Annotated in this window: 55 protein-coding genes and 2 pseudogenes (1 of these 57 only partly in view); 8 read left to right on the top strand and 49 right to left on the bottom strand. The window is 42.7% G+C overall.

Annotated elements, in window-relative coordinates:
- From HMPREF2918_RS11650 to HMPREF2918_RS05900, 24 genes and pseudogenes are all read right to left on the bottom strand, one after another.
- A pseudogene (locus HMPREF2918_RS11650) lies at window positions 1–2,765 on the bottom strand (CshA family fibrillar surface protein C); the annotation flags it as partial.
- Window positions 2,740–3,462, bottom strand: coding sequence for a YSIRK-type signal peptide-containing protein (locus tag HMPREF2918_RS11360; RefSeq protein WP_176745987.1), 723 nt, complete (start codon window positions 3,460–3,462; stop codon window positions 2,740–2,742). The pseudogene HMPREF2918_RS11650 and the gene HMPREF2918_RS11360, both read right to left, overlap by 26 nt.
- 201 nt (window positions 3,463–3,663) lie before the next feature.
- Window positions 3,664–4,503: a thymidylate synthase gene (locus HMPREF2918_RS05790; protein WP_070594843.1), complete on the bottom strand. Its 840-nt coding sequence runs from the start codon at window positions 4,501–4,503 to the stop codon at window positions 3,664–3,666.
- Window positions 4,504–4,596: 93 nt separating this feature from the next.
- Entirely contained in the window at window positions 4,597–5,553 is a 957-nt protein-coding gene (locus HMPREF2918_RS05795) for an ROK family glucokinase (RefSeq protein ID WP_070594844.1), read from the bottom strand.
- Between the two features lie 86 nt (window positions 5,554–5,639).
- A complete protein-coding gene (locus HMPREF2918_RS05800; protein ID WP_070594845.1) occupies window positions 5,640–6,158 on the bottom strand; it encodes a DUF308 domain-containing protein in 519 nt (172 codons plus the stop codon).
- A gap of 9 nt (window positions 6,159–6,167) precedes the next feature.
- A complete protein-coding gene (locus HMPREF2918_RS05805; protein ID WP_070594846.1) occupies window positions 6,168–8,036 on the bottom strand; it encodes an ABC-F family ATP-binding cassette domain-containing protein in 1,869 nt (622 codons plus the stop codon).
- A complete protein-coding gene (locus tag HMPREF2918_RS05810) occupies window positions 8,033–9,244 on the bottom strand; it encodes a CCA tRNA nucleotidyltransferase (RefSeq protein WP_070594847.1) in 1,212 nt (403 codons plus the stop codon). The genes HMPREF2918_RS05805 and HMPREF2918_RS05810 overlap by 4 nt, the downstream gene beginning before the upstream one ends.
- Window positions 9,241–10,008, bottom strand: a complete 768-nt coding sequence (gene dapB / locus HMPREF2918_RS05815; RefSeq protein ID WP_070594848.1) for a 4-hydroxy-tetrahydrodipicolinate reductase — start codon at window positions 10,006–10,008, stop codon at window positions 9,241–9,243. Before dapB ends, HMPREF2918_RS05810 begins: the two co-directional genes overlap by 4 nt.
- Window positions 10,009–10,018: 10 nt before the next feature.
- Window positions 10,019–10,867: a DegV family protein gene (locus HMPREF2918_RS05820; RefSeq protein WP_070594849.1), complete on the bottom strand. Its 849-nt coding sequence runs from the start codon at window positions 10,865–10,867 to the stop codon at window positions 10,019–10,021.
- 3 nt (window positions 10,868–10,870) lie between these two features.
- On the bottom strand, window positions 10,871–11,245 hold the full coding sequence (locus tag HMPREF2918_RS05825; RefSeq protein WP_009731099.1) for a DUF1149 family protein: 375 nt from the start codon (window positions 11,243–11,245) through the stop codon (window positions 10,871–10,873).
- Between the two features lie 132 nt (window positions 11,246–11,377).
- Entirely contained in the window at window positions 11,378–13,345 is a 1,968-nt protein-coding gene (locus tag HMPREF2918_RS05830; RefSeq protein WP_070594850.1) for a PTS fructose transporter subunit IIABC, read from the bottom strand.
- The gene (pfkB, locus tag HMPREF2918_RS05835) at window positions 13,342–14,253 is read right to left on the bottom strand and encodes a 1-phosphofructokinase (protein ID WP_070594851.1); all 912 of its coding nucleotides are present in this window, start codon (window positions 14,251–14,253) and stop codon (window positions 13,342–13,344) included. The genes HMPREF2918_RS05830 and pfkB overlap by 4 nt, the downstream gene beginning before the upstream one ends.
- Window positions 14,250–14,993: a DeoR/GlpR family DNA-binding transcription regulator gene (locus HMPREF2918_RS05840; RefSeq protein WP_003001800.1), complete on the bottom strand. Its 744-nt coding sequence runs from the start codon at window positions 14,991–14,993 to the stop codon at window positions 14,250–14,252. The genes pfkB and HMPREF2918_RS05840 overlap by 4 nt, the downstream gene beginning before the upstream one ends.
- A gap of 229 nt (window positions 14,994–15,222) precedes the next feature.
- Window positions 15,223–17,544 carry a CAP domain-containing protein gene (locus tag HMPREF2918_RS05850; protein WP_070594853.1) on the bottom strand — a complete coding sequence of 774 codons (2,322 nt, stop codon included), beginning with the start codon at window positions 17,542–17,544 and terminating at the stop codon, window positions 15,223–15,225.
- A gap of 138 nt (window positions 17,545–17,682) precedes the next feature.
- Entirely contained in the window at window positions 17,683–18,399 is a 717-nt protein-coding gene (gene trmD / locus HMPREF2918_RS05855; RefSeq protein ID WP_070594854.1) for a tRNA (guanosine(37)-N1)-methyltransferase TrmD, read from the bottom strand.
- A complete protein-coding gene (gene rimM, locus HMPREF2918_RS05860) occupies window positions 18,389–18,907 on the bottom strand; it encodes a ribosome maturation factor RimM (protein WP_070594855.1) in 519 nt (172 codons plus the stop codon). The genes trmD and rimM overlap by 11 nt, the downstream gene beginning before the upstream one ends.
- A gap of 53 nt (window positions 18,908–18,960) precedes the next feature.
- Entirely contained in the window at window positions 18,961–19,293 is a 333-nt protein-coding gene (locus tag HMPREF2918_RS05865) for a MazG nucleotide pyrophosphohydrolase domain-containing protein (protein ID WP_049496252.1), read from the bottom strand.
- Between the two features lie 42 nt (window positions 19,294–19,335).
- On the bottom strand, window positions 19,336–19,575 hold the full coding sequence (kphA, locus tag HMPREF2918_RS05870) for an RNA-binding protein KphA (protein ID WP_003001620.1): 240 nt from the start codon (window positions 19,573–19,575) through the stop codon (window positions 19,336–19,338).
- Between the two features lie 20 nt (window positions 19,576–19,595).
- Window positions 19,596–19,868: a 30S ribosomal protein S16 gene (gene rpsP, locus HMPREF2918_RS05875; protein ID WP_003007475.1), complete on the bottom strand. Its 273-nt coding sequence runs from the start codon at window positions 19,866–19,868 to the stop codon at window positions 19,596–19,598.
- 123 nt (window positions 19,869–19,991) lie between these two features.
- Window positions 19,992–20,681, bottom strand: coding sequence for a pyrimidine 5'-nucleotidase PynA (locus tag HMPREF2918_RS05880; RefSeq protein ID WP_070594856.1), 690 nt, complete (start codon window positions 20,679–20,681; stop codon window positions 19,992–19,994).
- On the bottom strand, window positions 20,681–21,175 hold the full coding sequence (locus HMPREF2918_RS05885; RefSeq protein WP_003001664.1) for a YkgJ family cysteine cluster protein: 495 nt from the start codon (window positions 21,173–21,175) through the stop codon (window positions 20,681–20,683). The genes HMPREF2918_RS05880 and HMPREF2918_RS05885 overlap by 1 nt, the downstream gene beginning before the upstream one ends.
- 84 nt (window positions 21,176–21,259) lie before the next feature.
- Complete coding sequence (locus tag HMPREF2918_RS05890; RefSeq protein WP_070594857.1) at window positions 21,260–21,904, bottom strand: hypothetical protein; 645 nt, start codon at window positions 21,902–21,904, stop codon at window positions 21,260–21,262.
- Window positions 21,905–22,212: 308 nt separating this feature from the next.
- Window positions 22,213–24,039 carry a translation elongation factor 4 gene (gene lepA / locus HMPREF2918_RS05895; protein ID WP_009731117.1) on the bottom strand — a complete coding sequence of 609 codons (1,827 nt, stop codon included), beginning with the start codon at window positions 24,037–24,039 and terminating at the stop codon, window positions 22,213–22,215.
- A gap of 66 nt (window positions 24,040–24,105) precedes the next feature.
- Window positions 24,106–24,543 (bottom strand): GNAT family N-acetyltransferase, encoded by a 438-nt coding sequence (locus tag HMPREF2918_RS05900; RefSeq protein ID WP_049493053.1) that lies wholly within the window; start codon window positions 24,541–24,543, stop codon window positions 24,106–24,108.
- Window positions 24,544–24,738: 195 nt separating this feature from the next.
- Here HMPREF2918_RS05900 and HMPREF2918_RS05905 point away from each other — a divergent pair, with 195 nt between their 5' ends.
- The 3 genes from HMPREF2918_RS05905 to pepT are packed head-to-tail and all read left to right on the top strand — an operon-like array spanning window position 24,739 to window position 27,535.
- Window positions 24,739–25,494: a LexA family transcriptional regulator gene (locus HMPREF2918_RS05905; RefSeq protein WP_031577084.1), complete on the top strand. Its 756-nt coding sequence runs from the start codon at window positions 24,739–24,741 to the stop codon at window positions 25,492–25,494.
- The gene (locus HMPREF2918_RS05910) at window positions 25,491–26,312 is read left to right on the top strand and encodes a Cof-type HAD-IIB family hydrolase (protein WP_070594858.1); all 822 of its coding nucleotides are present in this window, start codon (window positions 25,491–25,493) and stop codon (window positions 26,310–26,312) included. The genes HMPREF2918_RS05905 and HMPREF2918_RS05910 overlap by 4 nt, the downstream gene beginning before the upstream one ends.
- A gap of 2 nt (window positions 26,313–26,314) precedes the next feature.
- Window positions 26,315–27,535: a peptidase T gene (gene pepT / locus HMPREF2918_RS05915; protein ID WP_070594859.1), complete on the top strand. Its 1,221-nt coding sequence runs from the start codon at window positions 26,315–26,317 to the stop codon at window positions 27,533–27,535.
- 37 nt (window positions 27,536–27,572) lie between these two features.
- Here the strand turns inward: pepT and HMPREF2918_RS05920 are convergent, their stop codons facing one another.
- The 17 genes and pseudogenes from HMPREF2918_RS05920 to HMPREF2918_RS11795 all read right to left on the bottom strand — a co-directional run bounded on the left by HMPREF2918_RS05920 (window position 27,573) and on the right by HMPREF2918_RS11795 (window position 42,458).
- Complete coding sequence (locus HMPREF2918_RS05920) at window positions 27,573–29,309, bottom strand: ATP-binding protein (RefSeq protein WP_070594860.1); 1,737 nt, start codon at window positions 29,307–29,309, stop codon at window positions 27,573–27,575.
- On the bottom strand, window positions 29,306–30,397 hold the full coding sequence (locus HMPREF2918_RS05925; protein ID WP_070594861.1) for a carbamoyl phosphate synthase small subunit: 1,092 nt from the start codon (window positions 30,395–30,397) through the stop codon (window positions 29,306–29,308). Before HMPREF2918_RS05925 ends, HMPREF2918_RS05920 begins: the two co-directional genes overlap by 4 nt.
- A gap of 124 nt (window positions 30,398–30,521) precedes the next feature.
- Complete coding sequence (locus tag HMPREF2918_RS05930; RefSeq protein WP_003001617.1) at window positions 30,522–31,445, bottom strand: aspartate carbamoyltransferase catalytic subunit; 924 nt, start codon at window positions 31,443–31,445, stop codon at window positions 30,522–30,524.
- A 46-nt stretch (window positions 31,446–31,491) separates the two neighbouring features.
- The gene (gene pyrR / locus HMPREF2918_RS05935; protein WP_003001719.1) at window positions 31,492–32,010 is read right to left on the bottom strand and encodes a bifunctional pyr operon transcriptional regulator/uracil phosphoribosyltransferase PyrR; all 519 of its coding nucleotides are present in this window, start codon (window positions 32,008–32,010) and stop codon (window positions 31,492–31,494) included.
- Window positions 32,011–32,272: 262 nt separating this feature from the next.
- Entirely contained in the window at window positions 32,273–32,908 is a 636-nt protein-coding gene (locus HMPREF2918_RS05940; RefSeq protein ID WP_070594862.1) for a Pr6Pr family membrane protein, read from the bottom strand.
- Window positions 32,909–32,952: 44 nt separating this feature from the next.
- Window positions 32,953–33,288 carry a zinc ribbon domain-containing protein YjdM gene (locus tag HMPREF2918_RS05945; protein WP_070594863.1) on the bottom strand — a complete coding sequence of 112 codons (336 nt, stop codon included), beginning with the start codon at window positions 33,286–33,288 and terminating at the stop codon, window positions 32,953–32,955.
- A gap of 128 nt (window positions 33,289–33,416) precedes the next feature.
- On the bottom strand, window positions 33,417–34,169 hold the full coding sequence (locus tag HMPREF2918_RS05950; RefSeq protein ID WP_070594864.1) for an HAD family hydrolase: 753 nt from the start codon (window positions 34,167–34,169) through the stop codon (window positions 33,417–33,419).
- Window positions 34,144–34,548, bottom strand: a complete 405-nt coding sequence (locus HMPREF2918_RS05955; protein WP_003016342.1) for a PaaI family thioesterase — start codon at window positions 34,546–34,548, stop codon at window positions 34,144–34,146. The genes HMPREF2918_RS05950 and HMPREF2918_RS05955 overlap by 26 nt, the downstream gene beginning before the upstream one ends.
- A gap of 83 nt (window positions 34,549–34,631) precedes the next feature.
- Window positions 34,632–35,729 carry a hypothetical protein gene (locus tag HMPREF2918_RS05960; RefSeq protein ID WP_070594865.1) on the bottom strand — a complete coding sequence of 366 codons (1,098 nt, stop codon included), beginning with the start codon at window positions 35,727–35,729 and terminating at the stop codon, window positions 34,632–34,634.
- Window positions 35,730–35,732: 3 nt separating this feature from the next.
- Window positions 35,733–36,437, bottom strand: a pseudogene (locus HMPREF2918_RS05965) (ATP-binding cassette domain-containing protein).
- A complete protein-coding gene (locus HMPREF2918_RS11365; protein WP_003001697.1) occupies window positions 36,434–36,574 on the bottom strand; it encodes a hypothetical protein in 141 nt (46 codons plus the stop codon). The pseudogene HMPREF2918_RS05965 and the gene HMPREF2918_RS11365 overlap by 4 nt, the downstream one beginning before the upstream one ends.
- Window positions 36,575–36,728: 154 nt before the next feature.
- The gene (locus HMPREF2918_RS05970) at window positions 36,729–37,196 is read right to left on the bottom strand and encodes an 8-oxo-dGTP diphosphatase (protein ID WP_070588934.1); all 468 of its coding nucleotides are present in this window, start codon (window positions 37,194–37,196) and stop codon (window positions 36,729–36,731) included.
- Window positions 37,197–37,222: 26 nt separating this feature from the next.
- On the bottom strand, window positions 37,223–37,654 hold the full coding sequence (locus HMPREF2918_RS05975) for a hypothetical protein (RefSeq protein WP_070588933.1): 432 nt from the start codon (window positions 37,652–37,654) through the stop codon (window positions 37,223–37,225).
- Window positions 37,655–38,152: 498 nt separating this feature from the next.
- The gene (locus HMPREF2918_RS05985) at window positions 38,153–38,776 is read right to left on the bottom strand and encodes an NAD(P)H-dependent oxidoreductase (RefSeq protein WP_070594866.1); all 624 of its coding nucleotides are present in this window, start codon (window positions 38,774–38,776) and stop codon (window positions 38,153–38,155) included.
- Between the two features lie 93 nt (window positions 38,777–38,869).
- Entirely contained in the window at window positions 38,870–39,367 is a 498-nt protein-coding gene (locus HMPREF2918_RS05990) for a GNAT family N-acetyltransferase (protein ID WP_070594867.1), read from the bottom strand.
- Window positions 39,368–39,380: 13 nt separating this feature from the next.
- Window positions 39,381–41,369 (bottom strand): excinuclease ABC subunit UvrB, encoded by a 1,989-nt coding sequence (uvrB, locus tag HMPREF2918_RS05995; RefSeq protein WP_070594868.1) that lies wholly within the window; start codon window positions 41,367–41,369, stop codon window positions 39,381–39,383.
- 132 nt (window positions 41,370–41,501) lie between these two features.
- Complete coding sequence (locus tag HMPREF2918_RS11795; protein WP_176745988.1) at window positions 41,502–42,458, bottom strand: CPBP family intramembrane glutamic endopeptidase; 957 nt, start codon at window positions 42,456–42,458, stop codon at window positions 41,502–41,504.
- Window positions 42,459–42,721: 263 nt separating this feature from the next.
- Here HMPREF2918_RS11795 and HMPREF2918_RS06005 point away from each other — a divergent pair, with 263 nt between their 5' ends.
- Window positions 42,722–44,902: an amino acid ABC transporter substrate-binding protein/permease gene (locus HMPREF2918_RS06005; RefSeq protein WP_049517815.1), complete on the top strand. Its 2,181-nt coding sequence runs from the start codon at window positions 42,722–42,724 to the stop codon at window positions 44,900–44,902.
- Window positions 44,902–45,642, top strand: coding sequence for an amino acid ABC transporter ATP-binding protein (locus tag HMPREF2918_RS06010; RefSeq protein ID WP_003007564.1), 741 nt, complete (start codon window positions 44,902–44,904; stop codon window positions 45,640–45,642). The genes HMPREF2918_RS06005 and HMPREF2918_RS06010 overlap by 1 nt, the downstream gene beginning before the upstream one ends.
- 97 nt (window positions 45,643–45,739) lie before the next feature.
- On the opposite strand, the gene HMPREF2918_RS06015 is transcribed toward HMPREF2918_RS06010, so the two are convergent.
- The 7 genes from HMPREF2918_RS06015 to HMPREF2918_RS06045 form a co-directional block, all read right to left on the bottom strand.
- Window positions 45,740–47,482, bottom strand: coding sequence for an ABC transporter ATP-binding protein (locus HMPREF2918_RS06015; RefSeq protein WP_070594870.1), 1,743 nt, complete (start codon window positions 47,480–47,482; stop codon window positions 45,740–45,742).
- Entirely contained in the window at window positions 47,479–49,206 is a 1,728-nt protein-coding gene (locus HMPREF2918_RS06020; protein ID WP_070594871.1) for an ABC transporter ATP-binding protein, read from the bottom strand. Before HMPREF2918_RS06020 ends, HMPREF2918_RS06015 begins: the two co-directional genes overlap by 4 nt.
- Before the next feature lie 115 nt (window positions 49,207–49,321).
- Window positions 49,322–50,521, bottom strand: coding sequence for an MFS transporter (locus HMPREF2918_RS06025; protein ID WP_070594872.1), 1,200 nt, complete (start codon window positions 50,519–50,521; stop codon window positions 49,322–49,324).
- 58 nt (window positions 50,522–50,579) lie between these two features.
- On the bottom strand, window positions 50,580–51,317 hold the full coding sequence (locus tag HMPREF2918_RS06030; protein WP_070594873.1) for a DUF1003 domain-containing protein: 738 nt from the start codon (window positions 51,315–51,317) through the stop codon (window positions 50,580–50,582).
- A gap of 68 nt (window positions 51,318–51,385) precedes the next feature.
- Window positions 51,386–52,732: an asparagine--tRNA ligase gene (asnS, locus tag HMPREF2918_RS06035; protein ID WP_070594874.1), complete on the bottom strand. Its 1,347-nt coding sequence runs from the start codon at window positions 52,730–52,732 to the stop codon at window positions 51,386–51,388.
- Between the two features lie 149 nt (window positions 52,733–52,881).
- Window positions 52,882–54,060, bottom strand: a complete 1,179-nt coding sequence (locus tag HMPREF2918_RS06040) for a pyridoxal phosphate-dependent aminotransferase (RefSeq protein ID WP_003014756.1) — start codon at window positions 54,058–54,060, stop codon at window positions 52,882–52,884.
- Between the two features lie 16 nt (window positions 54,061–54,076).
- On the bottom strand, window positions 54,077–54,490 hold the full coding sequence (locus tag HMPREF2918_RS06045; RefSeq protein ID WP_070594875.1) for a cell wall elongation regulator TseB-like domain-containing protein: 414 nt from the start codon (window positions 54,488–54,490) through the stop codon (window positions 54,077–54,079).
- Between the two features lie 291 nt (window positions 54,491–54,781).
- On the opposite strand from HMPREF2918_RS06045, the gene HMPREF2918_RS06050 reads away from it, so the two are divergent.
- Entirely contained in the window at window positions 54,782–55,228 is a 447-nt protein-coding gene (locus HMPREF2918_RS06050; RefSeq protein WP_049514775.1) for a MarR family winged helix-turn-helix transcriptional regulator, read from the top strand.
- A 117-nt stretch (window positions 55,229–55,345) separates the two neighbouring features.
- On the opposite strand, the gene yaaA is transcribed toward HMPREF2918_RS06050, so the two are convergent.
- A complete protein-coding gene (gene yaaA, locus HMPREF2918_RS06055; protein WP_070594876.1) occupies window positions 55,346–56,071 on the bottom strand; it encodes a peroxide stress protein YaaA in 726 nt (241 codons plus the stop codon).
- 66 nt (window positions 56,072–56,137) lie between these two features.
- Here yaaA and HMPREF2918_RS06060 point away from each other — a divergent pair, with 66 nt between their 5' ends.
- Window positions 56,138–56,638, top strand: a complete 501-nt coding sequence (locus HMPREF2918_RS06060; protein ID WP_070594877.1) for a DUF1836 domain-containing protein — start codon at window positions 56,138–56,140, stop codon at window positions 56,636–56,638.
- A protein-coding gene (locus HMPREF2918_RS06065; RefSeq protein ID WP_049491795.1) for a PAQR family membrane homeostasis protein TrhA crosses the window boundary here: on the top strand, window positions 56,613–57,165 show its 5' portion. Its footprint extends 95 nt past the window's final position; 553 of the gene's 648 nt are visible here — the first part of the coding sequence; the start codon lies at window positions 56,613–56,615; the stop codon falls past the right edge of the window. Before HMPREF2918_RS06060 ends, HMPREF2918_RS06065 begins: the two co-directional genes overlap by 26 nt.

Raw genomic sequence — 57,165 nt, forward strand, 5'->3', positions numbered from 1 at the left:
GTTGAACCATCGTCAAATGTTGCTGGAACATCATCGTTCATTGGTACACGGCTGTCACCTTCAGTAAATACAGGTTTACCAGTTTGTGTTGCACCTTGCACATCAGTAGATACTGCTGAAGTTGCAGTTGGTGTAACAGGTGTTACAGTTGGTGTGTAAGTTGCAGTAACTGGAGTACCGTTCTTATCAACACGTTTCACTGTTACGCCTGTACCTGTTCCTGTGAATGATTTTTCTGGTACGAAGGTTACGGTTCCGTCCGGAGCAACTGTGTAAGTTCCTTCTCCTGGAATAACTTTTGTTGTTGAACCATCTTCAAAGGTAGCTGGTACATCATCATCCATTGGGATTGCAGGGTTACCAGGTGTGAAGCTTGGTGTACCTGTTTGTGTTTTACCTTGGATATCTGTCGATGTTGCAGGATCAGCAGTTGGTACAACTGGAGTGATCTTCGGTGTGTAAGTTGTCTCAGCAACTGTTCCGTTTGTATCTTTACCTTGAACCTTAACTGGAACAACATCACCTGAGTAAGATTTATCCGTTGGTGTGAAGGTCACAACACCTGTTTCTTTATCAACAGTGAAGGTACCGATCACATCACCTGCTGGTGATTTAGCAACTACAGATTCTGCTGGCTGACCATTTTCGTCTAGAAGAGTAATGGTATCCTTGTCGATTGGTGCAACTGGGTCACCTTCAGTGAAGGTTACAGTTCCAGTTTGAACCACACCTTGAGGAGCTTCTGATTCAGCTGGACTTGCTGTTGGTGTTACCGGTGTCACAGTTGGTGTGTACTTAGCAGTAACTGGAGTACCGTTCTTATCGACACGTTTCACCGTTACGCCTGTACCTTCTCCTGTGAATGATTTTTCTGGAACAAAGGTTACGGTTCCGTCTGGAGCAACAGTGTAAGTTCCTTCACCAGGAATAGTCTTGGTTGTTGAGCCATCTTCAAATGTTGCAGGTGTATCATCATCCATTGGAACATTTGGATTACCTGGTGTGAAGGTTGGTGTACCTGTTTGCGTTTGACCTTGTTTGTCAGTAGATGTTGTATCTTCTGCAGTTGGTGTAACTGGTGTTACGGTTGGTGTATAAGTCGCAGAAGCTTTTGTTCCGTTCTTATCTTCACGAACCACTGTTACGGCTGGTGCAGTTCCAACGAATGATTTTTCTGGTACAAAGGTTACTGTACCGTCTGCTGCTACCGTGTATGTACCAACACCATCTACAGTCTTCGTAGTTGATCCATCATCGAAGGTTGCTGGAACATCATCGTTCATAGGTACACGGCTGTCACCTTCGGTGAATTTAGGTTTACCAGTTTGAGTTGCACCTTGGATATCTGTTGATTCAGCTGGTGTTGCTGTTGGTGTTACTGGTGTCACAGTTGGTGTGTACTTAGCTGTGATTTCAGTACCGTTCTTATCCACGCGTTTCACTGTTACGCCTGTAGCAGTTCCAGTGAATGATTTTTCTGGTACGAAGGTTACGGTTCCATCTGGAGCAACAGTATATGTTCCTTCACCATCTACTGTCTTAGTGGTTGAGCCATCTTCGAAGGTAGCTGGAGTATCTTCATCGATTGGAACATTTGGATTGCCTTCCGTGAAGGTTGGTTTACCAGATTGTGTTTGACCTTGAATATCTGTCGATGTAGCATCTTCAGAAGTTGGAACAACCGGAGTAATCTTCGGTGTATAAGTTGTTTCAACTGTAGTTCCATTTGCATCAGCTGCTTGAACCTTAACTGGGACAACATCCCCTGAATAAGATTTATCTGTTGGTGTGAAAGTAACTACACCTGTATCTTTATCAACTGTGTATGTACCGATCACATCACCTGCTGGTGATTTCGCTTCTACTGATGCTGCTGGTTGACCATTTTCATCAAGAAGAGTAATCGAATCCTTGTTAATTGGAGCTACTTCATCACCTTCAGTGAAGGTTACAGTGCCAGTTTGAACAAGACCTTGAGGTCCAGTAGATTCAGCTGGTGTTGCAGTTGGAGTTACTGGAGTTACAGTTGGTGTGTATGTTGCAGAAGCTTTAGTTCCGTTCTTATCTTCACGAACAACTGTTACGGCTGGTGCTTTACCTGTGAATGATTTTTCAGGAACAAAGGTTACAGTTCCGTCTGCTGCTACTGTGTAAGTACCAACGCCATCAACTGTCTTAGTTGTTGAACCATCATCGAAGGTTGCTGGAACATCATCGTTCATTGGCACACGGCTGTTGCCTTCAGTAAATACAGGCTTACCTGTTTGAGTTTGACCCTGTTTACCAGTTGTTTCAACTGGTGTCGCAGTAGGTGTTACTGGAGTTACATTTGGTGTGTAAGTTGCAGAAGCTTTTGTTCCATTCTTATCTTCACGAACAACAGTTACGGCTGGTGCTTTACCTGTGAATGATTTCTCAGGGACAAAGGTTACAGTTCCGTCTGCTGCTACTGTGTATGTACCAACACCTTCAACTGTCTTCGTAGTTGAACCATCGTCAAATGTTGCTGGAACATCTTCATTGATTTCTACTGTTTTCTCAACGCCATCAACTGTTACTGTTCCACCCTTGAATTCAGGTTTACCTGTTTGAGTAGCCCCTTGAATATCCGTTGTTTCAGCTGGTGTAGCTGTTGGAGTTACTGGAACAATTTCAGGTGTGTAGGTTGTATCAACCTTGATGCCGTTTGAGCTTTCAGCTTGAACCTTAACAGGTGTTACTTTACCTGTATAAGATTTGTCAGTTGGTGTGAAGGTTACTTGTCCAGTTGGCTGTATCGCCAAAGTCTAACCAAGAAATTTGGCTGGCCAAGTCTGCAGCTTTGATATTTGTTGTAAAGCCTGGTTTTTCTACCTTTGGAGTTGAAGTTGCATCGACAACATCATCCCCAATCAAGTTTGGATCATTAGCATCACCCAATGCACGACGACTACGTTTTTTACCAGAAGTTTGGGCTGTCTCTTCTGTTGCTACTGTATTGTTAGTTGTTACACCTTGTCCAGATGAAAGAGTTGTTGCTTCTTTTTTATCTGCAGTTGTTGAAGCTGCTTCTGGCGCCTTGTTTTCTGGCGTAGCTGCTTTTAGGCTTGGTGCAGTTGATGTTGCTGGTGCAGTTGAGGCAGCGGATGCTGCTGTGCTTGTGCTACTTGCTTCACTAGTTGAAGCAGGTGCTGTTGAAGTTGATGCTGCAGTAACAGTCGGCTTTGCTTCATACGTTGTGGGTGCTGTACTAGTTGTTTCAGCTGTTGATGCTGCTGAAGTAGCTGTTGAAGTTGCGGGCGCTTCTGACGCTGTTGCAACTGCTGCTACATTTTCACTTGTCGTAGCTGTCTTTTCTTCTGCGGCTGCACTTGCGGCTGTCCCAACCATGACAAGTGTCCCCAAAAGTACTGAGCAAACACCCACATTCAATTTACGAATTGAGAATCTGCTAATACGATCATTAAATAAGTCTTTCCCCATCTAATGGACCTCCATATTTATCTATAAATTAACATTCTATTTAAATTTGTTTAGTTTTTCCAAACCTTATCTATTTTAACAAAATCCGAACAATATTCAAAATGTTTTGACTCAAAAATGAGTAAAAATTTTTAGCTAAAATTATTTTAAATCTAAAAGGATTTCACCCATAGATAAGGGCATCAAAAACTTGATTTATCACTAAATCGCAAGATCAAACTTCAACTGTGGCTTTACTGGATCATAATCGACCAACTCAAAATCTTCTGGTTTGATGTCAAAGAAATTGGTCCCGTCTGGCACATTCAAGACCAAGCGCGGTTGGCAATCAGATGGCTCGCGACGGAGCAATTCTTCTGCTTGTTCAAATTGGTTGTCATAGATATGAAGGTTGTTAATGAAATAAAAGAACTTCCCAACCTTCCAGCCAAAGTGCTTGGCAATCATCATCTGTAGGGCTACATATTGCATGGCATTGATATGGTGGGCCACCAACATATCATTCGAACGCTGGGTCAGGGTCGCATCTAAATAGATCTCTCCATCCACGCGCCGTACGTCAAACATAGTCTGAAAAGCACAGGGCAAGAGTCCGTCCGTCTCCTCAAAGGCTTCATAATCCCAGAGGGAAATGATATTGCGGCGATTCCAAGGATTAGCCTCTAATTGCTTGAGGATCTTATTCGTAATGTCATGCTTTTTGACGACAGCTCCGTAGCGCTGTCCGATCGTCCGGCTATCTTTCACTTCCCAGTCATTCCAGTAGTGGACATTGTACTTGTCTTCTAAAAGGTCCAAGCTATTCGACTGATCTTGGTAGATCCAGAGCATCTCTTTGATGGCTGATTTAATCGCGATGGGACGAAGGGTCGTGATAGGGAACTCACCTTTTGCGAGATCGAATTCCATAAAGGCTCCCGTGATGTACTTGGAGTTGGCCGTTCTACCGTCCTTGTACTTGGGACGGGCTTGCTCTGACCAGACCCCTTCTTCCATGATCTTTCGAATGTTTTCTTTAAAAATTGTATCTGCTTTTGTCATATACTCTCCTTGAATCCAGTATTGTCTTCATTATATCACAGGAGACAGAAAAAAAGGAGATCCCAGCACGAGCCAGATCTCCATTTCATCTTATTATAATACAAGGGATGCAGCACCGATCACACCGGCGTCATTTCCCAAAGTAGCAAGCGCCAATTGAGTAGATTCACGCACTTGTGGGAATGAGTTTTCTTCAAAGACCTTGCGCACACCATCCAAGAGGAAGTCTCCAGCAGCGGAAACCCCACCACCGATAACGATCTTAGATGGGTTCAAGGTTGAACCGATGTTGGCAGCAGCAAGACCAAGGTAACGTGAGAAGTTCTTGTAGACGATCAAAGCAAGAGCATCGCCTTCTTTTGCCAGGTCAAAGACCGTTTTAGCCGTTACTTCTTCTCCGTTGTCGATCAAAACTTTCAATTGAGAGTCCCCTTCGTACTCATCAGCATAACGACGAGTCAAGTTGACGATCCCAGTTGCTGAGGCAACCGTTTCAAGACAGCCTTTTTTACCACAGGTACATTGGATTGGATCATCAAAGTCAACAGTAATGTGACCAAGCTCACCAGCAGCTCCACGTACACCGTGCAAGAGACGACCTTCAGCGACGATCCCACCGCCGACACCTGTTCCAAGTGTCATGAAGACAACATCTGGTTGGTTTTCACCAGCCCCTTTCCAACGTTCACCCAAAGCAGCAACATTGGCATCATTATCGATAAAGAATGGAATATGAAGGGCGCTTTCGATCTTTTCCTTGACTGGTTGAAGCGTCTTCCAGTTCAAGTTGTAGGCACCGATAACTGTACCTTTTTCACGGTCAACGACACCAGGTGAACCCATTCCAATTCCTTGGAACTCAGAAGCATCAAGCCCAAGCATTTTCAAACGATGCGCGATGGATTCGATCATCTCATCTACGATATGGCTACCTTCATCCAAGATATTTGTTTTAATAGACCATTTTTCTTGAACTTCCCCATCTAAAGTGAGGATAGCAAACTTGATGGAAGTTCCCCCAAGGTCAATCCCAATAATTTTTTTAGACATCTGTAACTCCTTTCAAACTTGTAAACACTTACAGATCTATTATATCAGACTTTTTATCAAACGCAAAGGTTTGCACGTAACTTTTCTTAACTTTTTAACAAGAGACCGAAGGATTGAAATCCTAGAATGAGGAAAATCAAACCAATAATATTTAATAGAAAGACGCTAATCGAGAGCGGACTAACGATTAGGAATAAACCGATGAAAAGCTGTAGCAAGGCAAAGAAGATATAACGCTTGGACAGTTCCTCAACCTTCCTAGAGTAGAAATTTGCTTTTTGGAAGTTTAATATCGAACGGTAAATGAGCCAAATTCCTAAGGTAACTGGAAAGACAATCGGCAAGGTCTTGTAGCCATATAGTAGCAAGTAAACTGCAAACACTAAGGCTACCATACTATGAAAGAGTTGTTGCTGCTGAATGCTACCAGCTTGTCGCAATCGGTAATAGCGTGAAAAACGCGAAAAGGAAATTAAAAAGAAGCCACAGGAGATCAACCAGCTAAAAGAGCCGATGTGCTCAATCGGATTGATAAATAAGACAATACCGATAATGGTAAAGATAGTGGCTGAAATCCCAAGGGATATCCGGTTCAATTGATTCATAGGGCCTCCTTATTCATCTAATTCGCTCAGGTATTCATAGCGATCGTACTTCTCAAGCAATCGCTCATTTTCCTGATCCAATTTCTTTTGAAGGGCTGACAATTTGCCAAAGTCAGAGCCGTTTTCATTCATCTCCACTTCAATCTCTGCGATCCGATTTTCAATGGCTTCGATATCTGCTTCAACGCTCGCCCACTCTTGCTTCTCCATGTAGCTCATGCGCTTCTTCTCTTCTTTTGGCTTAACAGGTTTCTCTTTTTCAACCTTGTGACTGGCCGTTACTTGAGCTGCCTCAAAGGCTTTTTCATCCAGGTAATCCGTATAATTGCCAAAGAACTCACGAATACCCCCATTTTCAAAAGCCAGGATCTTGCTTGCTACCTTATCAAGGAAATAGCGGTCGTGGCTGACGGTAATAACGGGACCTCCAAAGTTTTGAAGGAAGTTTTCCAAAACTGTCAGGGTAGCGATATCCAAGTCATTGGTCGGCTCATCGAGGAGAAGCACATTGGGTTTTTCAATCAAGAGTTTTAAGAGAAAGAGGCGCTTCTTCTCCCCACCGGAGAGTTTTTCGATCAAGGTTCCGTGCATGGAACGTGGGAAGAGAAATTGCTCCAAGAGATCTGCTATTGATGTCGTCCCAACGGTTGTCTTCACTTCCTCAGCAACTTCTTGGAGGAAATTGATCACGCGCTTGCTCTCATCCAAACCATCGATCTGTTGAGAGAAATAAGCCACCCGCACGGTTTCCCCGATAATGACTTGCCCTGACTGAGGCTGGAGTCGCTCAGCGATCAAATTGAGCAGGGTTGATTTTCCGACGCCATTATCCCCGACGATCCCGATGCGGTCCTTGTTTTGCACCAAGAGGTTAAAGTCCTGTAAAATCGGCTTGTTTTCAAAAGCAAAACTCACATCTTTAAACTCGATGACTTTCTTTCCGATCCTGCTAGTCTCAAAGTTCATCTCCAAATCCGTCTGGTTGCTTTGACCAGACAAGTCTTGCTTGAGATCATGGAATCGATTGATCCGCGCCTGTTGCTTGGTCGCACGCGCCTGGGGTTGACGACGCATCCAGGTCAACTCCTGCTTATAGAGTTGCTGCTTCTTATGAAGAAGGGCGGCATCACGCTCATCTTGCTCAGCCTTTAAGCGGACATAATCCTGGTAGTTACCCTGATACTCGATCAAGCTAGCTCGATCCAACTCAAAGATCCGTGTCGAGATATTATCCAAGAAATAGCGATCGTGAGTAATGAAAAGCACAGTTTTCTTAGAGTTCTTTAAGAAATTGGTCAACCATTCGATGGTATCAATGTCTAGGTGGTTGGTCGGCTCATCTAGTAAAAGCAGGTCGTGGTGAGACAGCAAAACCTGTGCCAGTTGCACCCGACGACGTAAGCCCCCAGATAGATCCCCAACTTTGGCATTCAAGTCTTCAATCCCAAGTTTGGAAAGGACTGTCTTGACCTGACTCTCGATTTCCCAAGCATTGAGCGAATCCATCTCCGCCATGACCTTTTCAAGACGGGCTTGATTCTCTTCTCGGTAATCCGCCATCAAGTATTCATAATCACGAATGAGCTGCATTTCGCGCAAATCACTAGATAGCACCGTATCCAGAACCGTCTTTTGATCATCAAAGTCTGGTTCCTGAGTCAAATAACCAATCGTATAATCACTCTTAGCAGAAAAAGGACTCACATCTCCATCAAAGCCAGAGCGACCTGACAACACATCTAACAGCGTGGTCTTTCCAGTCCCATTGACCCCGATCAATCCGATCCGATCCAAGTCGTGAATGATAAAGGAAATCTCACGAAAGACGGTCTTATCTCCGACAGATTTGGTTAATTTATCGACAATAAAATCGCTCATTTTTCCTCCTCTTTTGCTTGCTGGATATAGGCAATGATGGCCTCTTTCTCATTGGCCAGTTCCCCATCGACAATGGCATATTCGATCTTTGTCAAAATCTCTCCCAAGGCTGGACCTGGTTGAAAACCATATTCTTTGATCAGCATACCGCCATTGACCACCACTTCATGCTTATCATGAATGGTCAAGCTATCATAGACACGCTCAATGGCCAAATAATCCACACTCAAGGCATAGGCTTCCCGGAGCTCTTCAGCCACTAGCAACAAACGCTTCTCATACTTGTAGCAGGCACGCTTGTCTAGACTTCCAGTTTCTCGGAGCTTAAGAATCTCCACGATCTGCTCCACCGTCTTGGCGAATTCTCTAGAGGTCTTCCATTTCTTAAAGAATTTTTGAATATCTTGAATCTCTAATGCTAAGACCAAAGCAGCCCAGGCTTGCTCAGAGGTTGAAAAGGTATATTCTAGCTCTATGTCAAACAAACGCTCGATCGCTGCTTTGCGATCCTTCATCTCTGGCAGATAGTGATAGGCTCCACTTGCTATCATAGCCTTCAAGCCTTGTCTCCAGTATGGGGAAAGCAAGAGTTTATCAAACTCGATAAAAGTGCGCTCTACGGAAATCTTCTCTAGTAAGGGAGCACACTCCTTCATGGCATCAAAGGTCGCCTCTTCTAATTCAAAGCCAAGACTGGCCTGAAAACGAAAGCCTCGCATGATCCGGAGTGCATCTTCGTTAAACCGTTCGTGAGGAAGCCCAACGGCCCGAAGAACCTTGTTTTCCAAATCTTCTAGTCCATGAAAGAGGTCAACAATTTCTCCTTTTTCATTTAAGGCAAAGGCATTAACCGTAAAATCACGACGCTTGAGGTCTTCTTCTAGCGAGCGTACAAAAGACACGGAACTCGGACGACGATAATCTACGTAGACATCCTCCGTCCGGAAGGTCGTAATTTCATATTCTTGACCATTTTCAAGGACCAAGACGGTCCCATGTTCGATACCGACATCTACTGTGCGATCAAAAATCGCCTTGGTCTCTTCTGGGTAAGAGGAGGACGCGATATCGACATCGTGAATTGGACGATCCAAGAGGGCATCTCGGACAGATCCCCCAACAAAATAGGCCTCAAAACCAGCTGCTTTAATCTTCTCTAATATTGGTAAAGCCTCCTGAAACTCAGAAGGCATCTTTTCTAATCTCATAGTAAGTGTTCCAAACCATAGACAAGCTCATGACGCTTGACAACTTCTTTAATTCCGAGATTTACTCCTGTCATGAAGGAAACACGATCATAGGAATCATGACGGAGAGTCAGCCCTTCGCCTTGGCTACCAAAAATCACCTCTTGGTGAGCCACTAGGCCAGGCAATCGAACAGAATGGATGCGCATCCCTTCAAAATCTGCCCCTCTTGCTCCAGACATCAACTCTTCTTCATCTGCTGCACCTTGCTGGATTTTTTCGCGCTTCTCAGAGATCAGCTCAGCTGTCTTAATCGCTGTTCCACTCGGTGCATCTTTCTTCTTATCATGGTGCAATTCGATGATTTCCACATTTGGGAAATACTTGGCCGCTTGTGCTGCAAATTGCATCAAGAGTACAGCCCCGATAGCAAAGTTCGGAGCAATCAAGCCCCCCAAGCTCTTTTGACGAGAAAGGTCTGTCAATTCCTGAATCTGCTCAGGTGTAAAGCCAGTTGTCCCTACAACAGGAGCAAAGCCATTTTCAATTGCAAAGCGAGTATTCTCGTAAGCAACCTTTGGCATGGTAAAGTCCACCCAAACATCTGCTTCAAGACCCACGACATCTTCTTTCTGGTTAAACACAGGGACTCCTGCGACGTCAGTCTCATCAGTAAATGGATCGATCAAGCCAGCTAGTTCTAGCTCAGGATCTTCAGAAACCATCTGGTAGGCTGCTTGTCCCATTTTCCCCTTGAAACCTGCAATAATGACTTTAATTGACATAGAATTCTCCTTAAACGATAGGGATATACCCAACTGCTAAGCTATGGTCGCCTAAGTGCGTCCCAATCACGCCTCCAAAAGTGGCAAAAGGAATTTCTCCCTCTACCCCTTCAGCCACCAACATCTGACGAAGCGCTTCGGCTTTTTCAGGTACATTAGCATGGATGATAAAGACTTGGTAATGCCCTCCGGTAAGTCCTTCATCAACGATTTCCACCAAACGTTTCATGGCTTTCTTTTCCGTACGGACTTTTTCAAAAACTTCGATGACACCTTGGTCATTAAAGTGAAGGATCGGCTTAATACTCAAGAGATTGCCAATGATGGCAGCGCCATTTGACAGACGTCCCCCCTTGACCAAGTGATTCAAATCATCGACCATAATATAGGCAGTGGTCCCATCAATCTGATGTTGGACATTGGCCACAATCTCATCAAACAAACGACCTTCACCAGCCCATTTCAAGCAATCTTCTACCATCATTCCTAATGGAGCGCTAGTGATTTTTGAGTCAGGAAATTCGACGGTCAAGCCTTCAAATTCTTCCTTCAAATATTGGATATTTTGGTAGAATCCAGAGATGCCTGATGACAAGAAGAGACCAAGAGCATGCGTATAACCTTTAGCTGTCAAACTAGATAAGAGCTCTTCTAACGCTGCCACACTCGGTTGGCTAGTCTTTGGTAATTCCTTAGACGCAGCCATCTTTTGGTAGAACTCGTCGTGTGTCAGATTCTTCCCTTCCACATAGGATTCTCCATCGATATAGATCGGAATGTCTAAAATAAATAAGTCGTCGTGATGGAGAAGGTGCTGCGGTAAATAGGCAGACGAATCCGTAATCACTGCTAATTTCATTGATTAAAACTCCAAATTAATACCCGGTAAATCGAGGGCAATTTCTGTAACTTCATAAGTCAAACGGTTGAGCATATCCAAGCAAGGACGTGCCAATTCTTCCACTTCGTCTTTGCTGAATTCGCTTGGTTCATTGACATAACGACCAAACAAGTGGTTAATTTGAGTGATGGTTCCACTGATCACAAAGCCGTCAAATACAATCATGTAGCTCAAAATCACAATCAAAGAAGTTGTGTTTTGTTGTTGATCACGATTGATTAATTGAAAGTTTACATCTACTTTTGTTTCGGGAATGCCATTTTCTTTTTCCCACTCAAAATTACGAGCGTCATAGTGGTATTGGCTGACAAATTCTTTTTCACGTTGAATATCCATTTTTATTCTCCTAAAAATATGCGATAGGCTTATTATATCATAATTCAGCTCAAGATACCAACGTCGAATGAGGTGATTTTTTCTCTGGTACAAGAAGAAAAGGTTGGAAATTTCCCAACCTTTTAATCATGTTTAATTTTTAGGTTTGCGAAGCAATCCAAACAAGATACCACTTACAACTGCACCGATCAATACGAACAAGATATAAAGAAGTGGATTTGATGTAAGAGCGATAACGAAGATTCCTCCGTGAGGAGCCATAAGTTTCAAGCCTGCAAGACCAACAAGTGCACCTGTCAATGCTGAACCTGCAATGAAGCTAGGGATGGCACGAGCTGGGTCAGCTGCACCGAATGGAATGGCACCTTCTGTGATGAAGGAAAGACCCATAACGATGTTTGTCAAACCTGAATCACGTTCTTCTTGTGTGAATTTATCTTTGAACAAGACAGTTGCTACGAATACTGCCAATGGAGGAACCATACCAGCTGCCATAACGGCTGCCATAACAATAGAACCACCTGAAGCAACAGATTCAGCAAGTGTACCTGTAGCGAAGACATAAGCGGCTTTGTTCACTGGTCCACCCATATCGACAGCCATCATACCGCCGACGAGAAGTCCAAGAAGGACAGCTGAGCTACCTGACAAGCTTGAAAGGAAGTTGTTAAGACCAGTATTGATAGCAGCCATTGGAATATTGATGAGGAACATCAAGAATCCTGTCAAACCAACACCAAGTAATGGCAAGAGAAGGATAGAGCGGATACCATCGAGTGAACGTGGAAGACCTGCAAGGGCTTTGCGAAGTAAGAGAACAACTCCACCTGCAAGGAAACCACCTACCAAAGCTCCAAGGAAACCTGATGATACGGCTGCTGGTAATTCACCTTTAGCAGCACCGTAGGCGATATTTCCAAATGCTGAACCTGAGCTAGCAATAGATCCAGCGATAAACCCTGCTACAAAACCAGGTTTTTCAGCGATTGAGAATCCAATGTAACCTGCAAGTACAGGAAGCATGAAGCCAAAGGCTACTCCACCAATTGTTTTAAATTGTGCTGCTAATACATGATAAGAACCAAGACTAGACAATTGATCTTGAGGTACACCCATAACTTGGTCAATCAAGAAGGCAAGGGCGATCAAGATACCACCACCGATAACGAATGGAAGCATTTGAGAAACCCCACTCATCAAGTGTTTGTAGAAAGCTCCACCCAAGCTCAATTTTTCTTGGCTTGTGCTAGCTTGTGCAGCATTTTCAGCGTGGAAGACTTCTGCTTTGCCATCCAAGATGGTTTGGATCAATTCTTCTGTTTGACGGATACCGGCTGCGACTGGTTTAGAGATCAATTTTTTGCCATCGAAACGAGCGGTTTCAACTGCTTTATCTGCTGCAATAATGACCCCTTCAGCTTTTGCGATTTCTTCAGCTGTCAAGCGGTTGCCGACACCAGATGCCCCGTTGGTTTCAACGCGGACCGTAACACCCATTTCTTCCCCTTTTTTGATGAGGGCTTCTTCTGCCATGTAAGTGTGGGCGATACCTGTTGTACATGCTGTAACAGCAACGATGAGAGGTTTGTCAGATGAAGCTGCTTCTTTGACCGCTTCTGCTTTTTTCGCTTCTTCAGCTGCAGCTTCTTGCTCTTCTGCATCAAAGGCTGCGATCACTTGATCAGGAGTCCTTGCTTGGCGAAGTTTGTCTGCAAAACCTGGTTTCATCAAGTACTTAGACAATTCAGCAAGGGCTGCCAAGTGAGTGTCGTTTGCGCCTTCTGGAGCTGCGATCATGAAGAACAAGTCAGTTGGTTGGCCATCAAGCGAAGCATAGTCCACACCCTTGTTTGATTTTGCAAACAAGACTGTAGCTTCTTTAACTGCTTCATTTTTGCTGTGGGGCATGGCAATTCCGTCACCCAAACCAGTTGAAGTTTGTGCTTCACGGTTCATGATTCCAGCCTTGAAGGTGTCAAAATCTGTCACCACGCCATTGTCAACGAGCGATTGAACCATCTCATTGATTACGCCCTCTTTATCTGTTGCTTGAAGATCAAACAACATCACGTTTTTATTTAAAACGTCTTGAATTTTCATATTTTTTCTACCTCTACTTTTTCATAAGTTTCTTTTATATAGTCAGCTGTCGCCAAATCATCTGAGAAGGTGGTCGCTGTTCCACAAGCTACGCCCCATTTGAAAGCTTCGATGACGTCTCCCGTCGTTGCGAGCTTCCCAGTGAAGCCTGCTACCATGGAATCTCCAGCCCCTACAGAGTTCTTCACTTGACCCTTGATTGGTTTTGCGAAGTAAGTTCCGCTTGGACTGACGAGGAGAGCACCATCACCCGCCATGGAAATAATGACGTTTTGTGCTCCTTTGGCTAAAATTTCTTTAGCATAGCGTTCAATTTCTGGCAATTCCGTCAAGGTAACTCCAAAAATATCTCCCAACTCATGGTTGTTTGGTTTGACCAATTGGGGATTGAACTCCAAGGAATCAATCAAGGTTTGCCCTTCAAAGTCGCAAACCACTTGCGCACCTGTCGCACGAGTTGCTGCGATCAATTGTTTGTAAACGGCATTCCCAAGTGAAGATGGGGCAGATCCTGCAAAGACTACCACATCATCTGCTGTTAAGCTCGATAAGATGTTGAGCAATTCTTGCAACTGAGCTTCTGTTACTTCTGGGCCATTCCCATTGATCTCTGTTTCCTCATCAGCTTTGATCTTGACATTGATCCGTGTATCTTGGTCTACTGTCACAAAGTTGGTTGAAATGGCTTCGCTAGTCAATACGTCTTCAATGAAGCGTCCAGTGAAACCACCGATAAATCCAGTCGCTGTGTTCTCGATATCGAGACGTTTCAAGACACGACTGACATTGATTCCCTTACCACCGGCGAATTTATCTTCCGAAGCCATCCGATTGACCGCTCCAGTCTCTACATGATCGAGACGGACAATATAGTCAATTGCTGGATTCAGTGTTACTGTATAAATCAAACCTCTATAACCTCCGTTTTTTCTTTTAAAACCTTTAATCGTTGCGGTTCACATTGATTGGTGATAATCATGGCTCGCTTGATAGGAGCCACTTTGACAAAGGATGTCACCCCAATTTTCGAATCATCCGCTAGGATATAGGTTTTTTTCGCATTTTCGATAATCGCACGCTTGACAGATCCTTCTTCCAGGTCTGGAGTGCTGTAAAATTCATCATCGATTCCATTCATTCCAAGAAAGGCCTTATCAAAGTTCAACTGACCGATCTGATTGAGCGCAATCCCTCCGATACTAGCATCTGTAGAAGATTTTACCTTTCCGCCGATGATGACCGTTGGAACATTTCGCTCGACCAACTTGGTCGCATGGTGAATCGAGTTGGTCACCACGGTTACCGTTGGATTGACAATTTCTTGTACCAAAAGTTCATTGGTCGTCCCAGCATCGATAAAGATCACGTCATGATCTTTAATCAATTCCGCTGCTTTTACCGCGATTTTTGACTTAACTTGAATGTTTTTGATAGATTTTTCTTTATTGCTTTCTTCCTCTTGAAGAAAATGCAGGCTTTCCGCACCGCCGTGAACCCGGCGAAGTTTACTTTCAGCTTCTAATTCATCCAAGTCACGTCGAACCGTTGATTCAGACGTCCCCAGCTCTTGTACAAGGGTTTCTAAGGAAACAAACTTTTCCTTCAGTACCTTCTCGAGGATGAATTGTTTTCGTTCAGACTTAAGCATTTCTCCTCCTTTTGCAATCGATTACAAGGACTATTATACTCCATCTCCAAAAAATGTCAACACTTTTTATCAATTTCTATCATTTTCTTTCAAAAATTCTAAAAGTGTACAAAAAAAGAGCAGGAAAGAACTCATTTTGTTAAAAGAGTTCTTTTCCCACCCTCATATATCTTCTTTGAAGAGTTTAAGCAATAAAGTGTCTAAGCATCCACTCTATCTTCGGTATGTCTTAATCATTTTTTGAAGATTGTTTCTTTTTCTTGAAACCAAACAATCCAGCAAGTAACCCAACGGCAACACCTGTTGTTGCTACTGCATATTTGGAGGAATCAGATCCAGCCACAGCTTGGCTGTTTTCTTTTTTCGGTTTGATTTCTTCTACTTTAGCTTCTTGTTTTGGAGCTGGACTAGCTGTTGGTGCTTGCACTTGTGGACTATTGGTAGTTGTTGGAAGAACCGTTGGTCTATCCGAGAAAGTTGTTGGATTGCTTGAGCGGATATCCATCGGCATATCTGCTGCTTCTAAAATAGCTGGATCCATCCGCGACACTAGATCTTCATATTGGGAATTCAACAGTTCCACAACACTTTGATAAGATTGCAGGGTTGTGAATTCTGCTTCCAATTTTTCTTTTTTATTCTCTAAATTAGCCACCGCAGCTGATAAAACGGATTGGGCTTTGACCAATAATTCTGGAGCATTTTTAAAGTCAGAAAGACGTTTTTCAGCAGCAACCAGGCGCTCTTGAGCTGCCTTCAAGCCCTCATGAGATTCTCGAACGACTTGGGCTTTTTCTGCTTCTTCTGCTTTTAAACGATCTAATTTCTCACGCGCGGCCGCTAACAAATCTTTCGCTTTTTGAAGGGCTGCTTCTTTTGGTTGGATGGTTGCTTCAATCCGACCTCGAGATACATCAAGAGTCGCCTTCGCCTTTTCAACTGCATGGTCCTTGCTAACGAGAAGAATCTTGTAATTTTGGATGGTTTTTTGGACATTGGCCATCTCTACTGCCACATTTGAATTGGCATGGCGGGCATCTTCTAACTTGCCTTGCAAGATAATGATTTGAGACTCTTGATTGGCCTTGTCCAGCTTGAGATTAGCGACTTCATCAGATTTTGCTTTCACATCTGATCTTGTCGTCGTAGCTCCAGCCCCCTGACGCAATTGGTAAGCGAGTGCACTGGTTGACACTGCTGAATTGACAGGGCGGTGTAAGAAAGCTGCTTCTGACATAGCATTGCTAGGGTCATAAGCGACTGATAAAGCTGTCGCTTTGTTGTCTACCATTTGGAGATAGTGACCAACCTTAGCAAAGGCCTCAGCACCAATCTTCATATAGATATCGTTGGCATCGATTTGAGTTTCGTCAGTTGGTAGACCATATTGAGCCGCAACTTCTTGATAAGCCGCTTTTTCATTGTACCAAAAGTCAACCGCACCAGCAGGTGAGAAGCCATAAGCGATGTTCTCGTTTGGCAAATACTTAAACATATGCCAGTTAGCTTTCTTGAAGTATTCTAACTGTACTTGGCTGGCAGGAAGGGAATAAGGATCCAGCTCCAATTCAGGCAAGCCGGCGTTGCGACGATAGCTATTAATAGCATCCGCAATTTCAAGTGCTCGGAGGTTGGCTTGCAAAGATCCAGACTCTCCAACTGTTAAGCCGTCTTCTTCCCGACCACGCTTGTAGAGGGCTAAGGCGCTTGCTGCAGCTTCATTGCCATTGTCAGCTAAGTGTTGCAAATAACCTTCATAAGTCGCTTGACTCAACTGAACTGGGCTATTGGCCGCTGCTTGTTCTAAGGCTGCCAGTTCTGCTTCCTTGGTGGCGATGACCGCTTTTAAATCTGTCAGACGTGTTTGAGCCAGTTGAATATCGTTCTCAATTTGAGCCACTGTATCTGAACCGGTTTGCTGACTTGCTTGCAAGGTTGCAAGGTAATTCTGAGATTCTCGAATACTTTGCTCGACTTGACTTTGCTCCAACAAAGCCTGGTTGAGCACATTCTCATCATTTGAAATCGGTGCTTTGGCTTGGTTCAATTCATTTTGTGCTACATCGACCAAAGATTCCTGAGCAGTAACCTGATTTTCCTGTTGACGAACAGCCTCTACGACTTGGTCATGGGCAGCTTCTGCTTCTCGAACCTTATTTTCTTCGATAGTCACATAGGCTTGAGCCACCTTGATGTCATTTTCTGCATTTTGAACTTGGGCATCAGAAGTTGTTGCGATGAGATTTTCCGCATCCGTCACTTCTGCTTTCTTTTCTTCCAGCTCTTGTCCAGCAGCCTTGACTTCCGTTTGAGCATCGATCACTTTTTGCTCTTGGTAGTGGACATCTTTTACCACTTGGCCTTTTTGAGCTGTAATTTGCTTCAACTCATCAACCGTAATTGGTTTTTCGACTACTTCCGTACTATTGGTTTCTGCATTTTCATTTTGCTTCACCTCTTCCGCACTAGCCTTGTGATTAAACATACCAGATAGGACCGTTGTTGCAGCAATCCCAGTCGTGAAAACCGATTTTCCTAATTTCTTTCCCATTAAACTCACCCCCAAAACTGAATTATTTTCTTGAAGTTTCTCTACCCCTTAGCATACCACATTTTGTTACCAATAACTAGTAGGTTTAAAAAGTTTTTTTCATAAATTTTTGAGGCAAAAGAAAAACAGCTAACGCTGTTAGTCTTCTTGTTTAATTTGTTCCAACATCTTCTCTTCTTCTGCTGTCAACTCATAGTTTTCTAGCAAGTCTGGCCGACGTTCTAAGGTCTTTTTCAAACTCTGATAGAGGCGCCATTGACGGATATTTTCATGGTGACCACTCATGAGGACATCGGGAACCGTCATCCCTCTGAATTCATAAGGCCGTGTGTATTGAGGATATTCTAGAAGCCCAGATGAGAAACTATCATCCTGGTGACTGGACTCTTTTCCGATCACCTCTGGAATCAAGCGGACTGTCGCATCAATCATAGTCATGGCCGCTAGCTCGCCACCTGTCAAAACATAATCTCCAAGAGAAATCTCATCTGTCACCAAGGTCTTGATCCGCTCATCGTAGCCCTCATAGTGACCACAGATAAAGATCAATTCTTCTTCCTGAGCCAACTCTTCTGCGTAAGCTTGGTCGAAGGTCCGACCAGCAGGATCCAGCAGGATCACGCGCGGATTCTTTTTCTCAATCGCATCAAAGGCATCAAAAATCGGTTGAGCTCGTAGAAGCATTCCTTGCCCGCCCCCATAGGGTTCATCGTCCACATGGCGCGCTTTCTCCGCATTTTCACGGAAATTATGGTAGTTGATCTCGAGAAGTCCCTTTTCACGCGCCTTTCCGACAATGGAATGTTCCAAAGGCGAAAACATTTCTGGAAAGAGGGTTAAAATATCAATCTTCATCGTCTAACCCTTCTAAGATGTCTACATCCACACGGTTTCCTGGGATATCGATATTGAGCACCACTGGTGGGATATAAGGCAAGAGAAGGTCTCGTTTTCCTTTGCGTTTCACGACCCAGACATCATTGGCACCTGGTTGCAGGATTTCCTTGATCTGGCCGATTAGCTGGTCATTTTCGTAAACATCAAGGCCGATGATCTCATGGTAATAAAACTCGCCCTCCTCCAAATCCGTCAAGTCTTCTTCCGCAACCTTGAGGCTAAAGCCCTTGAATTTCTCAATGGCATTGATATGGTACATATCCTTAAACTTGATGATGTCGAAGTTCTTGTGCTTGCGGTGACTGGCAATGGTCACCGTCTGGACAAAACGATCCTTCTCATCAAAAAGAGCCAACTCAGCTCCTTTTTTAAAACGTTCTTCCGCAAAGTCTGTCACAGACAAGACCCGCATTTCTCCTTGTAAGCCTTGGGTATTGACAATTTTCCCAACATTAAAGTAATTCATGATTTCTCCAGTGTAGTTTATTCACTCTATTTTATCACGTTCAAGGGTTTTTCTCAAATGCTCTTTTTTGCTAAAAAGCCTTCCAAATCTTGTTCATGCTGATACTTGATGGCTGCCTTCTTGTCTTTTTCAAAAATAGTCTTCGTTAGGTCAATATGGTTAATAGCTGCAATTGCCACTGTGTAGTGAATGACATCTGCCAACTCCTTTGCCAATTCCTCGTTTGAATCTTGGACACCCTCTTTTCTACCTGAACGTCCATTTAAAACCTCAGCGACTTCTCCAACTTCTTCCACTAGTTTGATAAAAAGTCCTTCTTCTGTTCTAGATTGTTGGTAATGATCAAGTAAGTATTCCTCTAGTTGTCTAATTGTTAAATCTCTCATTCCTTCTCCTTGCAAAAAAAGCGAGACCTTGTCCCGCTTTTCTTATTTTTCGTCAATAACGATTCTTACTTTTTTATCTTCAGTTGGGACAGAGTAGACAATCGTTCTTATCGCAGAAATGGTGCGACCTTTTCGACCGATTACACGACCAACATCGCTAGGATCAAGGTCAAGGTGGTACTCCAAGAATTCAGGAGTATCTTCGATCTTGATGGTTAAAGCATCCGGTTGTGAAATCAAGGGTTTCACAATTGCAATAATGAGATTTTCAATCGTATCCATACATCACCCTACTTAAAAAATTATTTTGAGAATTTAGAATCGTGGAATTTCTTCATCACACCAGCTTTTGAAAGGATGTTGCGAACTGTATCTGAAGGTTGAGCTCCATCAGCCAACCATGCAAGAACGCGATCTTCTTTCAAAGTTACTTGGTTTTCTTCAACAAGTGGATTGTAAGTTCCAACTGTTTCGATGAAACGTCCATCACGTGGTGAACGTGAATCTGCTACGTTGATACGGTAGTAAGGTTTTTTCTTAGAACCCATACGAGTCAAACGAATTTTAACTGCCATTTTTATAAGTCTCTTTTCTATATTTTAATTTTCGGTGAAATAGACAAGCTATTTAGCACATGATCTATTATAACACATTTTATAGACCTGTCAAGAAAAAAACTTGACAGTATTTAAAATTTTTTATTTTATCAGTAAATCGGCGATTTCTTGATAGTTGCTAACGGTATAAGTCGGCACTACTTGGCTGGTATTTGCCTTGTGATCAGAACTATACCAGACGGTATCAATCCCCGCAGCATTTCCCCCTGCGATATCCGCCGTCAAGGAATCACCGATCATGAGGGCCTTTTCCTTGCTAAAACCTGGAATCAGTTGGCCGACCTTGTCAAAAAATGCAGGTTCTGGTTTCTGAGTATGAAGCTGCTCAGAGATAAAAACCTCTTTGAAATAAGAAGCAATTTTAGAATGAGCCAAGCGTCCTTCTTGAATGGCGGTCACTCCATTCGTTGCACCATAGAGCTGGTAACCCGCTTTTTCAAGTCGGGCCAGTAAGTCCTCCGCACCTGGGAAAGACTGCCCTTGAAGACTGATGTAATCTTGGTAGCGAAGAGCCATCTCAGCCCCATCAACCGTGATCCCAAAGTGGGCAAACCCAATCGCAAACCGACTATCCACGAGCTCTTGCTTGGTTAATTTCTTTTGCTCCAAATCCTTCCAGAGTCCTTGGTTCATGGGTTTGTAGTAATCCTTAAAGGCCTGTACATCTGGAAAATTCATGTCTTCTAACATCTGCGTCAAGGCTGTTTCTTCAGCAGATTCAAAGTCCAACAAAGTATGGTCCAAATCAAAAAGTAAAAATCTATATGCCATTACAAACGATCCTTCAATTTTTCTACAAATAAATAAGCTGCTGGGCAGGTGAGGGTATTCTTGATGGTCAGATGGTTGATCTGATAAATCTTCTTGCGATCGGTGTGAGGGAATTCCCGACAAGCTTTTGGACGAACATCATAGATGGAACAGAGATTGTCCCCACCAAGAAAGGGGCAAGGCATGGATTTAAAAACCTTGTCCCCATCTTCGTCAACTTGAAGAAATTCAGCCTCAAAGGCAGGAAGTTTCATCTTGAAATACTTGGCAATCCGCGTGATATCCGCTTCCTTAAAATCGGGCCCTAAGGTCTTACAACAATTGGCACAAGCCGTACAATCGATTTCTTGGAAAACTTCATCGTGGATTTCTTGCGCTATTTTATCTAAATTCTTAGGTGGCTTCTTCTTGAGATTCGCCAATACCTTGCGGTGCTCCTTTTGCTTTTGGAGAGCTAACTGATGGTATTTTTCAATATCAATTTCCTGTGTCATCCTCTATTTCCTCTTCTAAACAATAGGAAGATTATACCACAAAGAACGTGAAAAAAGATAGATCCTGCGATCTATCTCACTTCATCAATCCGTTACAGCGCCTGTTCCATCTAGGCTCCAAGTGTCTTCAATGTATGGGATAAAGGTTTTCAATGTTTCTGCATCTCCTTCAAAAGAAATGGTATAGACTTTTTCACCCTTTTGGAAGATCCAGGTAATCAGGTATTGACCAGATTTCATGACAATTTGAAGCTGGTAGGCGTCCAGACCTGCGACTTTAGTTCGCGCTCCCGTCATCTTCCCAACATCCTGGTTATCTTGCCACATTACGGCCAGTTTCTTGGCTAGAAATTCAGCATTAAATTCAATATCCGCAGGAACTTTTGCTTTTTCCCGCGTATAGCTGTTCAAGGTGACAATGTTATAGGCACTTCCATCTGTGTATTGGACCGCTTCTGTCCCATCGATATCCGTGAATTTGAACCATTTACTTGGAATATCGATGTATCCATAATCTGCATTTCCAATCCGCTTGGTTTCTTGACTGGAAGTGTTTTTCTTTGTAGAAGAAGTATCCTTTGACGAAGAGCTGCTTGTTTGCTTTTCGACTTTGCTGCCACTTTCTTTTGTAGAAGAAGCTGCTGTGTCCTTTTGAGAGGTGTGACTACAAGCCATTAGTGTGCAGGCAGAAAGAATCGTCAATGATGTGACCAATAATTTACGTTTCATGCTCAACCTCCTTGAGAACGTTTTCTTTCCTCTAGTCTACCATGAAAGTGAGTATTTTAAAATAGGATAAGTGTCACATCTGATCCAACCTTTCTAATTCAGTTCATTTTTTTCAAGCCTAAAACAAAAGGCTGGGACAAAAGTCCTAGCCTCTTAATTGTTTTTGGATTGTCGAGCAAGATGCAGTGGTTGAGTGGGCTCTACTACGCTGATTTCATCAGCTTTTACAGCCCTACTCAACTGTGCGGAGGTGTGACGACGAAATCGAATTCTAACGAATGACCAATTTCTGTCCCACTCTCTAATTGTTATTCTTCATCCATTGACAAGACAGATAAGAAGGCTTCCTGTGGTACTTCTACAGATCCAATCGCTTTCATCCGTTTCTTACCAGCTTTTTGTTTTTCAAGAAGCTTGCGTTTCCGTGAGACGTCCCCACCATAACACTTGGCCAAGACGTTCTTACGAAGAGCCTTGATATCTGTACGGGCAACGATCTTATGACCGATGGCTGCTTGGATAGGCACTTCAAACTGTTGACGAGGGATAATCTTCTTGAGTTTCTCAACGATCAACTTACCACGTTCATAGGCAAAGTCCTTGTGAACGATAAAGCTGAGGGCATCGACGGTATCGCCATTGAGAAGGATATCCATTTTAACCAATTTAGATGGACGGTATTCAGACAACTCATAGTCAAAGCTAGCATAGCCACGAGTAGAAGATTTCAATTTATCAAAGAAATCAAAGACAATTTCCGCCAGTGGGATTTGATAAATGACATTCACCCGATTTTCATCGATGTAATCCATGGTCACAAAATCACCGCGTTTCCGTTGAGCCAATTCCATCACAGCCCCGACAAACTCTTGCGGCACCATGATTTGTGCTTTGACATACGGTTCTTCGATCGAAGCGATCTTGGTTGGATCTGGAAACTCAGAAGGATTTGAGACATCCAGTGCTTCTCCATCTGTCAAATTGACCTTGTAGATTACAGACGGTGCTGTCATGATCAAGTCAATATTGAACTCACGTTCCAAGCGCTCCTGAATAACGTCCATATGAAGAAGTCCCAAGAAACCACAACGGAAACCAAATCCAAGAGCTTGAGAAGTTTCCGGTTCAAATTGTAGACTAGCGTCATTCAATTGCAATTTTTCCAAAGCTTCCCGAAGATCATTGTATTTGTTAGATTCAATCGGGTAAAGACCAGCAAAGACCATCGGGTTCATCTGCTTGTATCCATGTAGTGGCTCACTTGCTGGATTGGTCGCTAGGGTCACCGTATCCCCGACACGGGTATCCGCAACGGTCTTGATAGAGGCCGCAATATAGCCAACGTCTCCCGTCGCAAGGAAATCACGTCCAACTGCTTTAGGAGTAAAAATCCCAACTTCCGTGACATCAAAGGTCTTGCCATTGCTCATGAGTTGGATCTTATCGCCTGGTTTGACCATGCCATTGACCACTCGGACCTGAAGGATTACCCCACGATAGGCATCATAAACGGAGTCAAAGATCAAGGCTTGAAGAGGGGCTTCAACATCACCCGTCGGTGCTGGAACTTTCTCAACGATCTGCTCCAAAATCTCTTCAATCCCGATACCAGCCTTGGCAGAAGCTAAGACTGCCTCGCTAGCATCTAGACCGATGACATCTTCTACTTCTGTGCGCACCCGTTCTGGATCTGCAGCTGGCAAGTCAATCTTATTAATGACTGGAAGGATTTCCAAATCATTGTCCAACGCTAAGTAAACGTTGGCTAGAGTCTGAGCTTCAATCCCTTGAGCGGCATCCACTACAAGAATGGCTCCCTCACAGGCAGCGAGCGACCGCGAAACCTCATAGGTAAAGTCCACGTGTCCTGGTGTGTCAATCAAGTGGAAGATATAGGTTTCCCCATCTTTAGCCGTGTAGTTCAACTCGATAGCATTAAGCTTGATGGTAATCCCACGTTCCCGCTCCAGGTCCATACTATCTAAAAGTTGGGCTTGCATCTCCCGACTAGACACGGTTTCGGTTTTTTCTAAAATTCGATCGGCCAAGGTTGACTTTCCATGGTCAATATGGGCGATGATCGAGAAGTTCCGAATCTTCTCTTGTCGTTTTTTTAATTCTTCAAAATTTGGCATAATCATCTTCCTAGTAAATTTAATCGTACTCTTCATTATAACAAAAAAGATAGGCCTTTGCCTATCTTAATTCATTATTTTCAAAAATCGCTTCTGCGTTTTATTTCCCTCATAACCTATTCGTTCGTAAAAGACATGAGCTTCTTTTCGATGAGAGGCAGAATTTAAACGGATAAAAGCATAATGCTTGCTTTTGGCAAGATCTTCAACTCGCTCCATCAATTGGCGACCAATCCCACGTCCTTGAGCAGATGGAAAAACCGCTAGACCTAAAACATTAAGCCCGGCGTCACTATAAAGACTTTCATAGACTTCTGCTTCCACATAACCAAGAATATGGCCTGTTTGGTCCTCTTCATAAACAAAGCAAAAATGATCCGAATCCGGCGAATTAAATTTATCAATCTGAGCTGCTACTTTCTCAAGGGTCGAATCATACCCCAATGCTTGGTGACATAAATCTCTGATTTGAGGAGCATCTTTGACTTGAACAGTACGAATCATACCTTCACCTCCATGAACTCTTTGCTCTTATCTTAGATCTTTTTCCTCAAAAAGTAAAGGAATGTCTGATAAAATTTAAAATGAAAATCCGATTTAGATCAAATTCATCTTTTTTCGCATTTCTCAGGGATTTCTATTTACTTTTTCGATTTAATTCATTATAATAGTAAGGGTAAATACAAGGAGGTGAGTACGTTGGCCAGAGGTCGTGGAAAAGCAAGCCCTCAAGACAAAGAGGCATTACGGATTATATCGGAAAAAATCAGAGAATTACTGAAAGAACAAGGAAAAAAGCAGATCGAATTATCTCGTATTACTGGAATCCCTGCAAGTACCCTGACTGGATATGTAAAAGGAACTTCTCTTCCCGTTCCTGAAAATTTAGAGAAGATTGCAGCCTTTTTCCAGGTAGCGGTTGCTGAAATTGACCCACGATTACGCAATGATTTTGTGGTCATTGATTCAGAGATTGAACGATTGTATAAACAGCTCGATGAAGGAAATCAAGAAAATCTTCTTTCTTATGGAAAGAGTCTCTTGACCCATCAGAAAGAAAGACAGAAGATTGAAAAGCAATACCACTCTTATTCTGTCTATGATTCTTTTGCAGCTTACCAAAATCAAAAGCAAGCTGATATCGTCTGGTTTGATCAAAAGATTCCTTACGATTTGGCTTTTTGGATTCATACGGATTCCCTCGAGCCTAAATACGAAAAAGGGGCTGTTGTGTTAATCAAGCAAACCTATTATGATCAGGCAGGGGCTATTTATGCCATTGATTTTGATGGACAAACTTTGATCAAACGTGTCTTTCGTGAGGCCAACGGTATTCGACTGGTTTCCCTCAATAAGAAATATAGTGATCAAATCATTCCACTAGATGAGGAACCTGGGGTGATTGGAAAAGTGATTGATGGCTTTGTGCCTCTTGATTTGGAGGAAATCAAATGATTAAATTAATTGCGATTGACCTGGATGGTACTCTCTTGCATGAAGATAAGTCGCTGTCTAAAGGCAATATCGAAGCTCTTCACAAGGCCCATGAAGCGGGCTATGATATTGTGATCTGTACGGGGCGCCCCTTAGCGGGTGTACGTCCTATCTTTGAAGAGATTGGACTTCCTGATGGTAACTACTATATGATTATCAATAACGGGTGTACAACCTTGTCTACTCAGAATTGGGAAATCATTGGCAAGGAAGAATTGAGCCTTGAGGACATGCACCGGTTGCAAGTTTTGACGGAAGATACAGACGTCCAGCTAACCTTATTTGACATGGATCACTACCTAGTGGTCGCACCTGAAGCCAGTGAACTGGTTACGATGGATGCGGGCATTGTTAATAGTAAACCGACACCTGTCTCAGAAGAGGATCTGCCCAACCTTGTTCCTATTTTTCAAGCCATGTATGTAGGAGAGCCTTCTGCTATTGATGCCTTCCAAGCTCAGCACGAGGCTGCATTAGAAGCTGATTTTAACACTGTTCGTTCACAGAATATCCTATTTGAAATCCTTCCTAAAGGCGCGAGCAAGGCTTCTGCTCTACAAGCATTAAGCCAAACATTAGGCTACAGTCGAGACCAGGTTATGGCTCTTGGAGATGCAAACAATGACCTTGAAATGCTACGTTTTGCTGGTTACAGCGTCGCTATGGGAAATGGCAATGCTGCTGTCAAGGAAATCGCAGATTTCATCACCCTGACCAATGATGAGGATGGCGTGGCCCATGCTATTCACAAATTAATTGAAACTGAAAAAGGAGAATGATCATGAAATACCAAAATTTGTTGGACCGTTTTATTACCTATGTAAAAGTTAACACACGTTCAGATGAAAATTCTACAACCACTCCAAGTACCCAATCACAAGTTGATTTTGCAACAAACGTCTTGATCCCTGAGATGAAACGCGTGGGCCTTCAAAACGTCTACTATTTGCCAAACGGCTATGCTATTGGGACACTTCCAGCTAATGATCCAAGCTTTACACGCAAGATTGGATTTATCTCTCACATGGATACCGCTGACTTCAATGCCGAAAATGTCAATCCACAAATCGTTGAGAATTATGATGGGGGTGTCATTGCCCTTGGTGACTCTGGTTTCACACTCGATCCAGCCGATTTTGCTCATTTGAACAACTACAAGGGACAAACCTTGATCACGACGGACGGTACTACTCTTCTGGGTGCAGACGATAAATCTGGTATCGCTGAAATCATGACAACTATTGAATACCTGACAGCTCATCCTGAAATCAAACACGGAGAAATCCGTGTCGGCTTTGGTCCAGATGAAGAAATCGGAGTCGGGGCAGATCAATTTGATGCAGAGGATTTTGACGTAGACTTTGCCTATACTGTCGATGGTGGTCCTCTTGGAGAGCTTCAATACGAAACCTTCTCAGCAGCTGGAGCTGAAATTACCTTCAAAGGGCGCAATGTCCATCCAGGTACAGCCAAAGGTCAAATGATCAACGCTCTTCAATTGGCCATTGATTTCCATAACAAACTCCCTGAAGGAGCACGTCCAGAATTAACCGAAGGCTATGAAGGCTTCTACCACTTGATGAATATTGATGGAACTGTCGAGGAAGCAAGTGCCAGCTACATCATTCGGGACTTTGAAACTGAAAGCTTTGAAAAACGCAAAGACCTCATGAAATCTATTGCCGATCAAATGAATGCGGAACTCGGTAGCGAACGCGTTCTCCTCACCCTCAAAGATCAGTACTATAACATGAAGCAAGTGATTGAAAAAGATATGACACCGATTACCCTTGCTAAGGAAGTCATGGAAGATCTTGGAATCACTCCAATCATTGAACCGATCCGCGGTGGTACAGATGGATCTAAAATTTCCTTTATGGGGATTCCAACACCAAATATCTTTGCCGGTGGCGAAAACATGCATGGTCGCTTTGAATACGTAAGCCTCCAAACCATGGAACGCGCAGTTGATACCATTATCGGTATTGTGACCAAAAAATAAGAAACAAAAAAGGATTCGGATAGATTGTCCGGATCCTTTATTGTCTATTAGAAAGCTTGACAATATCTTTGACCTGATCAATGGTCTGAATCAGGTGAAGGCTTGTCTCATTGATCGGAAGATAGTAGACTTTATCTGCCAAAGATTCTGTAAAAGGACGATTCGTGAGTAAGATCACCTGTTGTCCTTTTTCTTTCAGCTCTTTCACTTGCTTTCTCACCTTTTGGTAAAAACGCTCATCACTGATTTCTAAATCATCCACCAAGACACAAGCAGCGTCCAAAGCCAATGATTCATTGGTTCCGTTTTGGGTCAGATAATAGGATGCGCCCGCTTGTACCTCATATAAGCCAGCTGATGGCTCAACCGGAAGAAAGGCTGGGCTTGTTGCAACTTCTTCTTTTTCCATCGCTACAAGATTGGCTAGAACCTGCAAATAGACAGGTGCTAATTTACTCAAATCCAAGAGTTCCTCAAACTCAAAACCACGTTTCAAAGCTTCTAAGATATAGAAGAGCCGGTGGGGCATATGACGAGCAATTTTCTGGATTAATTCATCATCGCTCATTTCCTCAGGAAGGATGGTCAGCAAGTTCTTATCTTTAATGGTTTCTAGGGCTTGTTGATAAGCCTCATCGATTCTCTTCCCAAATCCATAAACTGCCCCATAAGAGTGAATTTGGGTATTGAGGCGGGCATTTTTAGCAGCATCAGAAAAAATCGGAATCTTAAAGAAAATATAATCCAAACTCGGTTCGTAAACAGCCTTTAGATCTTTTAATAGGGGATGAGGCAAATGCTCGAGAGACCGCCCTAATTGCAGCTGAACTCCTTGCTCAAACAAGGAATAGCCCAAGCCCATTGAGGCCAGCGAGATACTGTCTGAAGCAAATGGATTAACTTCTAGGATATAAAAAGCATAGCTCGTCGGATCTAGAGCAAACTTGATCGAAATGGCTCCTGTCAGCTTCAAATAGCGACTGATGTGGATCGCTGCTTCACGAAGATTTTGAAACTCCCGGTCAGTCAGGGTGACCGCTGGCATAAATTGATAAGAGTCACTAGAGTGGATCCCGACAGGATCAATGCTTTCAATAGAGGCCGCCAGGTAGTGATTGTCTTCGCGATCGCGCATGACGACAAAATCCAATTCCTTAAAGCCATAGGTCGAAAATTCTAGCAAACACTGCTGACTTGGAGAGACTGAAAGTCCTGTTTCTACTGCTTCGCACAAGTCATCCAGGTTATGAGCAATCTTTCGCCCCTGCCCTTGCTTACTCGCTACCGGCCAGATCATAATAGGAAATTGAATGCCTTCAGAAAACTCGATGGCTTCGCGAACAGAACCAACTAGTGCGGAAGCGGGTACCTGATAGCCCAACTCTTGAAAGAGGCGTCGTTGATCCGCCTGCTGATAAAAGGTCCGGTAGCGTTGGAGGCTCGGTCCGATAATCCTAATCGATGCGTCTTTGAAAAATCCAGTTTCTTCCAAACGAAACAAGAGGTTCAAAATCTGTTTATCCGCAAAGGTTAGGAGCAAACGAGATCCTGTATAGGAAAGAAGAGTCGTCCTAAGAGCATCCAACTTGAGCTTACTGACTACAACCTGTTCTCCAGCTTCCTGTGTGATAGCATTTTCTTCACCCAGATAAAGGACAAGAGCATTCCCGTCCTTGTCATTGAGCTTTTGTGCTTCATTTACCGCAGCCAAGAGGCTAATATCCTGATAAGAATCTCCACATAGGAGAAGCAATTTCTGGTTTTGTTTCATCATTCCTTCTCCCTTCTACTTTCGTGAATTTTGGCATCAATCAATTCTAAAAATTCATCGTAAAAATAGAGATTTTCCCTTGGCCCTGGACTCGCATCCACTTGGAATTGAACCCCTAAAATCGGTTGGTAACGATGGCGAAAAGCTTCGATACTATGGTCATTGACGTTTTCATGCGTGACCAATAAATCATGAGGCAGACTATCTCTGGCAATACTATACAAATGATTTTGACTCGTTATCTCGATTTTTCCTGTCGCAATTTCACGAACAGGAATATTTAATCCGAAGTGTCCAACTTCCATGGGAGCTAGCTCCGCTCCATAAGCTTGAGCCAGTACCTGTGCTCCCAAGCCCATGCCCCAAATCGGAATTTGACCATTGATTTTTTGAATCAAGCGGCAGAGTTTTTTCACCTGATGGGGATCTCCAGGCCCACTGGATAAAATAACGCCATCGGGCTGCTGTTCCATCAGTTCATCATAAGAGATGTCATAGGGATAGACCGTGACATTACAGTCCCTTTGACTCAGCTGGCGTAAGACAGAGTGTTTGACACCTAAATCAATCAAGGCAATACTCTTTCCAAAACCTGGTACAGCATAGGCTGTTTTTGTCGAGACTTGACGCACTTGGTTTTTGGGAAGCACTGTCGCTCGCAACTGATCCAGGATATGCTCGATCGAATCCCCCTTGTTAATGACAGTCGCCTTCATCCGTCCATACTTGCGGACAATTTTTGCTACCTGTCTCGTATCAATCCCTACAATACCAGGGATTTTTTTTCGCTTCAAGAATTCATCCAAGGTCATCTGCTGCCGCCAATTGCTCGGCATCTCCACCAGATGCTGAACCACTACTGCTAAACAAGTGGGCGTAATCGATTCAGAATCGTCCCGATTGATCCCTGTTGCGCCAATAACTGGAAAGGTAAAGGAGAGGATCTGGCCACTAAAAGCCTGATCCGTGATCAATTCTTGATAGCCTGTCATGGCTGTCGTAAAGACCAATTCACCAGTCACATATAAGTCTGCACCAAAGGCTTCTCCTTCAAATACAGTCCCATCCTCTAGGACCAATAATCGTTTCATCGAACCCCTCCCTTCTTTTACACTAATCCAATTTTATCATAGTTCCTCAAAAAAAGGAAAGTCAGATTCCATGTAGCTCTCTACTCTGTCCTCTTTCTTTCCTTTCAATGAATTGTCAGTTTTCTTATTTTGCACCGCGACCTTTAAGGACGGCTTCAATGATGGCCATACGGACAAAGACACCGTTGGTCATTTGTTCTACGATGCGTGATTTAGGAGCTTCTACCAAGTGGTCCGCAATTTCAACGTCACGGTTGACTGGTGCTGGGTGCATCAAGATCGCTGTATCTTTCATACGGTCATAACGTTCTTGAGTCAAACCATGAAGACGGTGGTAGTTTTCTTTAGAGAAGAGTGATTCGTAATCATGACGTTCGTGTTGCACACGCAAGAACATCATCACATCTACTTCTTCAATGACTTCATCGATAGTGACGAAACTTCCATAGTCTTCAAATTCCGCACTTCTCCATTCGTCTGGACCTGCAAAGTAAAGGGTTGCTCCCAAACGTTTCAAGATTTGCATATTTGATTTTGCCACACGTGAATGATCCAAGTCCCCAGCGATACAAACTTTCAAGCCATCAAAGTGACCGAATTCTTGGTAAATGGTCATCAAATCAAGCAAGCTTTGACTTGGGTGTTGACCTGAACCGTCCCCACCATTGACGATAGAGGCTGTGATCGTTGGGCTTTCAACCAATTCTTTGTAGTAGTCCACTTCAGGGTGACGGATGACACAGACATCTACTCCAAGAGCTGACATGGTCAAGATGGTATCGTAAAGTGTTTCCCCTTTGTTCACAGAACTTGTCTTCACATCAAAGTCAAGGAGATCACATCCCAATTTCAACTCTGCCACTTCAAAGGCTTTGTGGGTACGAGTTGAAGGTTCAAAGAAAAGGTTTGAGATGATGTGTTGGTCTTCGTAGGATGCTTTAGCTCCGTTTTTGAACTCAATCCCACGTTTGATCAATGCCATTACTTCTTCATTGGTAAGAGTTTCCATTGAGACAAGGTTTTTAAGAGCGATTTGATTTTCAGACATGTTGATTCTCCTTTTATAATGTGAATGCAAATAGTTTATAATTTGTTTAAGCTTCTTTGATGAGGACGCGGTCTTGACCGTCTAGCTCCACCATCTCGACAATGATTTCCTCTGACTTACTTGTCGGGATATTTTTCCCAACAAAGTCCGGACGAATCGGCAACTCCCGATGCCCACGGTCGACTAGAACCGCAAGACTCACTCGAGCAGGACGACCGTGACTGACCAGATTGTCAATGGCAGCTCGAATCGTGCGACCTGTATAGAGGACATCATCGATCAAAATGACTTCTCTATGAGCGATATCAACTGGTAAGACCGTTGTATCCTCAGTCGCCTTCATGTCATCTCGGAAAGGCTTGGTATCTAGTTCTGCTACAGGGACATCGATTTGTTCCAGCTGAGAGAGGCGTTCTTGGATCCGGCGAGCGATGTAAACACCACGCGTCTTGATCCCCACCAGCACAATCTGGCTCAAATCTTTGTTTCGTTCAATGATTTCGTAGGTGATCCGGGTAATGGCCCGTTTCATCGTCAAATCATCAACGACTTCTTTGGTTTTCATTCAGTCCTCCTTAGTTGTAAAAGAAAAACCTCCTTTTTCAAGGAGGTTCAGCAAATGAATGGTCTAAGAGGATAGAGTCTCGCCCTATGGTCCTAGCCATTGTTTTTCACAGTCTCCTTGCCTGCCTCACGGGACAGGATTAAAGGATTTATTTAATTGAGATAACTATATCACAGTTTCAAACGACATGCAAGAAAAAACTCAACATTTTTCAAAAAAATTTAAAAACATGACTTTTCGTCTGAATAATGTTCGGCTTTTACTAAGAAACAGCCGATTTCCGCTTGATATTTTTAATCCCATAGAGCACATAGCCAGCTAAGAGGTAAGCGATAAAGATGATCACCACCCATTTGCCCACAAAAGCCCAGCCGTATTTATTAACATTGATAAAGAAATAGGCAAAGGGACTATCTTTTGCACCTGGAATTGGCCACTTCAAGACCAATCCATTGAGAAGGGCAAAGAGCATGTAAGCCAGGGGAATCGAGGTCCAAAGGAAGGGATCGAGCTTACGGTATTGCTTGGCTTTATCAATCACTAGAGTATCAAAGAAGAACATCAAAGGAACGATGTAATGACAGAGGAAGTTTTCCAAACGATAAAACTTCTCTGGTGTCGCAATAGGCGCCAACATAAAGTGGTAGATGACACAGGTGATCATAATGGACATGGTAACTGCGCCTTTCATACGAAGGTAGCCCTGAGTCTGGGTCGAACGACCTCGAACCATGCGCCAAACCATGTCTCCCATAAAGAACATGACCAACATATTGGATAAAATGGTGTAATAGAGCATCATGCCAAAGCCACCATGCTTGGTCAGTTGCAGATAAACACCGAGTACACTTAAGATAAACAATAGAAAACGATAGCTAAATAATAGTTTGAATTTCATAGTATCCTCCTGAAAGAAAAGGGGCTAGGCCCTTCTTCTTATCTTTAGATTTTCTTCACAAATTCTGATTTGAGTTTCATTGCACCAAAGCCATCAATCTTACAATCGATGTTGTGGTCTCCTTCCACGATACGGATATTTTTCACGCGCGTACCTTGTTTCAAATCTTTCGGTGCACCCTTCACTTTCAAATCTTTGATCAAAGTCACTGTATCGCCATCAGCCAATTTGTTTCCGTTGGCATCAATCGCTACGACACTCTCTTCTTCTTCGACCTCAGCTGGGTTCCATTCATACGCACACTCTGGGCACACCAAGAGCGCTCCATCTTCATAGACGTATTCAGAGTTACATTTTGGACAGTTTGGTAAGTTATTCATTTTTATCTCCTTATTCAAATTAACTTTCATAGTATACCATGAAAGCGAAAATTTGACAAATCCTGCTCGACTGTAGCATTTTCAAGAAAAAAGGAGGCGACTTGGCCTCCCTACATAGATAATATTTTTCAATCTTCCTGCAATTCTTGAATATCTCGAATCACGCGCACACCTGCTTGATTCTGCTCTCGCAGTTCAACATCAGAGTATGGGAAGGTATTGATCAAGATACTCTCCATCCCGATACTTTGGGCAACAGCGACATCTGTCGTAAAGTCATTCCCCACCATGACCGTTTTCTCAGGGTTCAACTGGTGTTCTTTAATGACTTCCAAGAGGAACTCTGGCTGAGGTTTACGAATACCTGCATCAGAGGACAAGTAAATGTCATGGAATAGATCTCTCAAACCAACCAAATCAATCTCTGGATTGGTAAAATCTGCTTGGGCATTGGATAAGAGAAAGATTCGGCAACCTGCAGCTTTCATATCCTCTAAAACTTCTTTCGTGTGAGGATAAAGCTCCAACCGCTTGCGAGAAAGGATACGGAAAGTCCTCGCAATCAAGCGTCCCCACTCTTTGAGGTGGGCAACACTGTTTCCACTTGGATGACCTTCTAAATACAATTGCACAAAGATGACCGTCAGATCAATCTCTGGATAGGCAACCTGCTTATCCTTGGCGATTTCTGCTTCAGCTTGTTGCACCAACTCTTTATAACGCAGTCGCAAGCCTTCTCCTGTGTAGCTTGCCCCGTAGGATTGGTAGATCTGAGCCATGGTATCCCATAAAATGGGACTCGACTCATCAGTTTCGATGTCGACCAAGGTTCCATAAAAATCAAAAATATAGTTTTTAAATGCGTACTTGTGCGGATTCATCTCTCACTCCCGTAACAAACATCGTAAAGGTTGCCTTGCAGACATTGGCCCCGTCTTGATTGGTAATATCGACATCCACAACTCTAGTCGTCCGTCCACTGTGGACGCATTCGCCATGGATCGTAAGGACATCCCCCAGACGCCCTGCTTTCAAGTAATTGATCGAGGATTGCAAGGTCACCCCATCGACCCCTTGAGAAACCACGACCAAACCACTGACTTGGTCACACAAGGTAAAGAGATAGCCTCCGTGCGCATTTCCATAATAATTGAGCGAGGATTCCACGACCTTGGTTGTCACCACTACATGGCCATCTCTCATCTTTTCGATTTCGTAATTTTCAAATGCAGCAATTGCATCAAAGTGAAAATCTTTCATATACTTGCCACCTTTTCTAGCATCTTTTCAACTCCTCTATCATACTACAATTAAGGAGTAGATACAAGCGAAGGGGCAATTCCTTAGAAGCAGAAAAGGAGACTCCAACTAAGTAAGAAGACGATACTAGGCACAATATATTTTCTTGGGTGCTTCCAACATTCCCTCTTTAAATTCCATTTTCTTAAAGGGAAATAGATTTCAATAAGTAAGTGCAAAAAAGCTTCCACTACTGCTAGAATCATGACTCCTAGTAAAAATAGAATCCCCAAGTCAGGCATGACCACCATTTTTAATAATAGAGCAACAAATAGATTCACAGCTAAGAAATAAGTCAGCAATACACGGTAATACATCAAGTAAAAGAACCGACTCTTAGGAAGTGACTTAACATGATCAATCAAATCTTTATCCGCGGAAATGAGGGTGGTTAATGGCGTATTGACAGAAGCCATCGTTAAAAGAATGATGATTTTTAAAGGAGCATCATAATCCTGTATCAGAATGAGAAGGAGGAAGATGAGAGTAAAGACAAAATTGATGGAAAAATAGCGCTCTTGAAACAAGGAAAGCCAAAAATAATTGCCACTTCTTCTCTTTGCGACGAGCAACTGATCATTTTTTGAAATCGCGACCAGGTCCTCATTTTTAAAAATTAAGACAGCAAGGAGGGCTGACAGTAAGATCATATAGGACACTTGTTGGACCCATAAAGAAAATACTGTGAGAACAGTCGTTACAAAAATGAGCACCCCTCCTAGAAAACTGGGCCTTGTATTGAACTGGATAAAGACATAAAACACACTCAATACCACCAGTAAAGATAGGTGGACAAGCTTAAAGGATTGTGGCAGGTCTAACTTGACTCCCAAAAAGAGGATCAATAACAGCACGCGCTCTAACAAATTGAGAAGAAAGGTTACTGTCAGAAAAGAACCTTTGAAACGATTGAGAGACAACGGAAGCTGGTAATAGGCCTGGACCCTGTCCATCGAAAAGTAGGAATACAACAATTGAAAGGTTGATAGAGCAGTGACAATAGCCGTACTGATCAATAAGACTTGAAAGCTCGTAGAAAATTTGCCCCCAACAACATGGTAATAAAGAGCAAATGCTAAGGAAGTCAAGAACAAAAAGAGCCGATTTTTGGATACCAAATCTCTAAAAATTGCTAGTAGCATGCTCTACCCCCTTTGACGATTGACGTCATGAAACCAATCTTCTAAATTCGATTCGATCGCGTCTAGGTGACCATCTTCAATAGTATAAGCTGTATCACAGACTCGAACGATACTCTCTGCGATATGCGAACTCATCAGAATAGAGCCTTCTTCTTTATACTGCAATAGTAAACCATATAGAAATTCTGTCGCATCAAAATCAAGGCCATCAAATGGTTCGTCCAAAATAAGGAGGGGAGGTTTGAGATAAAAAGCTGTGATCAAGAAGACTTTCTTCTTATTTCCCGTTGACAAACTACCGATATCGGTGTTGAGAAATTCTTCAAAATGAAAACCTAAGATCAGGTCCTACAATACCTTTTCATCTCTCTTTCGATGATACAAACGACAGACAAAATTAAAATAGTGAACAAAATCCCAGTTTAAAAAACTATTGTTTTCAGTAAAAACTGTATAGGTACGGCTCTTATAGAAATTCGTATGAAAAGAGGTCGCCTTATCTTCTATGGTAACAGACTCAACTGCATACTGCCGATGATCAAAGACACTGCTTAAAGCTTTTAGCAAGGTTGTCTTCCCAGCTCCATTTCGACCAATCAACCCTACTACAGAATGATTGGGTACAAGCAGATTCGTGTCTTTTATAACGGGCTTGTCTTTTTTATACCAAACATTTAGCCCCTTGATGTTTAAACACTCACTCTTCATCGACGCACTCCTTTATATAGGTAAGAAGCCCCAACCAAAAGCAACAGCAAAGCGTACAACCATTCCTTTTGAAAGGCAAAGACTAAGGCACCGATCAAGAAGCAAATTCCTATAAGGATTCTAAATTGTAATTTCATATCTTGCCTTCTTTCTATTCACAGTATGAAAGATTACAATTGTATTTTATGCTTATACTATAGTACTTTTTCTGAGCAGATTCAAGCACGAATGGAATATTCTTTCTTCTTTTACCTTACAAGCAAAAAAAGCTAGATACCTCTAGCTCTTTGCTTAAAATCTTAATTTTTCCCAGTCGTCGTCTGTCCGTTTGCGATAATAGAACTCAGACAAGTCCGGGTCTTCCATCACTTCCAGCAGAGGAAGCATGTCGTAGGACAAGTCCAACTTTTCTAATTGGTCCTTCTCAACCCAAGAAACTTCTCCTTCTTCAGATGATCTGAGCTGGCCTGTAAATTCTGTCGCTTTGTAGCAAAAGACAATATAGCGGCCTCCCTCATCTGGCTCCCAGTCTTTGACTGCGACCAGTTTTGGATCTGCAATTGTCAGTCCTGTCTCTTCGTAGACTTCACGAATGACGGATTCTACAAGGCTTTCTCCTTCTTCGATATGGCCACCTGGAAAAGCATGGCCAGCCCAGTGAGTCTTTTCAGGTGAGCGGTATTGGAGGACTACTTTTCCATTCGTAGGATCTTCTACCAAACAAAGATTGGTAAGTACAGTAGATGTTGCGCGTGACATAAATTTCCTTTCTATGATATTGACAATTAATCAATATAAATTTTTTTCTTTATCTCTTTTTTCATCACAAAGGGATTTACCAGCTCATGGTATTCATCATAGGCATCCAAAAAAGAGCCTCTCTGAAAGACAATTGACTTCTCTTTTAAATAATATTCCGAGTGAATCGTTACCGGACCATGGCCATCAAAGGTAAAAAGCAACTCAATGAAAAATGCTAGGATCAGGCTAGCAAAGAGACTCAAGAGAACACTCACAAGATTCTTCCAATTTGGTGCATGTTTTCGATAGAAGCGATACCAGCTGTGACATAGAATAGTCACAGCCCCTAGATACAACCAGGGATTCCAGAGGAGCGGCGTAAAGGCACAACCATTGAAGTCCAAAAGGAAGTTAGCAAAAACAAAAAGCAACAAAATCAGATACAAGATTCGAAACAGGTTCCGATACTTTCTCATGTTGATCTCTCTTTCTTAGTAATTGGTTTAAACTGGATCTCCTAAAGTAACATCAACAGAATATGATAACCTAACCGGAGCCAATGTTCTATAAGGGGCGTATCCGGATCATTTTTTTTGCTGTCTAAGAATAGACTTAGCGATAATAAAAGTAAGCTAAGTGCTATAACTATTTTAAGAACCAATCTCATACCACCAAGAGCTAAAGAAACTATTGAACCAATTAGTGGTAAAGGGGAAAATATAAATGCCACTATGCCGAAATAGATCTTAATCAATGATAAAACCAATAAACCATAAACAACAATCTTCGTAAATAGAGAGACTCTTTTATCTTCTTTTTTCAGTTTTGAAATGAAATAGATGACATAGATCATATACATAAACAGCAACATATTTATTTCCCCTATTTCCCATGGATTTTAATTCTATTTTATCCAACATCCGTTAAGAATACAACCGCTTGCCTAGAAATGTCCAACAAAGACAAGGACAGGATCAGAGTTTCTTCACTTCTGCTGCGACCTTTTGGAGATGCTGTTCCCGCATGCTAGCAGTGTTCACATCCCGTCCAACCTCTCCCAAGATACACACGCGTTTGGTTTTAATCCCACAGTGGTTCAAGACGGCATTTTTCAAAACAGAGATGCCATAACTATCCGGAATGTTGAGAGGACCTGAAAAGATCTTATACCACCAAGTAGGCGCCATGGAGGTCGCATAAATACTGGCCGTTTTCCCTTTTAGCAACTTCTTGAATTGCTTGCCTCTCAGGTAATTCCAGATAAAGCTCCCCTGATCATTAGCCGAGTAGGCAATCCCCGGTGTAAAGACCCGATCAATCCATCCTTTCATAAGGCTCGGCATACTACTCCACCAGATAGGATAAACAAAGATGAAATGATCTGCCCATTGGATCCATTCTTGAGAACGAAGGATAAAGGAATCTTCCTCCATCCGCTTTCGATAACCATAGCGAAGGACAGGATCAAAGTCCTCTTCATTGAGATTGATCACTTTAAGCTCGTGGTGATTTGAGTCAATAGTTTCGACAATGGTTTGAAAAATAGCCTGACAGTAACTTTCCTTATCTGGATGCCCATTGATGACTAGAATTTTCATTCGACTTCTCCTTCATTTCTTTAGTTCATTCTATCTCTTTTATTTTTTTACTTGATTAATTGATAATGATTCAAAGATTGATAGATACGTTCTTTAAGAATTATTATTTGAAGAACACATCATCCGCAACTCCTTAACAGGTTTTCCAAGTTCAAGTATTTTTTCTTGACCATCAAAAGTAAAACCCATTTTTTGATAGAAAGCAATGGCTCGCTTATTATCTTTCAAAACCCATAAATAAATTTCAGAGAAATGATCGAGAGCAGCAAATGCAGCATGCATTAACTGTTTACTCACACCTTTTCCATAGTAATCTTTTAAAACATATAAGGCGATGATTTCACCAGCTTGAATGGCTTCATCACAAAAATTTCCATAGCTGATAAATCCAACGACCTTCTTTCCATCCATCGCAATCAAGGTATTTTCTGGATACTTTTGACTAAAGAAACGACATCTATCTAATGTCATCGTCTCCTGATATTCCGCGGGTAAAAGATTGTCATAAGCCTCTCTCCACGTTTGCCAATGAACGAGAGATTTTCCTTCTATCTCTTCAGGAGTTTCCATTGTTTTAATGATAATCTTCATTCTTCCCTCCTTTCTAATCCAAGGCCTTCACTTCCAACATCATATCGCGGATCTGTGCTGCCAACTCAAAATCAAGCAATTCGACGGCTTCTTGCATTTGGCCTTGCAGTTTCTTGACCAGTTCCTTGCGCTCTTGGCGGTTGAGGCTGGTGATATCCACTTCCTTGTCCTCTTCCTTAGCCACAGCCTTGGTAACAGAGATGAGATCACGGATTTCCTTCTTAATGGTTTGTGGGACTATTCCATGCTCTTCATTATAGGCCATTTGAATCTGACGACGGCGGGCCGTTTCATCGATCGCACGTTGCATAGACTGGGTCATGGTGTCCGCATACATAATCACGTGACCCTCACTATTACGGGCTGCACGCCCGATGGTCTGGATCAGTCCGCGTTCATTGCGGAGGAAACCTTCCTTATCCGCATCGAGAATGGCCACCAGACTAACTTCTGGTACGTCTATCCCTTCCCGAAGCAGGTTGATTCCGACCAAGACATCAAAAACACCCAGACGCAAATCACGGATGATTTCTGTCCGCTCCAAGGTCTTAATGTCCGAGTGCATGTATTTGACCTTGACACCCATTTCTTTAAAGTAGTCGGTCAAGTCTTCTGCCATCTTCTTGGTCAGGGTGGTGACAAAGGTCCGCTCTCCCCGTTCTACACGCGCATTGATCTCACCCAAGAGATCGTCCATTTGTCCCATGGTCGGACGCACTTCCACCTCAGGATCGAGTAGACCCGTCGGACGAATGATCTGCTCGATGACGGTATCGGTTTGTTCCATCTCATAATCACCCGGTGTCGCAGACACATAGACGATCTGGTGGACATGGCTTTCAAACTCCTCACGACGTAGTGGCCGGTTATCCAAGGCAGACGGCAAACGGAAACCATAGTTGACCAGCATTTCCTTGCGTGAGCGGTCTCCATTGTACATGCCCTTGATCTGTCCCATGGTCATGTGACTTTCATCGATCATAATGAGAAAATCTTCTGGGAAGAAGTCAAGAAGGGTGTATGGAGGCTCACCTTCACTCCGTCCATCCATGTGACGAGAGTAGTTTTCGACACCATTGGTGTAGCCCATCTCTCGTAGCATTTCAATGTCATACTCCGTCCGTTGTTTTAAGCGTTGAGCTTCTAAGAGCTTGCCTTCTTTTTCAAAGACCTTCAACTGCTCTTCTAGTTCCGCCTGAATCTTGGCAATCGCTACTTCCATATGGTCGTCATTGGTCACGAAGTGAGTGGCTGGGAAAATGGCCAAGTGGTCCACATCTCCCAGAACCTGGCCTGTCAGAGCTTCAATCTCACGAATCCGCTCAATCTCGTCTCCAAAGAACTCCACCCGAAAGGCATGTTCATCGCGCGAAGCTGGGAAAATCTCGACCACATCTCCCCGAACACGGAATTTCCCCCGTTGAAAGTCGATGTCATTGCGCTCAAACTGGATGTCCACCAGGTCATTGAGCAGACGATCACGAGAAATTTCCAGACCGGGGCGTAAGCTGACCACGCTATCGGCATATTCCTTCGGCGAACCCAAACCATAAATACAAGAGACAGAAGCAACAACGATCACATCATTGCGCTCTAAGAGGGCTGATGTCGCGGAGTGACGAAGCTTATCAATCTCATCATTGACCGAGCTATCTTTTTCGATATAGGTGTCGCTCGATGGCACATAGGCTTCTGGCTGGTAATAATCATAGTAAGATACGAAGTACTCAACCGCATTCTCTGGAAAGAATTCCTTGAACTCCCCATAGAGCTGACCTGCTAGGGTTTTATTATGGGCGATGACCAGGGTCGGTTTATTGACTTGGGCGATGACCTGACTCATGGTATAGGTCTTCCCCGTACCAGTCGCCCCCATCAGGATTTGCGCCTTCTCACCACCCTCGATGTTATCCACCAACTGTTCAATCGCCTGCGGTTGATCCCCAGACGGTTGGTATTTCGATACTAGTTTAAATTTATTATCTGTTACTCGATTAATCATACTTTCTTCCTTTGGTTATACTTCCCTTATTTTACCATAATAGATGATATTTCTCTGACTTTTGAGGAGAGAATCCTCACATAGAAAAAGACCAGCTCAAGTACCGGTCTTCATTTTCATCATCATTTCCTATCAGTCATGACACACTAGTTCATTATCAACTCTTTCTTTCCTTTCCCCTAAGCGATAAACAATCACTAGGGATACAAGAAGAACCAAAGTGGTAATGATTGATCCTTCTGCTCCAAATGTCCCTCCGGTCAACCAGTCGGGTCCAGATCCCATGGTAAAGCTAAAGATAGACGCATCTGCGCCTGTGCCACTGACTTGAAAACCAAGGAGATTTCCTTGTACATAGTTCCAAGTGCCGTGTTGAGCGACCACTAGCCAGATACTATCGGTGTAGATAAAAAGCAGACCAGCTAGCACCCCATCAAGGATGATATTCAGAACGGATAAGAAGGTTACTCCTGCATTACCCATATGCAGAATGCCAAAGAGACTACTAGAAATCACGATCGCTAAAGGCAGATTAGTTCTTGCAGCAATCCGAGTCAGGAGCCAACCTCGTGTGGCCACTTCTTCCGTCCCCCCTTGGAGAAGCCAAAATGGGAATAAGCCGAGGATAAAGAGGAGGGGTTCTAAACTTAATTCATTAAGCTCAAAAGACCCAATTCCACTTACTTGGTAGACAAGCGCGATCACTCCCATTTGAACAAGTGAAATCATGATTCCCCAACCTAGATACTTAAGCCAATTTCTTTTTAGAAAGCCTAAGCTTGATAAAGCATTCTTCTCTATGACCTTCACCCAAAAAATAAAGAGAAATAGTATGATTACAAAACTGAAAAGCTCATAATAGAGAAGATAATGGTAGAAAAATTCTTGAATACTTGCTATCCCATTTCCTGGTGAAAAGAAGTCCACTAGAAAACCGATCACTAAGGAAAATGGCCCCACAAGTTCACTACCAATCCAAAGTCCTCCTTCTATAAAGAGGAATGCTAATAATACATAGAATAGTATAGAAATAAGAACTGGCCATGGGGTGTTAGTTTTTATATCCTGAATCATCTTTCCTTTCTTCATGATCAACCTCCATTTATCTGATAGTTCCATTGTAGCAAAGAAAATCTAGAGCTGCAATATCGTCTCATGTTATAAAACCTAACATGAAAACTCGATTTTTCTTGCAAAGCAAACTATTTTCTGATATAATAGCTTTTGTAGAAAAACATAAGGCCATTCATACTCGATTTGGTATGGATGATTTGTTTTTTTAAGGCCATCCTTTGGTCAATGTGCTCATGGGTCAAAACCCAAAAGAGAAAAGAATTTATAAGGAGACAGAAATGAAGAAAAAATTACTAGCATGTTTGCTTTTCTTATTTCCTTTCGTTGCATTCGCTGGTCATGCTCATGCTGAAACGATCAAGGTCGTTTTCGACACAGCATATGCACCGTTTGAATTTAAGGATTCAGATCAAACCTATAAAGGAATTGACGTAGAAATCTTGGACAAGGTCGCTGAAATCAATGGCTGGGATTTGGACAAATCCTTCCCGGGATTTGATGCAGCGGTCAATGCAGTTCAAGCTGGTCAAGCGGATGCCATCATGGCAGGGATGACCAAAACAACAGAACGTGAAAAAGTCTTCACCATGTCTGATACTTACTACGATACAAAAGTTGTCATTGCGACTAAAAAAGCTGACAAAATCACTAAGTACAGCCAATTAAAAGGGAAGACAGTCGGTGTCAAAAACGGAACTGCAGCCCAACGCTTCCTCGATAAAAACAAGGACAAATACGGCTACAAGATCAAGACTTTTGATACGGGTGATCTCATGTACAACAGTTTATCAGCTGGTGCAGTGGATGCAGTCATGGATGATCAACCCGTCATTCAATATGCCATTCAAAAGGGTCAGGATCTAGCTATCAATATGGATGGGGAAGCAGTTGGTGGCTTTGCCTTTGGTGTTAAAAAAGGTGGAAATCATGAAAAGTTGATCACTGAATTTAACAAGGCTCTCGCTCAAATGAAAGCTGATGGAACACTTGATGAGATTATCAAAAAATGGACAGGTGAAAGCCAATCATCAAGTAACAGTGCCGTTCCAGAAACCACTACTCCTGCTGGTCAAAAAGCAACTCCTAAAAAATCAAAATATAGCATTTCAAGTGATTCTTCCTTTGCACCATTTGTCTTCCAAAATGGAAAAAACAAATACACAGGAATCGATATGGACTTGATCAAGGCTATTGCTAAAGACCAAGGATTTACCATCGAGATTGACAATCCTGGATTTGATGCTGCGGTAAGTGATGTTCAATCCGGCCATGCGCAAGGAATGATCGCAGGGATGACTGTTACAGATGCTCGGAAAGAAACATTTGATTTTTCTGAACCATACTACACGGCCAATTCTATTCTAGCCGTTCAAGAAAGTAGCAAGATTGATTCTTATGATGACCTTAAAGGAAAGACAGTCGGTGTTAAAAACGGTACTTCCTCACAAAACTTCCTTGAAGAAAACCAAAAGAAATATGGTTACAAGATCAAAACGTTCTCTGACGGAGCTTCTATGTATGATAGTTTGAATTCTGGTTCTGTTGCGGCGATCATGGATGACGAACCTGTTATCAAATACGCTATTAAACAAGGACGTAAATTCAAAACACCTATCGAAGGTACTCCAAGTGGTCAACTAGCATTTGCCGTTAAAAAAGGAGAAAATCCTGAATTGATCGAAATGTTCAATAACGGGCTTGCAAACTTGAAGAAAAGTGGCCAATACCAAAAGATTCTTGATAAATACCTTAAATCAGATAGCAAATCTACTTCAAGTACAGCTGTAGATGAAACAACGATTTGGGGCTTGCTCCAAAACAATTACAAACAATTGTTAAGTGGTTTGGGTGTGACTCTAGCCCTTGCACTTCTCTCTTTCGCGATTGCTATGGTGATCGGTGTTATCTTTGGGATGTTTAGTGTTAGCCCTTATAAATGGCTCCGCTGGACAGCAGAAATCTTTGTCGATGTTATTCGTGGGATCCCATTGATGATCCTTGCTGCCTTCATCTTCTGGGGAATTCCAAACTTGATTGAATCGGTCACAGGTCATCAATCCCCAATCAACGACTTTGTTGCAGGTACCATCGCCCTCTCCCTCAATGCTGCTGCCTATATTGCAGAAATTGTTCGTGGGGGGATCCAAGCTGTACCGATTGGACAGATGGAAGCCAGCCGAAGCCTAGGAATCTCCTATGGCAAGACCATGCGTAAGATCATCTTGCCACAAGCAACCAAACTCATGCTTCCAAACTTTGTTAACCAATTCGTCATTGCCCTGAAAGATACGACTATCGTTTCTGCGATCGGATTGGTAGAACTCTTCCAAACTGGTAAGATCATCATTGCTCGAAACTACCAAAGTTTCAAAATGTATGCGATCCTTGCCGTCTTCTACCTCGTGATTATCACCTTGCTAACACGATTCGCAAAAAAATTAGAAAAGAAGGTTAACTAATGGCTAAATTAAAAATTGATGTCCATGACCTCCACAAATACTATGGTGAAAATGAGGTCTTAAAAGGAATCTCAACAAAATTCTACGAAGGGGATGTGGTCTGCATTATTGGACCGTCCGGTTCTGGTAAATCGACCTTCCTTCGTAGTCTCAATCTCCTCGAAGAAGTGACAAAAGGTCAAATTACCGTAAATGGATATGATCTAACCGATCCAAAAACCAATGTTGATTTGGTCCGTGAAAATATCGGGATGGTTTTCCAACACTTCAACCTTTTCCCTCACATGAGCGTCCTTGAAAACATTATGTTTGCGCCAGTAGAGCACAAACTGATGACCCGTGAAGAAGCTCAAAAAGTCGGAATGGAATTGTTGGAAAAAGTTGGACTCGCAGATAAAGCCGATGCCAATCCGAACAGCCTTTCCGGTGGTCAAAAACAACGTGTGGCCATTGCCCGTGGACTCGCCATGAATCCAGATATTATGCTCTTTGACGAACCTACTTCTGCCCTTGACCCTGAGATGGTTGGAGATGTATTGAACGTTATGAAAGAGTTGGCAGAGCAAGGCATGACCATGATCATCGTTACCCACGAGATGGGATTTGCCCGCCAAGTAGCCAACCGCGTCATCTTCACAGCAGACGGTGAATTCCTCGAAGACGGCAAACCAGACCAAATCTTCGACAACCCACAACACCCACGCTTGAAAGAATTCTTGGATAAGGTTTTAAACGTTTAAAATGATAAAAACGAGTGGTTCCTGAAGCATCTAGCAATTTTGCTAGATGCTTTTTTAGACTAAAAAAGCATTTTCAAAATTGAAAATGCTTTTCATTTTAACTAATCTGTTGCTGAGCTGTCTGCATCTTGTAGTAAACACCTTGTGCTTGCATTAGCTCTTCATGAGTACCATGCTCAACAATATCGCCATCCACCATGACAAGGATCATATCGGCATTTTGAATGGTAGACAAGCGGTGAGCAATGATAAAGCTGGTCCGTCCCTTCATGAGCTGATTAAAGGCGTCTTGAATCAAGACCTCAGTCCGAGTATCGATGGACGATGTCGCCTCATCTAAGATCAAAATCTTAGGAACTGAAAGGAAAACCCGCGCAATCGTTAAGAGTTGGCGTTGACCTTGGGACAAAGACTCTCCAGCATCTGAAAGATACGTATCGTACCCTTTTGGCAACTGCCGAATGAAGAAATCTGCATTGGCTGCTTTGGCTGCTTCTATGACTTCTTCTCTAGTTGCATCTGGACGAGAAAAGGCGATATTTTCATGAATGGTCCCAACCTTGAGCCAGGTTTCTTGCAGAACCATACCAAACTGTTGGCGGTAAGAAGCACGGGTGTAGTCCGTAATTGGTACCCCATCAATCGTGATCTCTCCTGAGTTAACAGGGTAGAAACGCATGAGCAGATTAATCAAGGTCGATTTTCCTGCTCCTGTAGGGCCTACAATGGCCACTTTACTGGCAGCTGGAACCTGAATGGTTAAATCTTTGATCAAGGTTCGTCCCAAATCATAGCCAAATGAGACGTGCTCAAAACCAATCGCACCTTTGACATCCTGACTTTCCAGAACTTGATGGCCCGTCTCTTCAATCTCAGCTTGATCCAAAACGCTGTACAAACGCTCTGCGCAGGCAAGGGCGCTTTGGAGTTCTGACAAGACGGAGGAGATGTCATTAAAGGGCTTGGTGTATTGGTTGACATAATTGAGGAAGGTCACCAATTGACCAACAGTAAAGTGAGATCCCGAAATAATGCGTACAGCACCAAATCCAGCCACTACTGCATAAATCAAGGCATTCACAAAGCGAGTGGCAGGGTTGACAGTTGAGGAATAAAAGACAGCGGATTGGGAATAGTTGGCATAGCTTTCATTCGTCCCTTTAAAAGCCTTACGGAATTGATCCTGAGCATTAAAGGACTGGATCAAACTTTCCTGGGTCAAAGACTCTTCGATCAACTGGGTTTGAAGACCACGCGCCTTGGTCTGCTTTTGGAAAAGCGTATAAGAACGCTTAGCAATAAAACGAGCAATCACCAGGGATAAAGGGGTCAAGACCAGAACCGCCACCATCATAAAGAAATCCAATTCTGCCATGGTCACGATGGTGACAAGAATGGTTAAGAGGCCTACAAAGAACTGGTTAAAAACCATGAGAAGACCGCTATTAAGTTGCTCTACATCGGTCGTGAGGCGACTGACAAAGTCCCCGCTCCCTTGTTTATCTAGATAAGACAAGGGCAATCGATGCACTTTTTCCATCACTTCTGCTCTCAGGCTTTGGCTAAACCGATAGACCAATTGATTGTAGGCAAGAGGATTGATCCATTGGATCAGGGTATTGGCCACAATGACCAGAACCATTTGGATCAAAACAGGCCATAAGACTGTCATCCCTTGAGGATTGATGACTAAATCAACTGCATGTCCGATCAGGATCGGTAACCAAACCGTTAAGGCCACTTGAACGATAGTTCCGATACTGGCTAGAATCAGGAGCCCGGGATGGTGAGCAAAATCTCTAAACAGACGTTTTAAATAACTAGAACGTTTTTGACTCATGCTTCCTCCCTCCCGTGTTGTGAATAATGAATTTCTTGATAAATCTCATTGGTAGACAAGAGGAAATCATGATTTCCCAGTCCTACTTGATGTCCCTTGTTCAAGACCAAAATCTGATCAGCAGACTTGAGACTATTGGTTCGTTGTGATACTAAGATCAAACTCGTATCACTCAATTCTTCTTTAATCGATTTTAAGAGACGAGCTTCCGTCAAATAATCCAAGGCAGAAGTTGAATCATCCAAAATCAAGAAAGGAGCCTTCTTCAAAAGGGCACGCGCAATGGTCAACCGTTGACGTTGGCCACCTGAGAAATTTCGACCAAAGGCTTCCACTGGCTCATCGAGTTGTCCTTCTTTTTCACGGACAAAATCAGCCGCCTGAGCCGTTTCTAGTGCCCACCACAAATCTTCATCCGATAGATTTTCTTCCATTCCAAGTAAGAGATTCGAGCGGATGGTTCCTCTAAAGAGCTCTGCCTTCTGTGGGACAACAGCTACCCACTCCCGCCACTCCTTAAGAGTTTTAGGAGAGTGACCTTGATGAAAGAGGGCTAATTTTCCCTGACTAACGGCATACAAGTGACTCAATAACTGAACCAGGGTGGATTTCCCAGATCCTGTACCACCGATAATTCCCAACATCTGTCCATGATCCAGATCAAAGGAAATATCTTCTAGAGCTGGACTTGAAGCCGTTGGATAGGTGAAAGAAACTTCCTCTGCGCTAATCGCTTCTTGCTCTCTTGCAGTTTCTTCTGGCAAAGCTTCTAGGAGGTCTTCTTCCTTCAAATCAAAAATCTCTTGGACACGCTTGGCAGAAATATAGCTGACATTTAAAGACGTGACCAGCATCGCCAGTTTGATCAATTCTGTTAAAATTTGTAATAAATAATTGACCAAAGCGACCAACATCCCTTGGGTTAAAAGACCAGCAGAGATATTCAATTGTCCTTGCCAAATGACACAAACCAAGGTCGTATTGACCACAAGGAAGGTCAAGGGACTGACCAAACTAGACCAGATACCAGCGCGAATTTGCCAGATCTTGTAGTCCTGATTGACCTCTCTAAAGTCCTCTAATTCACTAGACTGTTGTCCAAAGGCCCGAATCACCCGCATCCCTTGAAATTGCTGACGCGTCACCGTCACCATCCGGTCTATGATTTTCCGAATCTTAGCAAAAAGAGGATTGACAATCCGAGACATGATCACAATAATCAAGGTTAAAATCGCCACCATCCCCAAGAACCAAAGAGTGAGTTTAGGACTGATAGTAAAGGCCATGATGATAGAACCAAAGACAATAATCGGTGCTCTCAAAAAGAGGCGCAAGAATTGGTTGATCCCAACCTGAATTTGATAGGTATCAGAAGTGAGACGGGTTACCAAACTAGAAGTCCCGATTTTATCGCGCTTGTCCTTTGGAAGCGATAAGATCTTCTCATACAAATCCTTGGTCATCTCACGGGTAAAGCCGACAGCTGCTTTAGAAGAAAAATACTGGGCCGTAATAGCTACGACAACCCCAAAGCTCGCAAATAAAAACAAAACACCGACCGTCATCACGACTGCGCTCGTTTCCTTTTTCGGAATGACCTGATCGACCAAGTGGGCGATGATTAAGGGGACACACAATTCAAAAATAGCTTCTAAGAGTTTAAACACGGGCCCTAGAAGAGTTTCCCATAGATAGCCCTTAAAATACTTCAATAATGATTTCATACGACTCGATTCTTTTTTTAATGGATATACATATTTTACCACAAATTCTTAAGATGAAAAAACTCTCCCTGCAGAGCAGAGAGAGTTGAATACTGACCAGATGAAGGTTGAAATCTTATTCCTTCTTTGTTACCTTGCTTAAGGTCTTGCCCATTTTCCCCAATCCAAACATCAAGAGAGGGAAAGAGAATAGCGTTATAAGGCCTAATACGATAAAGACTGCTACAAAGCCACAGCTATCAATGAACCAACCAGTCAAAGGGAAGATGACAATCATAGATAGACTAAACATCATCGAATTGATACTCAGCATGGTTGCTCGTACACTGGAAGGCAGATAAGCCTGTAAATCATTGTAGTAGATGGGTTGATAAACGGCATAAAGGGCATTGGTCAAGAGATAGACACACAGATAGGCGAATGGAGTCTTTACACCTACCAAAAGCAAGACCAAACCTGTCAGTGCAACCAGAATCGGAAAGACTTGATTACTATTCCATTTTTTCCCGATTTGACTGGCCAAATAAACCGCTAGGAGATTGAATCCACTACCAATTAACATGATGAGCGAAACTTGCCAACTGGCTAAGTCACTGATTTTCTGTTGGTAGTAAAAATAAAACATACACATGATGGTCCCTACCAACTGATAGGTGAGCATCCAGTAAAACAAGACTGGTTTGTCCTGCCATTCTTGTTTCACTACCTCCAATATCCGCTTTAAGGTCAAATGATTTCTTTCATCACTCTTGCTCTCTGGCTCCTTCATCAGAAAGATCAAAAGAATAGAAAGCAAGGAAAGCCCAATAGCAATATAATAGGTCCAAGCCAATGCTCCGTGAATAAAGAAGCCTGCCACGACTGTACCTAACGTTCGGGTGACTTCAGCCACACCAGACAAGAAGCTAGAAATCTGAAGATAACGGTCTTTTTGACCTGCTTCTACCGCTGAATCAAATAAGAAAGCTGTACTAGTCCCCGAGTCAAAATTATAAGACCAAGCATTGACCATCATAGCAATCGCATAGATCCAAAAGTTCCCCTGACCAAATAAAATCAAGATAGAAGATCCAATACTGGACAAGCGAGCCAAATAGAGATTGGTCTTGTAGCTAAAGCGATCGGCTAACATACCAGATGGGATCTCACACAAGAGACTCGTCCCATGAAAGATACTCTCTAATAAACCAATCTGAAGCAAAGAAAGACCATTTTGAATAAAAAAGAGAATCCAAAAACTGGTGATTCCAAAATAAGATGTAAATTCCAAACCTGCTAGGAGTGAAATATTGCGTTTGTAAGTTCTTTTAAACATTGTTTTTCCTCTTTCAATAGATTATATAAGTGTTTCTAAAAGACTTACTTAGATTTGCCTACATTTTCTCCACCTCCTTCATTCTTGCTTGATTCAGTTCTTGACGCAATTGGGTCACTTGATTAGACAAGGACACCAACAATTCGGTTTGCAACTTTTGAATTTCCAGTAAATCCGTCTGGTCTTGCTGCACCATATGATCAATCTTCGTATGCAACAAGCGAATTTCCCGTTCAGACTCCATATTGACGTTAAAGTCATTTCGCGCTTGCAGGCGATCATAATCTGCTGCCCTGTTTTGGCTCATCATGATCAAAGGAGCTTGAATCGCCGCAATCGTAGAAAGTGCTAGATTCAGCAAGATGAAAGGATAAGGGTCAAAATTCCAGCCAAAGGGATGCAAGACATTGATCAACATCCAGATAGCCATCATCATGATGAAGCTAATAATAAAGGTCCAAGAACCACCGAAGCGCGCAACCGAATCCGCCACCCGCTGACCGAAGGTATAGCTGGCTGTCAAGCGGTCTTCAACGTTAAAGGGACGCTCGCTTTCAGGCATGACACCTGTCACCTGCTGTTTAATGGCTTCGTTTTTATCATTGGCACGCTCAATAATCTGTCCAAGATAATCCATACAATATTGGCTCAAATTTTTATACGTGATAAAATCATCCATTTGACTTTCAGGATAGGAAGTCTTGAGCATCTGTTGAATGGAATGGTCTAGATCTGCGATCAAAGACCCCTGACCATCCTCGTATTCTTTCCCATCAATGATGTCTATTTTCAGCATTGAAATTCCTTTCATAGTTTTTTGAAGCAGATAAAAGTGAAAAACGCCTAATGGCGTTTTTACGTCTATTAAGGTTTGATACGATGCAACATACGTGGGAACGGAATGGCTTCACGAATGTGTTTTGTACCAGCCGCGAAAGTGACCATCCGTTCAATCCCAATACCAAATCCACCGTGTGGAACTGTACCGTATTTACGAAGGTCAAGGTAGAATTCATACTCTGTACGATCCATGCCAAGAGATTCCATCTTCGCAACAAGGGCGTCGTAGTCTTCCTCACGCATAGATCCACCGATGATTTCTCCGTAGCCTTCTGGTGCGAGCAAGTCTGCACAAAGCACGCGATCTGGGTTCCCAGGAACTGGCTTCATGTAGAAGGCCTTGATATCTGATGGGTAGTTGATCACAAAGGTTGGTAGACCAAAGTGATTTGAAATCCATGTTTCATGTGGTGAACCGAAGTCATCTCCATGTTCCAAATGCTCATAATCCGCATCTTCATCATTTTCATGCTCTTGCAAGAGATCAATGGCTTCATCATAAGTGATCCGTTTGAATGGTTCCGCAATATAGCGTTTCAAGAGCTCAGTATCACGCTCCAATGTTTCCAAGGCTTGAGGAGCACGATCCAAAACACCTTGAAGAAGGGCTTTTACATAAGCTTCTTGCAAATCAAGTGACTCATCGTGTGTCAAGTAAGAGTACTCCGCATCCATCATCCAGAATTCAGTCAAGTGACGACGAGTTTTTGATTTTTCAGCACGGAATACCGGACCAAAGTCAAATACGCGACCAAGGGCCATAGCACCTGCTTCCAGATAAAGCTGACCGGATTGGCTTAAGTAAGCTGGTGTTCCAAAGTAATCTGTTTCAAAAAGTTCAGTTGAATCTTCCGCCGCATTTCCTGAAAGAATTGGGCTGTCAAACTTTATGAAGCCATTCTTATCAAAGAATTCATAAGTTGCATAGATGATAGCATTACGAATTTGCATCACGGCTACTTGCTTACGTGAACGCAACCACAAGTGGCGGTTGTCCATCAAGAAGTCTGTCCCGTGTTCTTTAGGAGTGATTGGGTAATCTTGAGATTCACCGATCACTTCGATGTCTGTAATATCCAATTCGTAACCAAATTTAGAACGCTCGTCTTCTTTGACAATACCAGTTACAAACACTGATGTTTCTTGGCTCAAGCGTTTGATGGTATCAAATTTTTCAAGCCCCACTTCTTCGCCGAATTTTTCGATAAAGTTTGGTTTAAAAGCCACACCTTGGAAAAAGGCAGTCCCGTCACGCAATTGCAAGAAAGCAATTTTTCCTTTACCTGATTTGTTGGCCACCCAAGCACCGATTGTCACTTCTTGACCAACATAGTCTTTTACTTCGATGATAGTAATCCGTTTTGTCATCATTCATCTTCCTTTTCTCGTTAAACTTGTCCGAAGACATTATCTTCTTAATTGTATCATAAAAAGGCTTTCAGTGCTAGGCTCTACCTGTGAAAACCAGATTTTTTTTTAAAGAAAAAGATCCTCAGCTCATTACTAAGGATCTTGTATTTTTATTTTTCCATAAAGGCCTTGAGGCGGCGAACAGCTTCTTTCAGGGTATCCAAATCTGTCGCATAAGACAAGCGAACATTTTCAGGAGCACCAAAGCCAGCTCCCGTTACTAAAGCAACCTCTGCTTCTTCTAAAATTGCTGTGGTAAATTCCGTCACATCTGTATACCCCTTCATCTCCATGGCCTTCTTGACATTTGGGAAGAGATAGAAGGCTCCTTGAGGTTTGATGGCTTCAAAACCAGGTACTTCATTCAACAAAGGATAAATAGTATTCAAGCGCTCTTCAAAAGCTTGACGCATGATCTCAATAGAAGATTGATCTCCTGTGAGGGCTTCGATTGCGGCATATTGGGAAACGGTCGTTAAGTTGGAAGTTGTTTGGCTGATCACCTTGGCCATAGCTCCGATAATCTCAGGATCTCCTACAGCAAAACCAACCCGCCAACCAGTCATAGCATAGGTTTTAGAAACTCCGTTAATCACGATGGTTTGCTTGCGAATCGCTTCTGATAAGCTAGAAATGGGCGTAAAGGTATTGCCATTGTAGACTAATCGCCCATAGATATCGTCTGCCAAAATCAAGATATCATGCTCGACAGCCCAGTTTCCGATTGCTTCGAGTTCTTCTTTACTGTAGATCATTCCTGTTGGATTGGATGGCGAATTCAGCAAGACAACCTTGGTCTTGTCTGTCCGTGCTGCTTCCAATTGCTCTACCGTTGCCTTGAAGTGATTTTCTTCTGTTGTTTGGAAAGTAACAGGTGTGCCTTCTACCATCTTCACCTGGTCTACATAAGAAACCCAGCAAGGGGTTGGAATGATGACTTCATCACCTGGATTGATGACAGAAGTAAAGAAGGCATAGAGGATAAACTTAGCACCAGTACCGACCACTACTTCATTCCGGTTCACAGCATAGCCATAAAACTCTTTCATGTAGTCGCTAATGGCATCCTTCAATTCTGGAAGTCCAGATGCTACCGTATAAAAGCTAGCGCGACCATCCTCGATCGATGCGACTGCTGCTTCTTGAATATTTTTTGGAGTCGCAAAGTCAGGTTGACCAAGCGTCAAACTCAAGATATCACGACCTTCAGCTGCCAAAGCTTTGGCACGCGCATTTGCAGCCAAAGTCACGCTTTCTTCCATTTCCAATACACGATTTGATAATTTCATATTTCCTCCTCAAATCTTAAAAAACACCGGTGACTTTCCCAGTCTTGAAATCCACCACATAATAAGAGCTCCCAGCCTTGACTTCCCAGATCGGTTTGCCTTTAAAGCGTCCAAAAGTTACCCCATCAATCGCGTCCTGACTCTTCTCTTTGACGACAAAAGCTGCCTCTTTAGAACTAACTCCTTCTTTCAAAGGGTAAGTATAGACTGCATCATCCACCTGCCCTACTAAGACCGCTAGTTCTTTCCCCTCTTGGTCCTTGCCAATAAAGGAAAGATAGGCTTCTTTGCCATGAAAGAAACTCTCCGTCTCAATGGTAGCAATCGAAGAGTGCGACAGCGCTATGTTTCTTGCTTGTGCAATTTGATCCTGCATGCGATCAGAAGTTTTTTCAGCAAGAAATAACCAAGAAAAAAGCACCGTCAGCACTAAGATACAGACTCCTATTATATGTTGCCATATGATAAAAAGATTATTTTTCTGTTTCACTCCCCCATTATACACCAAACCTACCTAGAATTCTATAGATTTTCAAGAAAGAATTGTTACTAATATTTCATACCTGTTACAATGTTTTAGTATAAAATTGTTTGATAAACAAACTAAAATTAACACCTTGTATATTTTATGTTCATAGTTCAATAAATTTGTCACAATTTTGTAACTAATTTGAAAATAAAATTAAACGACAGAAACACTATTTATTGATAAAATATAGATATGGAAAATTTAAAGAGATTATTCAAAGAAGCAAACGTAGATTTAAAAACCATGATCGTCTTCCACAAGGCAGAACGATTGATCCGTGCGTCTGAGGCTCATATCTTTAAAAAGCACCAGTTGACACCAACTCAATTCTCTGTTCTTGAGACCTTGTACAGCAAGGGCGATCTCCGCATTCAAGATCTGATTGATAGCATTCTTGCGACCTCTGGAAATATGACTGTGGTTATTCGTAATATGGTCCGCGATGGTTGGATTACACGCGAAACCGATCCAGAAGACCGCCGTGCATATGTTGTATCTATTACCGATGCCGGTCGTAAAAAGATCGAAGAAGCTCTTCCAGATCATATTAAAAATATTCAACGCTTGATGCAAGTCTTTAATAGTGGCGAGCAAGCTGAGTTGACAGAACTCTTGAAGAAATTCAAACACATCGCCTAATCCTACTGCTCAAGACGATTCTGACTCCAAAATCCTCTATTTTGGAGTTTTCATCGTGCATTCTCTTTATCTAACAGATCAAAAACTATTCCTGATGCTTCTCAGGAATAGTTTTATTTATTCTTTCACAAAGATCCATTCTTTCTCTTGTGATAAATCCTCACGATAAGAGAAGCCTGCTACTTCTAGTGATTTCAGATCTTCTAGATGGGTGATTTCTTCCTTCATCATGGCTGTCACCATAGCCCCACGTGCTTTCTTTGAAATCGTTGAGTGAATCTTTAGTGTCCCACCACGATTCTCCATAAATTTGATCCGAATCATTCGCTCACGAATGGCTTTTGAAAAGACCTGTTCAAACTCAGAAGACAAAAGGGATAAGATCTGCTCCTCACCTTCTACTGCCTGATCATAGTCCTCTTTCCAGAATGCCTTTAGAGATTTTCCAGCTGGTTTTAGCTTCATCATAAAATCCAAGCGATGGGGCGCAATCCCTTCATAGGCAGGTAGCACACCGTATAAAGCAGTCGTGATCAACAAATGTTCCTGAAGATAAGCCTGCTCTTTTTCAGATAAGTCTTGACGCTCGATACTACGGTACATAAGGCCATCAAACAGTTCCAAAGCAGGATAGGTTTTAGCACTCCCAGCTAACAGAGCCTCAATTCTTTCCTTTTCTACTAGGGCTCTTTCTTCTGAGATCCCGTAAAAGGTCGCTAATTCTTCTAGGGAGAATTGTTTCAAAGCTTGGAGGATGGTTTTTGTGTTCTCTGACAAGGGTTGGGGCTCGACGATACGAGCCTGTTCGTTCAGTTCTTTAGCGGATGGAATTAATAGTTTCATAGTTCTATTGTACCATAATTTTCAAATTTTCTTGACAGGAGTTTTTATTAATGTTATTATCTAGTTATGAAAACTAGATTAAAGAAAGGTGAAGATTTAGTGTCCACTTTTTCCTATCCAACGTGGGAGCAACTGCCTGAGCTAGACCTCTATCTCGATCAGGTCCTTCTTTATGTTAATAAAACCTGTGCACCTGTCCTCTCTTCTTCAGACAAGGGCTTGACAGCTGCCATGATCAACAATTACGTAAAACATGGTTATGTCGAAAAACCAGAAAAGAAGAAATACCAGCGTAGACAGGTAGCTCGCTTGATCGCTATTACAACCTTAAAAACGGTCTTTTCTATTCAGGAAATCGCTTCTACCTTAAATTTCTTGCAGGACCAGGCGAGTTCAGATCTTCTCTATAATAGCTTTGTCGCTTATCTCAATGAGCAAAAAGAGCCGATCGCTCCCATTATTCGCTCTGCCTGTCAGACGGTTCAACTTTATCTTGAAACCCTATCTTATATTCAACCATCAAATACGGAGGAAGAAACTGATGAATTACACCATGAAACTAAGTAAAAAATTATCTTTTGGAGAAGAGATCGCCAATAGTGTAACCCACGCTGTTGGAGCCCTCCTTATGCTCATCCTGCTTCCGATCTCAGCAGTCTACAGTTTTGAGCAACACGGTCTTCTTAGTGCTTTTGGGACTTCTATTTTTGTCATTAGCCTCTTTTTGATGTTTCTGTCTTCGACTATCTACCATGCCATGTCTTATGATTCTCCTCAAAAGTATGTGCTTCGCATTATCGACCATTCCATGATCTACATTGCGATCGCAGGCAGTTACACGCCAGTTGTCCTCACCTTGATGAACAACTGGATGGGCTACAGCATTATCTTAATCCAATGGGGAACCACTATCTTTGGCATTCTCTACAAAATCTTTGCCAAAAAAGTCAATGAAAAATTCAGCCTAGCTCTTTACTTGATCATGGGCTGGTTGGTTATCTTTATTATTCCCCAAATTGTTAGTCAAACTACCCCGATCTTCTGGGGACTCATGCTCATGGGCGGTCTGTGCTACACGGTGGGAGCTGGCTTTT

The organism is Streptococcus sp. HMSC065C01 (genome assembly GCF_001813525.1).
GTDB lineage: Bacteria > Bacillota > Bacilli > Lactobacillales > Streptococcaceae > Streptococcus > Streptococcus parasanguinis_V.

What these genes read in the sequence shown, in the direction of transcription:
- HMPREF2918_RS05945 (WP_070594863.1), bottom strand. Translation starts at nt 33,288, where the DNA reads ATGAATAACTTACCAAACTGTCCAAAATGTAACTCTGAATACGTCTAT.
- HMPREF2918_RS06015 (WP_070594870.1), bottom strand. Translation starts at nt 47,482, where the DNA reads ATGAGTCAAAAACGTTCTAGTTATTTAAAACGTCTGTTTAGAGATTTT.
- HMPREF2918_RS05805 (WP_070594846.1), bottom strand. Translation starts at nt 8,036, where the DNA reads ATGAGCGATTTTATTGTCGATAAATTAACCAAATCTGTCGGAGATAAG.
- HMPREF2918_RS05955 (WP_003016342.1), bottom strand. Translation starts at nt 34,548, where the DNA reads ATGAAAGATTTTCACTTTGATGCAATTGCTGCATTTGAAAATTACGAA.
- HMPREF2918_RS06005 (WP_049517815.1), top strand. Translation starts at nt 42,722, where the DNA reads ATGAAGAAAAAATTACTAGCATGTTTGCTTTTCTTATTTCCTTTCGTT.
- lepA (WP_009731117.1), bottom strand. Translation starts at nt 24,039, where the DNA reads ATGCCAAATTTTGAAGAATTAAAAAAACGACAAGAGAAGATTCGGAAC.
- kphA (WP_003001620.1), bottom strand. Translation starts at nt 19,575, where the DNA reads ATGGATACGATTGAAAATCTCATTATTGCAATTGTGAAACCCTTGATT.
- trmD (WP_070594854.1), bottom strand. Translation starts at nt 18,399, where the DNA reads ATGAAGATTGATATTTTAACCCTCTTTCCAGAAATGTTTTCGCCTTTG.
- HMPREF2918_RS05930 (WP_003001617.1), bottom strand. Translation starts at nt 31,445, where the DNA reads ATGTCTGAAAATCAAATCGCTCTTAAAAACCTTGTCTCAATGGAAACT.
- HMPREF2918_RS05825 (WP_009731099.1), bottom strand. Translation starts at nt 11,245, where the DNA reads ATGGATATTCAACGTGAAAAAGAATTTGTCAGCCAATACCACTATGAC.
- HMPREF2918_RS05970 (WP_070588934.1), bottom strand. Translation starts at nt 37,196, where the DNA reads ATGTCACGCGCAACATCTACTGTACTTACCAATCTTTGTTTGGTAGAA.
- HMPREF2918_RS06050 (WP_049514775.1), top strand. Translation starts at nt 54,782, where the DNA reads ATGGAAAATTTAAAGAGATTATTCAAAGAAGCAAACGTAGATTTAAAA.
- HMPREF2918_RS05890 (WP_070594857.1), bottom strand. Translation starts at nt 21,904, where the DNA reads ATGAAACGTAAATTATTGGTCACATCATTGACGATTCTTTCTGCCTGC.
- asnS (WP_070594874.1), bottom strand. Translation starts at nt 52,732, where the DNA reads ATGATGACAAAACGGATTACTATCATCGAAGTAAAAGACTATGTTGGT.
- HMPREF2918_RS05900 (WP_049493053.1), bottom strand. Translation starts at nt 24,543, where the DNA reads ATGATTCGTACTGTTCAAGTCAAAGATGCTCCTCAAATCAGAGATTTA.
- dapB (WP_070594848.1), bottom strand. Translation starts at nt 10,008, where the DNA reads ATGTCAATTAAAGTCATTATTGCAGGTTTCAAGGGGAAAATGGGACAA.
- yaaA (WP_070594876.1), bottom strand. Translation starts at nt 56,071, where the DNA reads ATGAAACTATTAATTCCATCCGCTAAAGAACTGAACGAACAGGCTCGT.
- HMPREF2918_RS06060 (WP_070594877.1), top strand. Translation starts at nt 56,138, where the DNA reads ATGAAAACTAGATTAAAGAAAGGTGAAGATTTAGTGTCCACTTTTTCC.
- HMPREF2918_RS05790 (WP_070594843.1), bottom strand. Translation starts at nt 4,503, where the DNA reads ATGACAAAAGCAGATACAATTTTTAAAGAAAACATTCGAAAGATCATG.
- HMPREF2918_RS11365 (WP_003001697.1), bottom strand. Translation starts at nt 36,574, where the DNA reads ATGAAATTACAATTTAGAATCCTTATAGGAATTTGCTTCTTGATCGGT.
- HMPREF2918_RS06010 (WP_003007564.1), top strand. Translation starts at nt 44,902, where the DNA reads ATGGCTAAATTAAAAATTGATGTCCATGACCTCCACAAATACTATGGT.
- HMPREF2918_RS05975 (WP_070588933.1), bottom strand. Translation starts at nt 37,654, where the DNA reads ATGAGAAAGTATCGGAACCTGTTTCGAATCTTGTATCTGATTTTGTTG.
- rpsP (WP_003007475.1), bottom strand. Translation starts at nt 19,868, where the DNA reads ATGGCAGTTAAAATTCGTTTGACTCGTATGGGTTCTAAGAAAAAACCT.
- HMPREF2918_RS05865 (WP_049496252.1), bottom strand. Translation starts at nt 19,293, where the DNA reads ATGAGAGATTTAACAATTAGACAACTAGAGGAATACTTACTTGATCAT.
- HMPREF2918_RS05940 (WP_070594862.1), bottom strand. Translation starts at nt 32,908, where the DNA reads ATGAAATTCAAACTATTATTTAGCTATCGTTTTCTATTGTTTATCTTA.
- HMPREF2918_RS05990 (WP_070594867.1), bottom strand. Translation starts at nt 39,367, where the DNA reads ATGAAGATTATCATTAAAACAATGGAAACTCCTGAAGAGATAGAAGGA.
- HMPREF2918_RS05920 (WP_070594860.1), bottom strand. Translation starts at nt 29,309, where the DNA reads ATGATGAAACAAAACCAGAAATTGCTTCTCCTATGTGGAGATTCTTAT.
- HMPREF2918_RS06040 (WP_003014756.1), bottom strand. Translation starts at nt 54,060, where the DNA reads ATGAAATTATCAAATCGTGTATTGGAAATGGAAGAAAGCGTGACTTTG.
- HMPREF2918_RS05925 (WP_070594861.1), bottom strand. Translation starts at nt 30,397, where the DNA reads ATGAAACGATTATTGGTCCTAGAGGATGGGACTGTATTTGAAGGAGAA.
- HMPREF2918_RS11795 (WP_176745988.1), bottom strand. Translation starts at nt 42,458, where the DNA reads ATGAAGAAAGGAAAGATGATTCAGGATATAAAAACTAACACCCCATGG.
- pyrR (WP_003001719.1), bottom strand. Translation starts at nt 32,010, where the DNA reads ATGAAAACCAAAGAAGTCGTTGATGATTTGACGATGAAACGGGCCATT.
- HMPREF2918_RS05910 (WP_070594858.1), top strand. Translation starts at nt 25,491, where the DNA reads ATGATTAAATTAATTGCGATTGACCTGGATGGTACTCTCTTGCATGAA.
- HMPREF2918_RS05830 (WP_070594850.1), bottom strand. Translation starts at nt 13,345, where the DNA reads ATGAAAATTCAAGACGTTTTAAATAAAAACGTGATGTTGTTTGATCTT.
- HMPREF2918_RS05800 (WP_070594845.1), bottom strand. Translation starts at nt 6,158, where the DNA reads ATGAATCAATTGAACCGGATATCCCTTGGGATTTCAGCCACTATCTTT.
- HMPREF2918_RS05885 (WP_003001664.1), bottom strand. Translation starts at nt 21,175, where the DNA reads ATGACACAGGAAATTGATATTGAAAAATACCATCAGTTAGCTCTCCAA.
- HMPREF2918_RS06030 (WP_070594873.1), bottom strand. Translation starts at nt 51,317, where the DNA reads ATGCTGAAAATAGACATCATTGATGGGAAAGAATACGAGGATGGTCAG.
- HMPREF2918_RS05840 (WP_003001800.1), bottom strand. Translation starts at nt 14,993, where the DNA reads ATGCTTAAGTCTGAACGAAAACAATTCATCCTCGAGAAGGTACTGAAG.
- rimM (WP_070594855.1), bottom strand. Translation starts at nt 18,907, where the DNA reads ATGAATTACTTTAATGTTGGGAAAATTGTCAATACCCAAGGCTTACAA.
- HMPREF2918_RS11360 (WP_176745987.1), bottom strand. Translation starts at nt 3,462, where the DNA reads ATGGGGAAAGACTTATTTAATGATCGTATTAGCAGATTCTCAATTCGT.
- HMPREF2918_RS05810 (WP_070594847.1), bottom strand. Translation starts at nt 9,244, where the DNA reads ATGAGATTAGAAAAGATGCCTTCTGAGTTTCAGGAGGCTTTACCAATA.
- HMPREF2918_RS05880 (WP_070594856.1), bottom strand. Translation starts at nt 20,681, where the DNA reads ATGGCATATAGATTTTTACTTTTTGATTTGGACCATACTTTGTTGGAC.
- pepT (WP_070594859.1), top strand. Translation starts at nt 26,315, where the DNA reads ATGAAATACCAAAATTTGTTGGACCGTTTTATTACCTATGTAAAAGTT.
- HMPREF2918_RS05795 (WP_070594844.1), bottom strand. Translation starts at nt 5,553, where the DNA reads ATGTCTAAAAAAATTATTGGGATTGACCTTGGGGGAACTTCCATCAAG.
- HMPREF2918_RS06025 (WP_070594872.1), bottom strand. Translation starts at nt 50,521, where the DNA reads ATGTTTAAAAGAACTTACAAACGCAATATTTCACTCCTAGCAGGTTTG.
- HMPREF2918_RS05950 (WP_070594864.1), bottom strand. Translation starts at nt 34,169, where the DNA reads ATGAATCCGCACAAGTACGCATTTAAAAACTATATTTTTGATTTTTAT.
- HMPREF2918_RS06020 (WP_070594871.1), bottom strand. Translation starts at nt 49,206, where the DNA reads ATGAAATCATTATTGAAGTATTTTAAGGGCTATCTATGGGAAACTCTT.
- HMPREF2918_RS05960 (WP_070594865.1), bottom strand. Translation starts at nt 35,729, where the DNA reads ATGCTACTAGCAATTTTTAGAGATTTGGTATCCAAAAATCGGCTCTTT.
- HMPREF2918_RS05985 (WP_070594866.1), bottom strand. Translation starts at nt 38,776, where the DNA reads ATGAAAATTCTAGTCATCAATGGGCATCCAGATAAGGAAAGTTACTGT.
- HMPREF2918_RS05820 (WP_070594849.1), bottom strand. Translation starts at nt 10,867, where the DNA reads ATGAAATTAGCAGTGATTACGGATTCGTCTGCCTATTTACCGCAGCAC.
- HMPREF2918_RS05850 (WP_070594853.1), bottom strand. Translation starts at nt 17,544, where the DNA reads ATGGGAAAGAAATTAGGAAAATCGGTTTTCACGACTGGGATTGCTGCA.
- uvrB (WP_070594868.1), bottom strand. Translation starts at nt 41,369, where the DNA reads ATGATTAATCGAGTAACAGATAATAAATTTAAACTAGTATCGAAATAC.